The organism is Pseudoclavibacter sp. RFBJ3 (genome assembly GCF_002931375.1).
Classification (GTDB): Bacteria; Actinomycetota; Actinomycetes; order Actinomycetales; family Microbacteriaceae; genus Pseudoclavibacter.
This window is the reverse complement of sequence record NZ_PSXZ01000007.1, coordinates 1-55,591: the sequence shown is the minus strand read 5'-3', so window position 1 is coordinate 55,591 and position 55,591 is coordinate 1. Positions and strand designations below refer to the sequence as shown.

Annotated in this window: 58 protein-coding genes (1 of these 58 cut by a window edge); 45 read left to right on the top strand and 13 right to left on the bottom strand. The window is 69.5% G+C overall.

Translation table 11 applies throughout. The features are described 5' to 3' along the window. The 17 genes from C5E07_RS19465 to C5E07_RS09250 all read left to right on the top strand — a co-directional run. Positions 1-1,874: the 3' portion of a primosomal protein gene (locus tag C5E07_RS19465; RefSeq protein WP_104299239.1), read on the top strand. The gene continues 853 nt to the left of window position 1, outside the view; only the last 1,874 of its 2,727 coding nucleotides appear in the window; the start codon falls outside the window, past its left edge; it ends in the stop codon at positions 1,872-1,874. Between the two features lie 180 nt (positions 1,875-2,054). After that, positions 2,055-3,092: an HAD-IIA family hydrolase gene (locus C5E07_RS09320; protein ID WP_104299238.1), complete on the top strand. Its 1,038-nt coding sequence runs from the start codon at positions 2,055-2,057 to the stop codon at positions 3,090-3,092. After that, complete coding sequence (locus C5E07_RS19460) at positions 3,089-3,262, top strand: hypothetical protein (RefSeq protein WP_181057897.1); 174 nt, start codon at positions 3,089-3,091, stop codon at positions 3,260-3,262. Before C5E07_RS09320 ends, C5E07_RS19460 begins: the two co-directional genes overlap by 4 nt. After that, positions 3,259-4,140 (top strand): TlyA family RNA methyltransferase, encoded by an 882-nt coding sequence (locus tag C5E07_RS09315; protein ID WP_258063842.1) that lies wholly within the window; start codon positions 3,259-3,261, stop codon positions 4,138-4,140. Before C5E07_RS19460 ends, C5E07_RS09315 begins: the two co-directional genes overlap by 4 nt. Next, entirely contained in the window at positions 4,137-5,060 is a 924-nt protein-coding gene (locus C5E07_RS09310; RefSeq protein WP_104242281.1) for an NAD kinase, read from the top strand. Before C5E07_RS09315 ends, C5E07_RS09310 begins: the two co-directional genes overlap by 4 nt. Then, the gene (recN, locus tag C5E07_RS09305) at positions 5,057-6,805 is read left to right on the top strand and encodes a DNA repair protein RecN (protein ID WP_104299243.1); all 1,749 of its coding nucleotides are present in this window, start codon (positions 5,057-5,059) and stop codon (positions 6,803-6,805) included. The genes C5E07_RS09310 and recN overlap by 4 nt, the downstream gene beginning before the upstream one ends. An 11-nt stretch (positions 6,806-6,816) precedes the next feature. Beyond that, a complete protein-coding gene (locus C5E07_RS09300; protein ID WP_258063840.1) occupies positions 6,817-8,538 on the top strand; it encodes a CTP synthase in 1,722 nt (573 codons plus the stop codon). Further along, positions 8,535-9,179 (top strand): NUDIX hydrolase, encoded by a 645-nt coding sequence (locus C5E07_RS09295; protein ID WP_104242279.1) that lies wholly within the window; start codon positions 8,535-8,537, stop codon positions 9,177-9,179. Before C5E07_RS09300 ends, C5E07_RS09295 begins: the two co-directional genes overlap by 4 nt. 11 nt (positions 9,180-9,190) lie before the next feature. After that, positions 9,191-10,153 (top strand): site-specific tyrosine recombinase XerD, encoded by a 963-nt coding sequence (gene xerD / locus C5E07_RS09290; protein WP_104299237.1) that lies wholly within the window; start codon positions 9,191-9,193, stop codon positions 10,151-10,153. Beyond that, the gene (locus C5E07_RS09285) at positions 10,150-11,022 is read left to right on the top strand and encodes a ParA family protein (RefSeq protein ID WP_104242275.1); all 873 of its coding nucleotides are present in this window, start codon (positions 10,150-10,152) and stop codon (positions 11,020-11,022) included. Before xerD ends, C5E07_RS09285 begins: the two co-directional genes overlap by 4 nt. Next, positions 11,006-11,872: a segregation and condensation protein A gene (locus C5E07_RS09280; protein WP_374953200.1), complete on the top strand. Its 867-nt coding sequence runs from the start codon at positions 11,006-11,008 to the stop codon at positions 11,870-11,872. The genes C5E07_RS09285 and C5E07_RS09280 overlap by 17 nt, the downstream gene beginning before the upstream one ends. Beyond that, positions 11,865-12,461: an SMC-Scp complex subunit ScpB gene (gene scpB, locus C5E07_RS09275; RefSeq protein ID WP_104242273.1), complete on the top strand. Its 597-nt coding sequence runs from the start codon at positions 11,865-11,867 to the stop codon at positions 12,459-12,461. The genes C5E07_RS09280 and scpB overlap by 8 nt, the downstream gene beginning before the upstream one ends. Before the next feature lie 103 nt (positions 12,462-12,564). Further along, entirely contained in the window at positions 12,565-13,470 is a 906-nt protein-coding gene (locus C5E07_RS09270) for a pseudouridine synthase (RefSeq protein WP_104242308.1), read from the top strand. Continuing rightward, positions 13,467-14,561 (top strand): prephenate dehydrogenase, encoded by a 1,095-nt coding sequence (locus C5E07_RS09265; protein ID WP_104299235.1) that lies wholly within the window; start codon positions 13,467-13,469, stop codon positions 14,559-14,561. Before C5E07_RS09270 ends, C5E07_RS09265 begins: the two co-directional genes overlap by 4 nt. Further along, positions 14,558-15,349, top strand: coding sequence for a (d)CMP kinase (gene cmk / locus C5E07_RS09260; RefSeq protein WP_104299241.1), 792 nt, complete (start codon positions 14,558-14,560; stop codon positions 15,347-15,349). Before C5E07_RS09265 ends, cmk begins: the two co-directional genes overlap by 4 nt. Beyond that, positions 15,342-16,889 carry a ribosome biogenesis GTPase Der gene (gene der, locus C5E07_RS09255; RefSeq protein ID WP_104242269.1) on the top strand — a complete coding sequence of 516 codons (1,548 nt, stop codon included), beginning with the start codon at positions 15,342-15,344 and terminating at the stop codon, positions 16,887-16,889. Before cmk ends, der begins: the two co-directional genes overlap by 8 nt. Before the next feature lie 199 nt (positions 16,890-17,088). Further along, complete coding sequence (locus C5E07_RS09250; protein ID WP_104242267.1) at positions 17,089-18,540, top strand: glyceraldehyde-3-phosphate dehydrogenase; 1,452 nt, start codon at positions 17,089-17,091, stop codon at positions 18,538-18,540. A 79-nt stretch (positions 18,541-18,619) separates the two neighbouring features. Here C5E07_RS09250 and C5E07_RS09245 read toward each other — a convergent pair whose 3' ends face one another. Then, positions 18,620-20,122: an APC family permease gene (locus C5E07_RS09245; protein WP_104299234.1), complete on the bottom strand. Its 1,503-nt coding sequence runs from the start codon at positions 20,120-20,122 to the stop codon at positions 18,620-18,622. Positions 20,123-20,356: 234 nt separating this feature from the next. On the opposite strand from C5E07_RS09245, the gene C5E07_RS09240 reads away from it, so the two are divergent. The 6 genes from C5E07_RS09240 to C5E07_RS09215 all read left to right on the top strand — a co-directional run bounded on the left by C5E07_RS09240 (position 20,357) and on the right by C5E07_RS09215 (position 24,585). Further along, on the top strand, positions 20,357-20,905 hold the full coding sequence (locus tag C5E07_RS09240) for an RNA polymerase sigma factor (protein ID WP_104242263.1): 549 nt from the start codon (positions 20,357-20,359) through the stop codon (positions 20,903-20,905). Beyond that, a complete protein-coding gene (locus C5E07_RS09235) occupies positions 20,902-21,477 on the top strand; it encodes a hypothetical protein (RefSeq protein WP_146080222.1) in 576 nt (191 codons plus the stop codon). Before C5E07_RS09240 ends, C5E07_RS09235 begins: the two co-directional genes overlap by 4 nt. Further along, a complete protein-coding gene (locus tag C5E07_RS09230; protein ID WP_104299232.1) occupies positions 21,474-21,770 on the top strand; it encodes a hypothetical protein in 297 nt (98 codons plus the stop codon). The genes C5E07_RS09235 and C5E07_RS09230 overlap by 4 nt, the downstream gene beginning before the upstream one ends. A 69-nt stretch (positions 21,771-21,839) precedes the next feature. After that, positions 21,840-23,321, top strand: coding sequence for a S1C family serine protease (locus C5E07_RS09225; RefSeq protein ID WP_104299231.1), 1,482 nt, complete (start codon positions 21,840-21,842; stop codon positions 23,319-23,321). Between the two features lie 67 nt (positions 23,322-23,388). Further along, positions 23,389-23,814, top strand: coding sequence for an NUDIX domain-containing protein (locus C5E07_RS09220; RefSeq protein WP_219820051.1), 426 nt, complete (start codon positions 23,389-23,391; stop codon positions 23,812-23,814). 114 nt (positions 23,815-23,928) lie between these two features. Continuing rightward, positions 23,929-24,585: a PadR family transcriptional regulator gene (locus C5E07_RS09215; protein WP_104299229.1), complete on the top strand. Its 657-nt coding sequence runs from the start codon at positions 23,929-23,931 to the stop codon at positions 24,583-24,585. Positions 24,586-24,641: 56 nt separating this feature from the next. Here C5E07_RS09215 and C5E07_RS09210 read toward each other — a convergent pair whose 3' ends face one another. Next, complete coding sequence (locus C5E07_RS09210) at positions 24,642-25,313, bottom strand: hypothetical protein (RefSeq protein ID WP_104308685.1); 672 nt, start codon at positions 25,311-25,313, stop codon at positions 24,642-24,644. Continuing rightward, entirely contained in the window at positions 25,310-26,758 is a 1,449-nt protein-coding gene (locus tag C5E07_RS09205) for an alanine--tRNA ligase-related protein (protein WP_104299228.1), read from the bottom strand. Before C5E07_RS09205 ends, C5E07_RS09210 begins: the two co-directional genes overlap by 4 nt. 107 nt (positions 26,759-26,865) lie before the next feature. On the opposite strand from C5E07_RS09205, the gene C5E07_RS09200 reads away from it, so the two are divergent. Beyond that, positions 26,866-27,579, top strand: coding sequence for an RraA family protein (locus tag C5E07_RS09200; RefSeq protein ID WP_219819646.1), 714 nt, complete (start codon positions 26,866-26,868; stop codon positions 27,577-27,579). A 60-nt stretch (positions 27,580-27,639) separates the two neighbouring features. Here C5E07_RS09200 and C5E07_RS09195 read toward each other — a convergent pair whose 3' ends face one another. After that, complete coding sequence (locus C5E07_RS09195; protein WP_104299227.1) at positions 27,640-28,566, bottom strand: SDR family NAD(P)-dependent oxidoreductase; 927 nt, start codon at positions 28,564-28,566, stop codon at positions 27,640-27,642. Positions 28,567-28,655: 89 nt separating this feature from the next. Here C5E07_RS09195 and C5E07_RS09190 point away from each other — a divergent pair, with 89 nt between their 5' ends. From C5E07_RS09190 to C5E07_RS09175, 4 genes are all read left to right on the top strand, one after another. Further along, positions 28,656-29,063, top strand: a complete 408-nt coding sequence (locus C5E07_RS09190; RefSeq protein WP_104299226.1) for a MarR family winged helix-turn-helix transcriptional regulator — start codon at positions 28,656-28,658, stop codon at positions 29,061-29,063. A 34-nt stretch (positions 29,064-29,097) separates the two neighbouring features. Continuing rightward, the gene (locus C5E07_RS09185; protein WP_104299225.1) at positions 29,098-29,946 is read left to right on the top strand and encodes an oxygenase MpaB family protein; all 849 of its coding nucleotides are present in this window, start codon (positions 29,098-29,100) and stop codon (positions 29,944-29,946) included. Positions 29,947-30,083: 137 nt separating this feature from the next. Further along, the gene (locus tag C5E07_RS09180) at positions 30,084-32,390 is read left to right on the top strand and encodes a glycoside hydrolase domain-containing protein (RefSeq protein ID WP_104242241.1); all 2,307 of its coding nucleotides are present in this window, start codon (positions 30,084-30,086) and stop codon (positions 32,388-32,390) included. Next, positions 32,387-33,676, top strand: a complete 1,290-nt coding sequence (locus C5E07_RS09175; RefSeq protein WP_104299224.1) for a glycosyltransferase — start codon at positions 32,387-32,389, stop codon at positions 33,674-33,676. The genes C5E07_RS09180 and C5E07_RS09175 overlap by 4 nt, the downstream gene beginning before the upstream one ends. Positions 33,677-33,855: 179 nt before the next feature. Here the strand turns inward: C5E07_RS09175 and C5E07_RS09170 are convergent, their stop codons facing one another. From C5E07_RS09170 to C5E07_RS09160, 3 genes are all read right to left on the bottom strand, one after another. Continuing rightward, positions 33,856-34,341 (bottom strand): SRPBCC family protein, encoded by a 486-nt coding sequence (locus C5E07_RS09170; protein WP_104299223.1) that lies wholly within the window; start codon positions 34,339-34,341, stop codon positions 33,856-33,858. Beyond that, complete coding sequence (locus C5E07_RS09165) at positions 34,338-34,715, bottom strand: helix-turn-helix transcriptional regulator (protein ID WP_104299222.1); 378 nt, start codon at positions 34,713-34,715, stop codon at positions 34,338-34,340. Before C5E07_RS09165 ends, C5E07_RS09170 begins: the two co-directional genes overlap by 4 nt. Before the next feature lie 89 nt (positions 34,716-34,804). After that, positions 34,805-35,365, bottom strand: coding sequence for a TetR/AcrR family transcriptional regulator (locus C5E07_RS09160; RefSeq protein ID WP_104299221.1), 561 nt, complete (start codon positions 35,363-35,365; stop codon positions 34,805-34,807). A gap of 54 nt (positions 35,366-35,419) precedes the next feature. Here C5E07_RS09160 and C5E07_RS09155 point away from each other — a divergent pair, with 54 nt between their 5' ends. From C5E07_RS09155 to moaA, 4 genes are read left to right on the top strand one after another with little or no spacing between them, the layout of a single operon-like run. Further along, complete coding sequence (locus C5E07_RS09155; RefSeq protein WP_104299220.1) at positions 35,420-35,824, top strand: DUF1304 domain-containing protein; 405 nt, start codon at positions 35,420-35,422, stop codon at positions 35,822-35,824. A gap of 44 nt (positions 35,825-35,868) precedes the next feature. Continuing rightward, a complete protein-coding gene (locus tag C5E07_RS09150) occupies positions 35,869-36,390 on the top strand; it encodes a molybdenum cofactor biosynthesis protein B (RefSeq protein ID WP_104299219.1) in 522 nt (173 codons plus the stop codon). Next, positions 36,387-36,809, top strand: coding sequence for a molybdenum cofactor biosynthesis protein MoaE (locus C5E07_RS09145; protein WP_104299218.1), 423 nt, complete (start codon positions 36,387-36,389; stop codon positions 36,807-36,809). Before C5E07_RS09150 ends, C5E07_RS09145 begins: the two co-directional genes overlap by 4 nt. Next, positions 36,806-37,924 carry a GTP 3',8-cyclase MoaA gene (gene moaA / locus C5E07_RS09140; protein ID WP_104299217.1) on the top strand — a complete coding sequence of 373 codons (1,119 nt, stop codon included), beginning with the start codon at positions 36,806-36,808 and terminating at the stop codon, positions 37,922-37,924. The genes C5E07_RS09145 and moaA overlap by 4 nt, the downstream gene beginning before the upstream one ends. Positions 37,925-37,940: 16 nt before the next feature. Here the strand turns inward: moaA and C5E07_RS09135 are convergent, their stop codons facing one another. From C5E07_RS09135 to C5E07_RS09110, 6 genes are read right to left on the bottom strand one after another with little or no spacing between them, the layout of a single operon-like run. Continuing rightward, complete coding sequence (locus C5E07_RS09135; RefSeq protein WP_104299216.1) at positions 37,941-38,189, bottom strand: MoaD/ThiS family protein; 249 nt, start codon at positions 38,187-38,189, stop codon at positions 37,941-37,943. Beyond that, positions 38,186-38,467, bottom strand: coding sequence for a DUF6457 domain-containing protein (locus C5E07_RS09130; RefSeq protein ID WP_104242221.1), 282 nt, complete (start codon positions 38,465-38,467; stop codon positions 38,186-38,188). The genes C5E07_RS09135 and C5E07_RS09130 overlap by 4 nt, the downstream gene beginning before the upstream one ends. Beyond that, a complete protein-coding gene (locus tag C5E07_RS09125; RefSeq protein WP_104299215.1) occupies positions 38,464-39,291 on the bottom strand; it encodes a molybdenum cofactor guanylyltransferase in 828 nt (275 codons plus the stop codon). Before C5E07_RS09125 ends, C5E07_RS09130 begins: the two co-directional genes overlap by 4 nt. After that, positions 39,273-39,746, bottom strand: coding sequence for a cyclic pyranopterin monophosphate synthase MoaC (gene moaC, locus C5E07_RS09120; RefSeq protein ID WP_104242218.1), 474 nt, complete (start codon positions 39,744-39,746; stop codon positions 39,273-39,275). Before moaC ends, C5E07_RS09125 begins: the two co-directional genes overlap by 19 nt. 2 nt (positions 39,747-39,748) lie before the next feature. Further along, positions 39,749-41,008: a gephyrin-like molybdotransferase Glp gene (gene glp / locus C5E07_RS09115; RefSeq protein WP_104299214.1), complete on the bottom strand. Its 1,260-nt coding sequence runs from the start codon at positions 41,006-41,008 to the stop codon at positions 39,749-39,751. Then, positions 41,005-42,258, bottom strand: a complete 1,254-nt coding sequence (locus tag C5E07_RS09110; RefSeq protein WP_104299213.1) for a ThiF family adenylyltransferase — start codon at positions 42,256-42,258, stop codon at positions 41,005-41,007. Before C5E07_RS09110 ends, glp begins: the two co-directional genes overlap by 4 nt. 209 nt (positions 42,259-42,467) lie before the next feature. Here C5E07_RS09110 and fdhD point away from each other — a divergent pair, with 209 nt between their 5' ends. The 13 genes from fdhD to C5E07_RS09040 all read left to right on the top strand — a co-directional run bounded on the left by fdhD (position 42,468) and on the right by C5E07_RS09040 (position 55,517). Next, positions 42,468-43,370, top strand: coding sequence for a formate dehydrogenase accessory sulfurtransferase FdhD (gene fdhD / locus C5E07_RS09105; RefSeq protein ID WP_104299212.1), 903 nt, complete (start codon positions 42,468-42,470; stop codon positions 43,368-43,370). A gap of 87 nt (positions 43,371-43,457) precedes the next feature. After that, entirely contained in the window at positions 43,458-43,871 is a 414-nt protein-coding gene (locus C5E07_RS09100; protein WP_104299211.1) for a molybdopterin-binding protein, read from the top strand. A 118-nt stretch (positions 43,872-43,989) separates the two neighbouring features. Continuing rightward, on the top strand, positions 43,990-44,700 hold the full coding sequence (gene modA / locus C5E07_RS09095; RefSeq protein ID WP_219820050.1) for a molybdate ABC transporter substrate-binding protein: 711 nt from the start codon (positions 43,990-43,992) through the stop codon (positions 44,698-44,700). 56 nt (positions 44,701-44,756) lie between these two features. Beyond that, positions 44,757-46,310, top strand: a complete 1,554-nt coding sequence (locus C5E07_RS09090) for an MDR family MFS transporter (protein ID WP_104299209.1) — start codon at positions 44,757-44,759, stop codon at positions 46,308-46,310. Between the two features lie 135 nt (positions 46,311-46,445). Beyond that, positions 46,446-46,913: an SRPBCC domain-containing protein gene (locus C5E07_RS09085; protein WP_104242204.1), complete on the top strand. Its 468-nt coding sequence runs from the start codon at positions 46,446-46,448 to the stop codon at positions 46,911-46,913. A gap of 194 nt (positions 46,914-47,107) precedes the next feature. Further along, positions 47,108-48,121 (top strand): dimethylarginine dimethylaminohydrolase family protein, encoded by a 1,014-nt coding sequence (locus C5E07_RS09080; protein ID WP_104299208.1) that lies wholly within the window; start codon positions 47,108-47,110, stop codon positions 48,119-48,121. Between the two features lie 3 nt (positions 48,122-48,124). Continuing rightward, positions 48,125-49,801 (top strand): thiamine pyrophosphate-binding protein, encoded by a 1,677-nt coding sequence (locus C5E07_RS09075; protein WP_104299207.1) that lies wholly within the window; start codon positions 48,125-48,127, stop codon positions 49,799-49,801. Next, positions 49,798-50,391 carry a helix-turn-helix domain-containing protein gene (locus C5E07_RS09070; protein ID WP_104242199.1) on the top strand — a complete coding sequence of 198 codons (594 nt, stop codon included), beginning with the start codon at positions 49,798-49,800 and terminating at the stop codon, positions 50,389-50,391. Before C5E07_RS09075 ends, C5E07_RS09070 begins: the two co-directional genes overlap by 4 nt. A gap of 172 nt (positions 50,392-50,563) precedes the next feature. Beyond that, the gene (locus C5E07_RS09065) at positions 50,564-51,454 is read left to right on the top strand and encodes an ABC transporter substrate-binding protein (RefSeq protein ID WP_104242197.1); all 891 of its coding nucleotides are present in this window, start codon (positions 50,564-50,566) and stop codon (positions 51,452-51,454) included. 41 nt (positions 51,455-51,495) lie between these two features. Next, the gene (locus C5E07_RS09055; protein ID WP_104242195.1) at positions 51,496-52,461 is read left to right on the top strand and encodes an amino acid ABC transporter permease; all 966 of its coding nucleotides are present in this window, start codon (positions 51,496-51,498) and stop codon (positions 52,459-52,461) included. Further along, positions 52,461-53,243: an amino acid ABC transporter ATP-binding protein gene (locus tag C5E07_RS09050; protein WP_308471363.1), complete on the top strand. Its 783-nt coding sequence runs from the start codon at positions 52,461-52,463 to the stop codon at positions 53,241-53,243. Before C5E07_RS09055 ends, C5E07_RS09050 begins: the two co-directional genes overlap by 1 nt. Positions 53,244-53,253: 10 nt before the next feature. Next, a complete protein-coding gene (locus C5E07_RS09045) occupies positions 53,254-54,228 on the top strand; it encodes an NAD(P)-dependent oxidoreductase (protein ID WP_104299205.1) in 975 nt (324 codons plus the stop codon). After that, complete coding sequence (locus C5E07_RS09040) at positions 54,225-55,517, top strand: M20 family metallo-hydrolase (protein WP_104299204.1); 1,293 nt, start codon at positions 54,225-54,227, stop codon at positions 55,515-55,517. Before C5E07_RS09045 ends, C5E07_RS09040 begins: the two co-directional genes overlap by 4 nt. Positions 55,518-55,591: the final 74 nt, after the last annotated feature.

Genomic DNA, 55,591 nt, shown 5'->3' with positions numbered 1-55,591 from the left:
GTGATGACAGCCGTGGTGAGCGCAAGTCGTACCCGCCTCGTGATGGTGAGCGCAAGTCCTACGCGCCCCGTGACGACAACCGTGGTGAGCGGAAGTCGTACCCTCCTCGCGATGACAGCCGTGGCGAGCGCAAGTCGTACCCGCCTCGTGACGGGGAGCGTCGTCCCTACAACTCCCGCGACGACCGCGGCGAGCGCAAGTCGTTCCCGCCCCGCGACGGCGAGCGAAAGTCGTACGCGCCTCGTGATGACAACCGTGGTGAGCGGAAGTCCTACGCGCCTCGTGATGACAACCGTGGCGAGCGCAAGTCGTACCCGCCTCGTGATGGTGAGCGCAAGACCTACACGCCCCGTGATGACAACCGTGGCGAGCGGAAGTCCTACCCTCCCCGTGACGGCGAGCGTCGTTCATCCGGTCCCCGTGGCGACAGCCGTGGCGGACGCGACGATCGCGGCTTCTCTGGCGGCCGCGGACGTCCAGTGCCTGAGCGTCCGGAGCTGACCGAGGAGGAGCTGCTCGCACGTGAGCTCCGCCCGGTTCGGGCAGAGCACATCGACCCCATCGTTCCCGACGAGGTCAGCGAGTCGGATCTCCCCAAGGGCGCCCGCAACGAGCTCAAGACGCTCGAGGCGACCAACCAGGAATTCGTCGCCAGGCACCTCGTGATGGCATCGGTGCTGATCGACAGCGATCCCGAGCTCGCCCATCAGCATGCCGTCTCGGCGGCACGCCGCGGCGGGCGTATCGCCATGGTGCGCGAGACCCTCGCCATCACGGCGTACACGATCGGCGACTACGCGCTGGCACTCCGCGAGCTGCGCACCTACCGTCGCATCAGCGGCAAGGAAGACCAGCTGGCGCTCATGATCGACAGCGAGCGCGGCCTCGGCCGGCCGGACCGGGCCCTCGAGCTCGGTCGCGCCGCCGACCGCACGGGGCTCGGCCCGGCCGAACTGGTCCAGGTCGCCATCGCCATGTCCGGTGCGCGTCTCGATCAGGGCGCCGCCGACCTCGCGCTTGCTGAACTCGAGATCCCGCAGCTCGACCCGAAGCGCGCCTACTCGTACAGCCCGGCCTTGTTCGCCGCCTACGCGACCGTGCTCGAGGAACTCGAGCGCACCGCAGAAGCCGAGCGCTGGACGGCCCTCGCCACCAGGGCGCAGGATGCTCTCGACGCCGTCAAGCACGACGAGCACGAGACCATCGAAGTCGTCACCGAAGGCGAGTTCCCCCCTCTCGAGGAGGACGAGATCGACGAGGACGGGATCGCAGCCGAGACCGAGACCGAGATCACGGGCGAAGGCTCGACGAGCGCTGTCGAAGGCTCGGGAAGCGTCGCAGATGGCGAAGCATCCGAGGCCGCGGAGTACTCGCGTGACGAGGACGACCTCGAAGCCGAGGTAGATGAGCTGCTCGCGGCGGCCGGTGACACGGTTGCAGCTGAGCCCGAATCGGAGGCTGCGGCTGAGGCCGATGTCATCGACGAAGCCGCTGCCGTGCTCGACGACGAACTGGTCGCCGAGGTCGAGGAAGAGGCGGACGAGATCGTCGCCGAAGCCGAGGCGCTGGATGAGGTCCAGGAAGAGGCTGACGAGATCGTCGCCGCTGCCGAGGATGCCCAGGAACTCGCGATCGACGAGCACGACATCGACGAGCACGAGAGCGCGCCTGTTGCCGTCGACGTCGAGCTCGATGTCGTCCCGGCACCTGCTGAGGCCGAGGTCGCATCGGAGTCAGACGCTGACGCCGCGCCTGCCGATGCTGCATCGGACGCTGATGACAGCGACGCCGAGACCAGCGACGACGAGAACGACGACGAAGACGAGGAGAAGAAGCGCAAGGGCGACGAGCCCGAGCCCCTCTTCGACCTGTGATCGGATGCGGGGCGGCGGATCCACTCCGCCGCCCCGCGCCCGCCTGCGGGGCCCGCAGCGCCCGCTGTGCCTGCACCTCGCGCGAAGTGCGCGAATCGCGTTGATCCTGCCTGGGCCGACGCCAAGATCCCAAGAGTCAGGCTGCCGAAGCCGACGAGCTGAGAGAGACGAGAGATCCTGATGGCTTTGTTCAAGAAGAGCACCGGAACCGGACCTTCCCCGCTCGACGGCGTGGACGTGGTGCTGGCGGACCTGGATGGCGTCGTCTACCGCGGACCGAACCCGGTGCCCTACGCGGTGGAGAGCCTGAACGCGCTCGCCGCGTCCGGTCTCCGCTCTGGGTACATCACGAACAATGCCTCCCGCACGGATGAGCAGGTCGCGCAGCATCTGCGCGAGCTGGGGCTCACGCTGACGGCCGAGGACGTCGTGACGAGTCCGCAGGCGGCGGTGCGTCTCCTGGCTGACCAGGTAGCCCCCGGCGCGCTTGTGCTCGTCGTCGGTGGGGACGGTCTCATCGACGAGCTCGCCAAGGGTGGATTCCGCGTGACGCGATCCGCGGACGACGAACCCGACGCAGTCATCCAGGGCTTCGCGCCGCACGTCGGCTGGGAGCACCTCGCGGAGGCCTCGTTCGCGCTCGCGCGCGACATCCCGTGGGTCGCGACGAATCAGGACTGGACGATCCCTGTCGCTCGCGGCATCGCCCCGGGCAACGGAACGCTGGTGTCGGCCGTGCACACGGCGGTGCAGAAGCTGCCGCTCGTCGCCGGGAAGCCGGAGAAGGCGATCTTCGACGAGGCGGTGCGCCGCTTCGACGCGAAGAAGGCGCTGTTCATCGGCGACCGACTCGACACCGACATCAAGGGTGCCTCGAACGCCGGCATGACCTCGGCGTTCGTGCTCACGGGCGTCGACCGCCCCAAGCAGCTCATCGCGGCGCCCCCTGGTCAGCGTCCCGACTTCATCTTGAGCGACCTTCGCGAGCTCTCGCAGCCGTACCCGAAGGTCGTCAGCGAGCGTCCACAGGCCGAGGTGGCCGTCGCGCGCGTCGGAGACGCGCAGGTCACAGTGCGTGGCATCGACGTCATCGTCGACCGCGCCGGCTCCTCGCCCATCAACCTCCTGCGTGCTGGCTGCGCAGCGATCGCGGCTTCGGAGAAGCTCATCTACGCGCTCCGGGTGCCGGAGGTGCTGTACTCGGAACTCGCGTCATGAGCATCGACCCAGGCGGGGCCGCCGACGACACGGAGCTCGCCTCCGAGCTCGATCGAATCGCGTCTCTGCCCGTCTCGGAGCGCGCGGCCGAGTTCTCGCAGCTGCACCAGCAGCTGGGGGAGCTCCTGGAGAGCACTCCCGTGGAGCTCTTCGACGGGGACAGCGCGTGAACGGTCCGATCACGACGCCCGAGGGAGGGCCGCTCAAGCGCCTCGACACCGAGCTCACCCACCGTGGGCTCGCGCGCAGCCGCACGGCCGCGGCACGCCTCATCGAGGCCGGGCTGGTGTCCGTGAACGGTGTGCAGGCGAGCAAGACGGGCCTCCGCGTCGCCGACCACGACGAGCTGACGATCGCTGGGGGAGACGACTTCGTCTCGCGAGCCGCGCACAAGCTCGTCGCGGGTCTCGACGCGGTGCCGACGCTCGATCCCACTGGTCGAGTGGCGCTTGACGTGGGTGCATCCACCGGCGGCTTCACACAGGTGCTGCTCTCTCGCGGCGCACGTCACGTCGTGGCACTCGACGTCGGGCACGACCAGCTGGCGCCGTCGGTGCGCGAAGATCCTCGCGTCTCGAACCTGGAAGGCGTCAACGCCCGGTTCGTCGACGCCCAGCAGCTCGACGAACTGCTCGTGGCAGCGGAATCGCCCGTGCGCTCCGCCGATATCGACCTCGTCGTTGGTGACCTCTCGTTCATCTCCCTGACCAAGGTCATCGCGCCCATCCTGGCGATGGCGCCCGGGGTCGTCGACGCCGTGCTGCTCATCAAGCCGCAGTTCGAGGTCGGGCGGACGGGCGTGAAGGGCGGCATCGTCCACGACCGCAGGCTGGTCGCGCCCGCACTCGAGCGGGTGCTCGTGGAAGCCGCCGACTGCGGGCTCGAGCTCGTCTCCCTGCGGCCGTCTCCCATCGTGGGAACGCACGGGAACTCGGAATTCGTCGCGGTCTTCCGCACGTCGAGAGGCTCGAGTCCAGCGGATGCTGACAGACTCGACACTCTGCGGCGAGCCATCGTCGAAGCGGAGGACTTGGAGGCAGATCGATGAGCGGAAACTCGAAGCGGCGGATCCTCGTCGTCAGCCATGTCGCACGCGAAGACGCCATCGAGGCGGCCATGACGGTGCTGCAGCTGCTCGACGATGCCGGCGTGGTTCCCGTGCTCGAGCCGTCGACGCACCGCGAGCTGCTGCGCCTCGACAGGAACCGGGTGCCCCGGACGACCATGGCGCTCGGCGATCAGCTCGCGGCCGACGAAGTCGAGATCGCCATCGTGCTCGGGGGCGACGGCACCATCCTGCGTGCCGCCGAGCTGGTGCGCGATGCCGGGGTCCCGATTCTGGGGGTCAACCTCGGTCACGTCGGCTTCCTCGCCGAGAGCGAGCGAGACTCGCTCGCGGACGCTGTCGGACGAGCCCTCGATCGCGACTACGAGGTCGAGGAGCGGATGACGCTCGACGTCCGGGTCACGCTCGGCGGCCAGACCGTCTACGAGACCTGGGCCCTCAACGAGGCATCCATCGAGAAAGCCAGCCGTGAGCGGATGCTCGAGCTGGTTCTCGAGGTCGACGGGCAGCCGCTGCTCAGCTTCGGCGCCGACGGCGCGATCTTCTCGACGCCGACCGGCTCCACCGCCTACTCGTTCTCGGCGGGCGGCCCCATCGTGTGGCCGACGGTCGAAGCGCTGCTGCTCGTGCCGATCAGCGCGCACGCCCTCTTCGCGAGGCCCATCGTCGTCGGCCCGAGCTCGACGCTCGCCGTGGAGATCATCCCCCGCACCGGCACGCCGGGTGTGCTGTGGTGCGACGGGCGACGCACGTACGACCTCACGGCGGGCTCCCGCGTGACGGCAACACGGGGAGGCGCCCCGATCCGTCTGGCGCGACTCCACAGCGCGCCGTTCAGCAAACGACTTGTCGAAAAGTTCCAACTCCCGACTTCAGGATGGCGAGGACCCGCACGCGCATGATTCTTGACATCGATATCTCCGGCCTCGGCGTCATCGAACGCGCCGAGCTTCCCCTCGGCCCCGGCTTCACCGCGATCACGGGTGAGACCGGCGCGGGAAAGACCATGATCGTCACGGCGCTCGGCCTGCTCCGCGGCGGGCGCGCCTCCGCGGACGCGGTGCGATCGGGCGCGAGCAAGGCAGTCGTGGAGGGGCGCTGGCAGCTCGACGCCGACAGTGCCGCAGCGCGCCTCGCGGCAGACGCGGGCGCAGAGCTCGACGAGAACGACGAGCTCCTCGTGGCCCGCCAGGTGAGCGCGGAGGGTCGGAGCCGAGCCTGGCTCGGCGGGCGCGGGGTGCCAGCCTCGATCCTCGCCGACCTCGGAGAGCGCCTTGTCGTGGTGCACGGGCAGAGCGACCAGTGGCGGCTTCGCAGCGAGGGAGCGCAGCGTGCCGCGCTGGATGCGTTCGGCGGCGCCGAGCTGCGCGGCGCACGCACCACGGTTCGCGAGGCGCATGTTCGCCGGGGCGAGCTGCGCGCCGAGCTGCAGACGCTGAGCGATGCTGAGGCCGAGCGCGAGCTCGAAGCCGCCCGACTGCGTCGGGCACTCGCCGACATCGAGCCGGCCGAGCCGCAGGCGGGGGAGGACGTGACGCTCCTCGCCCGCATCGAGCGGCTCTCCAACCTCGAGGCGCTCCGGCGCGACGTCGGCCAGGCGCACGAGCTCCTCGCCGGTGACAGCTCCACAGGATTCGGTGGACAGGGCGGTGCGAGCTCCACCGAGCTGGTCTCGCAGGTGCGGGCCCTCATCGACAGCGCGACAGCGAGCGACCCCGCACTGGGTGAGCTCGGACAGGCGGCGGCCGACATCTCGTTCGCAATCGACGAGCTCGGCCTGCGCCTCGCCGGCTACCTCGACGGACTCGAAGCCGAGGGAAGCGGTGAACTGGCGGAGCTCAACGAGCGGCTCACGCTGCTCACGAGCCTCACGCGCACCTACGGACCGACGCTCGACGACGTGATCGAGCTCGGCTCCCAAGCGGGCATCCAGCTGCTGGAACTCGAGAACGACTCGACGCGCATCCAGCAGCTCGAGGCGCAGATCGCCGAGGCGGAGGAGGCGCTCGCCGCCGCGGCTGCGCGCCTCACGGAACTCCGGACCGCGACGGCTGCGGTGCTCGAGGAGCGGGTCACAGAGGAGCTCCACGCGCTCGCCATGCCGGCAGCCCAGCTCACCGTGGCCATCACCCCGCTCGACGAGATCGCCGCCCACGGCGGCGACCGGGTCGCCTTCATGCTCCGTCCGCATCCGGGAACCGAGCCGGCCCCGCTCGGCAAGGGCGCGTCCGGCGGCGAGCTCTCCCGCGTCATGCTCGCGCTCGAGGTCGTGCTGGCGGACGTGAGCTCGGTGCCGACCCTCGTGTTCGACGAGGTCGACGCCGGCGTCGGCGGGTCCGCGGCGATCGAGATCGGGCGCCGCCTGCAGCGGCTCTCCGCGAACGCTCAGGTCATCGTCGTCACGCACCTGGCGCAGGTCGCTGCGTTCTCGGACAACCACATCAGCATCGAGAAGTCGAGCGACGGACAGTTCACGACCTCCAGCATCCGCCAGATCAGCGGTGCGGACCGGACGCAGGAGATCGCCAGGCTCCTGTCGGGACTCTCCTCCAGCGAGACCGGGAACGCCCACGCAGAGGAGCTGCTGGAGCTCGCCGCGGCGAATCGCACAGCGTCAGGCGCAGACGGATCGCGGTCCGTCGGCTAATATGGAATTCCGTGACTAGCGCAGATATCCCAGTTGCGGGAAACGACCAGGCCGTTGTCAAGCAGATCTATGTGACCGGGGGCGTGGTCTCCTCTCTCGGCAAGGGCTTGACCGCTGCCAGCTTGGGCAACCTCCTCAGGGCCCGAGGCCTGCGCGTCGTCATGCAGAAGCTCGACCCTTACCTCAACGTCGACCCGGGCACCATGAACCCGTTCCAGCACGGCGAGGTGTTCGTCACCAACGACGGGGCTGAGACCGACCTCGACATCGGCCACTACGAGCGCTTCCTCGACGTCGACCTCGCGCAGTCGGCCAACGTCACGACCGGGCAGATCTACTCGAGCGTCATCGCCAAGGAGCGCCGCGGCGAGTACCTGGGCGACACGGTCCAGGTGATCCCGCACATCACCGACGAGATCAAGCGACGCATGCGCCTCCAGGCCAGCGAGGAGCCTCGCCCCGACGTCATCATCACCGAGGTCGGCGGCACGATCGGCGACATCGAGTCGCAGCCCTTCATCGAGTCGGCCCGCCAGCTGCGCCACGAGCTCGGACGCGACAACGTGTTCTTCGTGCACGTCTCGCTCGTCCCGTTCATGGGAGCCTCAGGCGAGCAGAAGACCAAGCCGACCCAGCACTCGGTCGCGGCTCTCCGCTCCGCGGGGATCCAGCCGGACGCGCTCGTGCTGCGCAGCGACCGCCCCGTGACCGAGAGCAACAAGCGCAAGATCGCCCTCATGTGCGACGTGCCGGAGCGCGCGGTCGTGAACACCATCGACCTGCCGTCGATCTACGACATCCCCCGCGTCCTGCGCGAGCAGGGGCTCGACGAGTACATCATCGAGCAGCTCAAGCTCCCCGCCGAGCCCATCGAGTGGAGCGCCTGGGAGCGACTGCTCGAGGTCGTCCACCAGCCGAAGCACCAGATCACGGTCGGCCTGGTCGGCAAGTACATCGACCTCCCCGACGCCTACCTGTCCGTGACCGAGGCGCTGCGGGCCGGCGGCTTCGCGAACCAGACGCGCGTCAAGCTGCGCTGGATCCCATCCGACGAGTGCGAGACGGCAGAGGGCTCCGCAGCACAGCTGAGCGACGTCGACGCGATCTGCGTGCCAGGCGGCTTCGGCATCCGCGGCATCGAGGGCAAGCTCGGCGCCCTGCGCTTCGCTCGCGACAACGGCATCCCCACGCTCGGGTTGTGCCTCGGCATGCAGTGCATGGTCATCGAGTACGCGCGCAACGTCGTCGGCATCACCGACGCGAGCTCGTCCGAGTTCGACCCGGAGACGCCGAACCCCGTCATCGCGACCATGGCCGAGCAGGTCGACATCATCGAGACCGGCGACCTCGGCGGCACGATGCGCCTCGGGTCCTACCCGGCAGCTCTCGACGAGGGCTCCATCATCGCCGAGCTCTACGGCTCGACCCTCGTCGAGGAGCGCCACCGTCACCGCTACGAGGTGAACAACGCGTACCGCGATCAGATCTCGGATGCGGGTCTCCACTTCTCGGGACTCTCACCGGACGGCACGCTCGTCGAGTACGTCGAGCTGCCTCGCGAGGTGCACCCGTTCTACGTGGCCACGCAGGCGCACCCCGAGCTCAAGTCGCGCCCCAACAACGCGCACCCGCTGTTCTCCGGCCTCGTCGCCGCCGGCCTCGAGCGTCAGCGTTCCGGTCGTCTCGTCGACGTCGAGGAGAGCGTGCAGGACGTGGACCAGGTCCAGCAGTGACCTCGTCCGCTGAATCGGGGCCCTTCGCCGACGCGGTCGCGGAAGACACGGTGCTCGAGTCGAGCGTCGTCTTCCGCGGCGCCGTCTGGGACATCGTCCGCGAGCGGTTCCGTTTCGGCGGAGAGGTGCTGACGCGGGAGTTCATGTCGCACACGGGCGCGGTCGCAGTGCTCGTGCTCGACGACGCCGACCGCATCCTCTTCATCCGCCAGTACCGTCACCCGGTCGGGCGGCGCGACTGGGAGCTGCCGGCAGGACTCCTCGACGCGCCCGGCGAGGACCCGCTCGACGCCGCGAAGCGCGAGCTCGGCGAGGAGGTCGACCTGCTCGCGGACCGCTGGGACGTGCTGCTCGACCAGTACACCTCGCCGGGGGGCAGCAGCGAGAACGTGCGCGTCTACCTCGCCCGCGGTCTCTCGGCCACTCCGGAGGCGTTCGATCGCACCGGTGAGGAGGCGGAGCTCGAGCAGCGCTGGGTTGCGCTTCCCGACGCGCTCGAGGCCGTCCTCGACGGCTCCGTGCAGAACCCGTTCGTCGTCTCGGGCGTCATGGCGCTCCACCTCGCGAAGGAGCGCTCCTTCTCGACGCTCCGCCCCGCGGATGCGGCCTGGCCGACCCGCTCGCCGGGGCGCCCAGAGTAGTCGGCCAGCCCATGGCCGCGGATCCAGGCGAGGCCACGTCGGACGCGGCCCGCCTCGACACCTACCTCAGGCATCTGACGATCGAGCGCGGCCTCTCCGCCAACAGCCTCGGGGCCTACCGGCGAGACCTCGTCAAGTACCTCGACTGGCTCGAGCAGGGTGACCGCGGCCCGGTCGCGGCCGCGAAGCCCGAGGACGTCACCGCCTTCCTCGCGCACCTGCGCGACGGCGAGCAGCTGGCCGCCTCCTCCATCTCGAGGACGCTGTCCTCGGTGCGCGGCTTCCACCGGTTCCTGCTCGACGAGGGCGTGCTCGACGTGGACGCCACCGCGCGGGTGCGCGCGCCGAAGCTGCCATCCCGGCTCCCGAAGGCGCTCACCGTGGCCGAGGTGGAGCGGCTGCTGCAGGCAGCAGACGGCGAGACGCTCGAGGCGATGCGCGACACCGCGCTCGTCGAGCTCCTCTACGCGAGCGGCGCGCGCATCTCCGAACTCGTCGACCTCAACGTCGATGACCTGCTCGAGCCCGGCATCCTCCGGGTGCGGGGCAAGGGCAACAAGCAGCGCATCGTGCCGGTCGGCAGCTTCGCGCAGCGAGCCCTCGACCGCTACCTCGTTCGAGCGAGACGCGAGCTCTCCTCGCGGGGGAGCGCAACCCCTGCGCTGTTCCTCGGCACGCGCGGTGCGCGGCTCTCCCGGCAGAGCGCCTTCAACCTGCTCGACGCGATCGCAGCGCGGGCGGACCTCGCCGGGCGCGTCTCCCCGCACACCCTCCGCCACTCGTTCGCGACGCACCTGCTCGAGGGTGGGGCGGACGTGCGTGTCGTGCAGGAGCTCCTCGGCCACGCCTCCGTCTCGACGACGCAGATCTACACGCTCGTGACGGCCGACACGCTCCGGGACGTCTACGCGACGAGCCATCCGCGCGCCACCCTCGGCGGAGGCCAGGCCGGGGATAGGATGCAGAGGTCATGAGCGAAGAGACCATCGAATCCACTCCCCGCAGCGCAAGCGCGGTGTCGACGCGACTCTATAACCACTTCGACGTGCCAGAGGAACTCGACGACCACGGCCCTGCGCGCATCATCTCGATGTGCAACCAGAAGGGTGGCGTCGGGAAGACCACGACGAGCATCAACCTCGGCGCCTCGCTCGCGCTCTATGGCCGCCGTGTGCTCGCCGTCGACTTCGACCCGCAGGGTGCGCTGAGCGCGGGCCTCGGCATTCGCACCTACGACGCCCCGACGGTCTACGACCTGCTCATCGGCACGGTCAAGGACCCGCACGAGGTCATCCAGCCGACGGCCTTCCCGGGCCTCGACGTGATGCCCGCGAACATCGACCTCTCGGCGGCGGAGGTGCACCTCGTCACCGAGGTCGCGCGCGAGCAGATCCTCGCGAGTGTGCTGCGCAAGGTCTCGAGCGAGTACGACGTCATCATCGTCGACTGCCAGCCCTCCCTCGGACTCCTCACGGTCAACGCGCTCACCGCGAGCCACGGCGTGATCATTCCGCTCGAGTGCGAGTACTTCGCGCTCCGCGGCGTCGCGTTGCTCGTCGAGACCGTCGACAAGGTGCGCGACCGTCTCAACCCCTCGCTCGAGCTCGACGGCATCCTGCCCACCATGTACGACGGCCGCACGCTGCACTCGCGCGAGGTGCTCGACCGCGTCTACGAGGCGTTCGGCGACCGCGTCTTCGACACGGTCATCGGCCGCACGGTGAAGTTCCCCGATGCCTCCGTCGCCGGCGTGCCCATCGTCAGTTTCGCTCCAGAGCACACCGCGGCGAAGGCCTACCACCAGCTCGCGCGCGAGTTGGTCGAACGTGGCGCCGTCGCCTAGCACGCTGACCGCACGGGCCACCCCGGCCAGGCAAGGGAGCTCGGCCGCCGCCGACATCGAGGCGGCCCCGGACGCGGACTTCCGTGTCTCCCTCAGCAACTTCGAAGGCCCGTTCGATCTCCTGCTGACGCTCATCTCGAAGCACGAGATGGACATCACCGAGGTGTCGCTCAGCCGCGTCACGAGCGAGTTCATCGGGTACCTGAACGACCTGTCGACGCCGGAGGAGCTCGATCGGGCAAGCGAGTTCATCGTCGTCGCGGCGACGCTGCTCGACATGAAGATCGTCAGCCTGCTTCCGCAGGGCGAGTACGTGGATGCGGAGGACGTGGCGATCCTCGAGGCACGAGACCTCCTGTTCGCGCGCCTCCTGCAGTACAAGGCGTTCAAGGAGGTCTCCGCATGGTTCGCGGCGGCGCTCGGCGTCGAGGGGCAGCGTACGACTCGTGCCGTGCCCCTGGAGGCGAAGTTCCGAGAGCGCATCCCGGAGCTCGTCTGGACGCTGTCCGCCGCTGACTTCGCCGCGCTCGCGACGCTCGCGCTCGCGCCACGAGAGATCCCGACCGTCGGCCTCACCCACCTCCACGCCCCCAAGGTGAGCATCCGGGAGCAGGCCCGCATCCTCGTCGCGGTCCTCCAGGACGGCGAACCGCGCACCTTCCGGGAGCTCGTCGCTGACGCCAGCGCTCGCGGTGTGGTCATCGCCCGCTTCCTGGCCCTCCTGGAGCTGTACCGCAGGGCCGCGTTGAGCTTCGAGCAGGAGACCCCGCTCGGCGAGCTCATCGTGCAGTGGGACGCGCAGGACTGGGATGCGGCGCAGCTCTCGAGCCTCGGAGACGACGATGACTGACCTCACCGCGACCGAGCAGCCCTCCGATCCGGGCGAGCAGCCAAGCGTCGAGCTCGACCGCGCCGTCGAGGCGATCCTCTTCGTCGCCGACGAGCCGCTGTCGCTCGTGACCATCGCCGGCGCGGTCAGCCGCCCCGTCTCCGACGTCCGAGCATCCATCGGCCGGCTCGTCGCCGACTACAACGGCGACCTCGGCGGGCCGGAGCGCGGCTTCGAGCTGCGCGAGGTGGGCGGGGGATGGCGGCTCTACGTGCGCGAGACGCTCGACGACATCGTCGCCGACTTCGTGCTCACCCGCCAGCCGTCGAGGCTCTCGCAGGCCGCGCTCGAGACGCTCGCCGTCATCGCCTACCGTCAGCCCATCACCCGTTCGCAGGTGGCGCAGGTCCGCGCTGTGAACGTCGACTCGGTGGTGCGTACTCTGGTAGCACGTGGCCTCATCGCAGAAGACGGCCACGACGACGTGACCGGGGCCATTCGCTACGTCACGACCCAGGCGCTTCTGGTGCACCTGGGACTCAACTCGCTCGACGAGCTGCCAAAGATTTCACCTCTGCTCGACGAAGGACAGGACGGATTCCATGAGTGATCAGCGAGGGCGCGCACCGCGCCACAGCGACGCCGACCGCACCGCCGACGAAGCCGCGGCGCTCCGCCAGGCTGCGCAGGCGCGACCAGAAGGCGGCTACTCGATGGACGACTTCGCCGACATCCCGCTGCCCGGCCGCGAGGTCGCTCCGGTGGAAGAGCGCAACGACGGCGTCCGTCTGCAGAAGGCGCTCGCGGCGGCAGGCGTCGCCTCCCGTCGTGTCTGCGAGCAGTACATCACGCAGGGACGCATCGAGGTCAACGGGGTCGTCGTGACCGAGCTCGGCAGCCGCGTCTTCCCGGACCGTGACGAGGTCGCGGTGGATGGCACCCCCATCCAGCTCGACCCGAGCAAGCGCTACGTCCTCCTGAACAAGCCCACCGGGGTCGTCTCGACGATGCGCGACGAGCAGGGCCGCCCTGACCTTCGCGAGTTCACGAGCGAATTCGAGGAGCGGGTCTACAACGTCGGCAGGCTCGACATCGACACGAGCGGCCTGCTGATCCTCACGAACGACGGGGAACTCGCGCACGTGCTCGCGCACCCGTCCTTCGGCGTGGAGAAGACGTACATCGCCCGCGTCGAGGGACGCGTGTCCGCGAAGGCCTTGCAGCGCCTTCGCCAGGGATTCGAGCTCGAGGACGGCTTCATCAAGGCCGACAGCGCGAGGCTGCTCGCCGATCAGCCGAGTCACACGGCCTCGCTCGTCGAGATCGTGCTGCACTCCGGCCGCAACCGCATCGTGCGTCGCATGCTCGAAGAGGTCGGGCACCCCGTCAGCGCGCTCGTGCGCAGGAGCTTCGGGCCGTTGAATCTCGGCACGCTGCGCGAGGGGGAGATGCGCGAGTTCACTACACTGGAACTCGGCCGCATCCTGAAGCTCGCCCGGCGAGCCGGTGAGCAGCGCGAGAGCGGCGCCCCCGCGCAGTCAGCAGCCCCCGAGCGCGGGGCGAAGCAGGGGAGAACCGCGCGGCAGACGCCGTCTGCCAAGTCGAAAGGTCGTCGATGACGCCAACTCGAACCAACTCCCCGGTGCGGGTGGTCGGTGCCGGGCTGCTCGGCACGAGTGTCGGTCACGGGCTCCGGAGGCTCGGCGTCGACGTCCAGCTCGACGATATCTCGCCGTCGGTGCTGCAGCTCGCGGTCGACTACGGCGCGGGAACCCCCGCGGCGGATGCTGCCGGGGGAGAGCCACCCCGCATCGTCGTGGTCTGCGTGCCGCCTGACGTGACGGGCCAGGTCGTCGCGGCCGAGCTCGAGCGCTGGCCGGACGCCATCGTGACCGACGTCGCGAGCGTGAAGTCGGCACCGCTCGCCGAGCTCGTCGCTCGGGGAGCCGACATCAGCCGGTACCTCGGCTCGCACCCCATGGCCGGCCGCGAGACGGGCGGGCCGCTCTCAGGCCGCGCCGACCTCTTCGTCGGACGCCCGTGGGTCATCGCGCATCACGAGCAGACGAGCGTCTTCGCGCTGCAGGAGGTCGAAGGCCTTGCGCTCGACCTCGGCGCGACTCCCGTCGCGATGACGGCCCACGACCACGACCGTGCCGTTGCGCTCGTCTCCCACGTCCCCCAGCTGGTCTCCACGCTGCTCGCCTCACGCCTCGTCGACGACGAGGACGGCGCGACCGCGCTCGCGGGCCAGGGCCTGCGAGACCTCACGAGGATCGCCTCGAGCGACCCCGTCCTGTGGACCCAGATCCTCACCGCGAACGCGGCCCCGACTGCTGCGGTGCTCCGCAAGCTGCAGGCCGACCTCGACAAGGTCGCCGGAGCGCTCGAGCGCAGCCAGGAGCGCGGCTCCGGGCGCATCATCGCGGAACAGCTCGCGACCGGCAACGCCGGCGTCGCGCGCCTGCCAGGCAAGCACGGCTCCTCGCGACGCGAGTTCGACTCCGTCACGGTCATGATCGACGACAAGCCAGGCCAGCTCGCACGCCTCATGGGCGATGTGGGCGACGCGGAGGTCAACGTCGAGGACTTCCGGATGGAACACGCGCAGGCATCGAACGTGGGCCTCGTCGTCATCTCCGTCGTGCCATCGGCGACGGCGAAGCTCGTCGAAGAGCTCGAGCAGCGAGGGTGGAGGATCGCCGCATGAGCGCGCCCGCCTCTCCGCTCGCCGCCTCCGTCGCGGTCGCCCCCCTTGTCGTCGCCGTCGACGGCCCCGCCGGGTCGGGCAAGTCCAGCGTGTGCCGCGAGAGCGCGAGGCGCCTCCGCTTCGGCTACCTCGACACGGGCGCCGCGTACCGCGCGCTGACCTGGTTCGCCATCGAGCAGGGCTGCGACCTCGACGACGCCGCGACCATCGTCGCCCTGCTTCCCACCTTCATCGCCGAGTACCGCATCTCGCAGAGCCCGGACGAGCGCTGGGTTCGCGTTGGCGAGACCGATGTCTCGGAGCACATCCGCGACACCGCCATCTCCGGCGAGGTCTGGCGAGTATCCCGGGTGCCAGAAGCCCGTGCGGCCCTCACGGCGCTCTTCCGGAGCACCATGGCCGAGACGGCAGCCGCCGGCATCATCGCCGAAGGCAGGGACATCACGACGGTCGTGGCCACGGATGCGCCCGTGCGCATCCTCATGACCGCGGACGAGGCCGTTCGCATCGCACGCAGGGCCGGCGAGAAGGCAGGCGAGGCGGCCTCCGCCGTGGCCGAGTCCGTCTCGGCGCGCGATGCCCGCGACGCCAAGGTCACCAACTTCACCGAGGCCGCCGACGGCGTCACGGTGCTCGACACGACGAGGCTCGATTTCGAGCAGTCGGTCGAGGAATTCCTGCGAATCGTCGCCTCGGCGCCCGGTTCGCACCAGACGACAGCACCGTCGCTGGCAGCCGCCCCGAGCGCGCTGTCAGACACGACAACACGAAGGAGTCACGATGACTGACGACCAAGGGAACAACGACGAGGCCACCCAGGCCTCAGACGAGTTCGACGCAGCAGGAGGCGAGGAGCTCGTCTCGCGCCTGGAGGGGCTCGACGAATCCGTCGTCGAGCAGCGCACCAACGCGCTGCGCCAGAGCCTCGACGACTACGAGCTCGAGGAAGACGACCTCGAGGTGCTCCTCGGCGCCTCCGAGGACGGCGACGCCATCACGTACCTGCCAGCGCTTCCCGTGCTCGCGGTCGTCGGCCGACCCAACGTCGGCAAGAGCGCGCTCGTCAACCGCATCATCGGCCGGCGCGAGGCCGTCGTCGAGGACACGCCAGGCGTGACCCGCGACCGCGTCTCGTACAAGGCCGAGTGGAACAACCGCTGGTACACGATCGTCGACACCGGCGGGTGGGAGCCCGACGCGAAGGGCATCGACCTGTCGGTCGCCCAGCAGGCGGAGATCGCCGTCGAGCTCGCTGACGCCGTGCTCTTCGTCGTCGACGCGAACGTCGGCCCCACCGCCACGGACGAGCACGTCGTGAAGCTGCTCCGCAAGACGGACCGGCCCGTCATCCTCGTCGCGAACAAGGTCGACGACGCCGTCCAGGAGCCGAACGCGGCGCAGCTGTGGAGCCTCGGACTCGGCGAGCCGTGGCCGGTCTCGGCAGTCCACGGACGCGGTGTCGCCGACCTCCTCGACAAGGTCATCGAGATCCTCCCCGAGGTCTCCAAGGTCGCGAAGGAGGAGATCGGCGGGCCCCGCCGCGTCGCCATCCTGGGACGACCGAACGTCGGCAAGTCGAGCCTCCTCAACAAGGCCGCTGGCGAAGAGCGTGTCGTCGTCAACTCCCTCGCCGGCACCACTCGCGACCCCGTCGACGAGCAGGTCGAGCTTGGCGGCAAGATCTGGCGCTTCGTCGACACGGCGGGCATCCGCCGTCGGGTGCACCTGCAGCAGGGCGCGGACTTCTACGCCTCGCTGCGCACGACGGCCGCCCTCGAGAAGGCCGAGGTCGCCGTCGTCGTCCTCGACGTGACCGAGGCCGTCAACGTGCAGGACCTGCGCATCATCGACCTGGTGCTCGAATCCGGGCGCGCGCTCGTGCTCGCCTTCAACAAGTGGGACATGCTCGACGACGAACGTCGCTGGCAGCTCGAGCGTGAGGTCGAACGCGACCTCGCTCACGTCGCCTGGGCGCCGCGCGTCAACATCTCCGCGAAGACCGGCCGCCACCTCGAGAAGCTCGTGCCGGCCCTTGAGCTGGCCCTCGACTCGTGGGACACGCGCATCCCCACGGGCAAGTTCAACGCGTTCCTCGCGGAGCTCACGGCGGAGTTCCCGCACCCGCTCCGTGGCGGCAAGCAGCCGCGCATCCTGTTCGGCACACAGGCGCAGACGCGTCCGCCGACATTCGTGCTCTTCACGACCGGCTTCCTCGACCCGGGCTACCGTCGTTTCATCCAGCGTCGACTCCGCGAGGTGTATGGCTTCGAGGGCTCGCCGATCATCACGAACATGCGTGTCCGCGAGAAGCGGGCGAAGCGCAGCTAGCGAGTCCGCCAGCGCCGAGGGGTCCGTTCCGCAGTCGCGGGACGGGCCCCTCGTGGCAAATTCGGCCCTTTTTTCTTCATCGTGAATACGGGCGTGCCCCTTGACCCGGATTCCCGCACGTCAGGCAGCGCAGAACCGTAGGATTTTTCGTGAGCCTGGCTGTCAGGCGTGAACTTTCGACGTTGAGGGGTCCCATTCGATGATGGAAAAGTCCGAGAAGACGCAGCACGAGTGGCTGGAGAAAGTCGGCATCGCCGAGCGGATGATCCCGCTCATCGGGAACCTCTACCGCACCCGCAACGTCGTGACCTCCATCTACGGTCACCGGCTCATCAACCTCTCCGCGATCGACATCATCAAGGCGCACCGCTTCGCGCGCCGCATCAACGACGTCGAGCTGTCGCTGGACGCGACGCTGCCCATCCTCGAGCGGCTGCAGGAGTTCGACCTCGGCACCGCCTCGATCGATCTCGGCGAGCTCGCGACCCGATTCGCGGCCCAGGCCGAGGACCTCGACACCTTCCTCGCGAATCAGCTCCTCGAGGTCATCGGCACCGGCTCGCCGGACTCCGGCGCCGACGTCGTCCTCTACGGATTCGGTCGCATCGGCCGCCTGCTCGCCCGCATCATCATCTCGCACGCCGGCACCGGACGCGGGCTGCGCCTCCGGGCCATCGTCGTGCGCAAGGGCAGCGACAACGACCTCGAGAAGCGGGCGAGCCTCCTGCGACGCGACTCCGTGCACGGCGCCTTCGCGGGGTCGATCTCCGTCGACCAGGCAGCCTCGACGATCCAGGCCAACGGCACCGTCATCAAGGTCATCTACTCGAACGACCCGGCCACCGTGGACTACGCCTCGTACGGGATCCGGGACGCCATCGTCGTCGACAACACGGGCCGCTGGCGCGACGCCGAGGGCCTCGCGCAGCACCTGCAGAGCCCCGGCGTGCGTCGGGTGCTGCTGACGGCGCCGGGCAAGGGCAAGCTCAAGAACATCGTCTACGGCATCAACAACGCCGGCATCACGGACGACGACCGAATTCTCTCGGCAGCATCCTGCACGACCAATGCCATCACGCCCGTCCTCAAGGTCATCGACGAGCGATACGGGGTCGTGCACGGACACGTCGAGACGGTGCACTCGTTCACCAACGACCAGAACCTCATCGACAACTTCCACAAGGGAGACCGCCGCGGACGCGCCGCGGGACTCAACATGGTCATCACGGAGACCGGCGCGGCGAAGGCAGTCGCGAAGGCGCTCCCGCACTTCGAGGGCAAGCTCACCGGCAACGCCATCCGCGTCCCTACGCCGGACGTCTCCATGGCCGTGCTCAACCTCACGCTCGAGCGTCCGACGACTCGCGGCGAGGTGAACGACTTCCTCCGTCAGATCTCGCTCAGCTCCGTCCTCCGTCAGCAGATCGACTACATCGAGTCGAGCGAGGTCGTCTCCACGGACTTCGTGGGCACGACCCGGGCCGGCATCGTCGATGGGCTCGCGACCATCGCCGAGGGCAAGAACCTCGTGCTCTACGTCTGGTACGACAACGAGTTCGGCTACTCCACCCAGGTGGTGCGCATCATCGAGCAGCTGGGTGGCGTGCAGCCCCCGATCGTGCCGCACCGCAAGGAGCTGTCGCAGATCTAGCTCCACGCCGCGTCACGCAGCGATACGGCCCCCGTCCACCGGAAGGTGGACGGGGGCCGTCTCTGCGAGCAGGGACCGGCTACTTCAGCTCTCCGGAGCCCAGCTTGTCGGCGAGCGAGTGCTGCTCCTTGCCGAGGCGCGAGTTGCGGCGGCTGTAGAGGAAGTAGATCGCGAGGCCGATGACGAGCCAGATGGCGAAGCGCAGCCAGGTGAGCGTCGAGAGGTTGAGCATGAGCCAGAAGCACAGCACCGCCGAGAGGATCGGCAGGAACGGCGACCACGGCATGCGGTAGGCCAGTTCACGGTTCGGGTACTTCTTGCGCAGCACGAGGATGGAGAGGCTCACGAGCACGAACGCGGAGAGCGTGCCGATGTTGATCATCTCCTCGAGCCAGTCGACGTTCGTGAGCCCAGCGAGCAGCGCGACCGCGACGCCGACGCCGATCTGCAGGCGGATCGGCGTCTTGCGCTTCTCGCTCGTGATGCTCCACGAGCGGGGGAGCAGCCCGTCGCGGCTCATCGAGAACAGCACTCGGGCGAGGCCCATGAGGAGCACGAGGATGACGGTCGTGAAGCCGAGGAGGATGCTGATCGAGATGATCTGGGCGGCCCAGTCGGCCCCGACGAGCACGAATGCCGTCGCGAGCGACGGGGTCTCGGAGGCCGCGAGGTCGGTGTAGGACACCATGCCCGTGATGACGAGGCTCACCGAGAGGTAGAGCACGGTGACGATGGCGAGGCCGAGGAAGATGCCGCGGGGCAGGTTCTTCTTGGGGTTCTTGACCTCTTCCGCGCTGGTCGCGACGACGTCGAACCCGATGAACGCGAAGAACACGATGGAAGCGCCGGCGAGGAGGCCGAAGACGCCGTACATGCTCGGCTCAGCACCGGACATGAAGGAGAACAGCGACTGGTGCCACGCATCCGCTCCCGAGTCCTGCGCGGGCTGGGACGGCGGGATGAACGGCGTGTAGTTCTTCATGTTGACGAAGAAGGCGCCGACGATGATGACGAAGAGCACGGTCGCGACCTTCAGGATCGTCAGGACCGCGCTGACGCGAGAGGACAGCTTGGTGCCGAGCGCGAGCAGCGTCGTGAGGACGGCGACGATGAAGAACGCGGCCCAGTTCAGCTCGAAGAGCCCGAAGATGCTGAGCTTCGGCGGGATGTCCCAGCCCCAGATGTTGACGACCTCCTGCAGGTACACGCCCCAGTAGCTGGCGATGACGGCGGAGGCGGAGAGCATCTCGAGGATGAGGTCCCAGCCGATGATCCACGCGAGCAGCTCTCCGAGCGTCGCGTACGTGAATGTGTAGGCGGAGCCGGCGACGGGCACCGACGACGCGAACTCGGCGTACGCCATGATCGCGAGACCGCACGTGACCGCCGCCAGGAGGAAGCCGATCGTGATCGAGGGGCCGGCGTTGTTGGCGGCCGCCTTCGCTCCGACGGAGAAGATGCCGGCGCCGACGGCAACGGCGACGCCCATGATGGCGAGGTCCCACACGCCGAGGGAGCGCTTGAGCGACCGTCCCTCGGAGTGCGAGTCCGCAAGTGATGCCTCGATGCTCTTCGTGCGCATCAGGCTTTCGAAAAAGCTCAAGGAGTTCCCCCAGGATTGTTGCAAGCGCGCGTGGGCACGCGCGCGCGAGTGGAGTTTACCTGTTGGAAACACGATGGTCGACGCTCGAATTCGCCGCTTTCGTCGTCGGTCTCCCCGGGTGCCAGGCATTGGCAGGAAGCGGCGAGGATCGGTGTCATAGGGTTGCTCGCGAGTGGAGCCGCCCGGTCCACTGGCTTTCGCGAAGGAGGGGCCATGCCTGACCTCGCCGAGGCGCCGGACGCGTTGCTCGTCGCCCGCGCCAGAGACGGTGACCAGCGCGCGTTCGAGGTGCTCATCCGTCGCCACTGGGGGCTCATGATCGCCACCGCGATCCGACTGCTCTCGTCCCGCGCCGACGCCGAAGATGCGGTGCAGGACGCCTGCATCGTCGCCTGGAAGCGACTCGACCTCCTCCGCGAGCCCAGTGCCGTGCGCGCCTGGCTTGTGCAGATCGCGGCTCGCAAGGCGACCGACCTGCTCAGGAAGCGGAAGTTCGAGCAGGACATCGACGACGTCGTGGCACCCGCCGCGAAGGAGCTCGGGCCGTCGGCCCAGCTCGAGCTGAACGCAAAGCTCGATACTGCATCCCGAATTCTCGGCACGCTCCCCGAGCTCCAGCGGCAGTGCTGGGTCCTGAAGGAGACGGCGGGTTTCACCTACGCCGAGATCGCCGAACAGCTCGAAACGAACACCTCGACGGTGCGAGGGGCCCTGTCGCGGGCCAGGCTCGCGCTGCTGCGGGGAATGGAGGAATGGGCATGAGCGAAGACGACGAACCCACCATCGGCGCGGCGGGGTACACCCTCACGCAGCTCTCCGAGTATCTGGAAGCCGGTCGCGTGCCCTACAACGCCGACATCGAGAGCGACCCGGAGTGCGAGCGAGCGCTCGAAGCCCTCGAACGCGTCACACGCGCCTCCCACGACCTCATCGAAGCCGAGTCGGCAGCGACACCAGGGCCGAGCGGAGCGTGGCTGCAGTCGATGCTGCGTGGCATCGCGATGGATGCTCGTGCAGGCCGCGAGATTCCGCTCACCTCGGTCGAGCCCGAGTACGAGTTCTCGCAGAGCGAGGGCGTCGTGCGCGAGATCGTCCGGCGCACGGGCGATGCCCTGGACGGCGTCCTGATCGGTCGTTGCGTGCTCGACGGCGAGGTGACGGAGCCAGGTGCGCCCGTGCACCTCACGGTCTCCGTCACGGTTCTGGGCTTGAGACCGCTGCATCCGCTGGCCGACCGCGTTCGGGAGGCGATCGCCGAGGCGCTCGCCGTCCACACGACCCTGCAGGTCACCGGCATCGACATCGTCATCGCCGACGTGAGGAGCGCCGAATGATCGACCGCGAGCGTATCGCCGAAGCCGTCGAGGCGGCGACCATCGGTGCCCCCGGGGTGGTGGAGCTACTGCCCATCACGAGCATCCATCTCGGATCGCTGCACGTGGAGGTCGGCACGTCGGGCGACGCCACGACCGTGGCCGTCCGGGTGCGGGTCGAGGCGTCCGCCCCGCAGGCGCAGATCCTGGAAGGCCTCGCCGAGCGCATCAAGGCGGCTGCGCTCACCGTGCTCCCGCCCGGATCTCTGGTGCAGGTGCGGATCAGGGTGCACGCGCTCGCGGGTCGAAGCTGAGCCACAGCTTCGCCATAGGAAGGCCATAGCCCCGGGTTGGATGCTCAGTGGTGTCGAAAGGAACCACACATGTCCACCCCCTCCTTCCCGGAAACGAACCCGCAGGACGGCGCCAAGCCGCACCTCGAGTCCTCCGCTCAGCAGCCCTCCTCGTCCTCGCAGTCGCACGCCTTCGCGCCGCAGTACTCCTCCGGCCCGTACCAGCCCGGCCAGTACGCGCCGGCCGGCTACCAGGCACCCCAGTACCAGGACTACTCGGCGCCCCAGTACTCGACCCCGGACTACGCGGGCGCCGAGTACCCGTCGAACAGCTTCGGCCCGGCAGGGTCGCCGGCAACGGCGCAGGTACCGAAGCCCCGCAAGCGCCGCTTCGGCACGGTCGCGCTCCTCACCGCGGGCCTCCTTGTCGGTGGCGTCGTCGGTGGCGGCGTTGGCGGAGCCGTCGTCGGCGGCTTCGGCTCGTCCCAGGTGGCCGCGGGCTCGTCCAGCTCGCAGTCGATCACGGTCAACAACCCGCAGGACGCGACGCTCGTGACGAGCATCGCCGCGGTGGCCTCCCCGAGCGTCGTCACGATCTCCGCATCCTCCGGTCAGACGGGGGCGAGCGGCTCCGGTGTCGTCGTCGACGGTTCCGGGTACATCGTCACGAACAACCATGTCGCGACGATCGACGGCGCAACGGGCAACGCCGAGCTCTCGGTCCAGACGAGCGACGGCCGCCTGCTGCCTGCGACCCTCGTCGCCGGCGACCCTGTGCTCGATCTCGCGATCATCAAGGTCGAGGACACGTCGCTGACCCCCATCACGTTCGCCGACTCCGACTCGCTCAATGTGGGCGATGTCGCCGTGGCCATCGGCGCTCCGCTCGGGCTCTCCGACTCGGTGACCGAGGGCGTCGTGAGCGCCCTCGACCGTGGCATCCTCGTCAGCTCCTCCGCGGTTCCGGAGGAGGTCCAGTCTGACGGCACCCAGGAAGACAGCCCGTACAATTTCTGGCGCGGCGACCCGAACTCGTCCGAGGGGCAGACGAGCACCCAGGGGTCGTCCTCCGTTGCTCTCCCGGTCATCCAGACCGATGCCGCCATCAACCCGGGCAATTCCGGTGGTGCGCTGGTCAACCAGGACGGCGCCCTCATCGGCATCAACGTGGCGATCGCTGGCGCCGGCAGCAGCAGCGGCAGCGCATCCGGCAACATCGGCGTCGGCTTCTCGCTGCCCTCGAACCTCGTGAAGCGGGTGGCGGAGCAGCTCATCTCGAGCGGCGCCGTCTCGCACGGATTCCTCGGAGCGAGCGTCAGCGACCCGACCGCGGCCGACTCGAGCATGGCCGGGGCCTACGTGACGCAGCTCACCGCAGGGGGCCCCGCGGCGCAGGCCGGCATCCAGGCCGGTGACGTGATCACCTCGTTCGGTGGGCACCGAGTCTCCAGCTCGACGGACCTGACGGCCCAGATCCGTGCCCTCGAGCCGGGAACGCAGGTCGAAGCCGTGCTCATGCGCGGCGGCCAGGAGCAGACGGTCCGAGTCACGGTGGGCAAGCTCGGGCAGTAGCGGCAGTAGCGGCAGGAACGGCGACGCCTCCTTTCGGCGCCAGCGGGCACGCACCTATCCTTGGTGCGTGCCCGCTTCTGTGTTGACTGTCGCCGCCATCTGCTTCGAGGATCCCGAGGGGCAGGTGCTCACGGTCCGCAAACGCGGGACGACGAAGTTCATGCTCCCCGGCGGGAAGCTCGAGCCGGGGGAGTCGCCGAAGGCGGCGGCTCTTCGCGAGATCGAGGAGGAGGTGGGGATCGTGCTCGACGACGCCGACGTGACGCTCCTCGGGGAGTGGACGACCGCGGCCGCGAACGAGGCGGCGACCGACCTCATCGGCACGGTGTACCTGGCAGAGCTGAGCGGGACGCCACGGGCTCGCGCCGAGATCGCGGAGCTGCGCTGGGTGGATGCGTATCCGGCCCCTGGAGCTGACCTGGCCGATCTCGCGCCGTTGCTCAGCGAGTGCGTCATGCCCGAGCTCCGGAGGCGCCGCGACGCGCGTGCCTGAGCGCTTCCCGAACCTCTCGAACATTCTCCGATATATCGCTTGACAGCGACTCTTCTCCGATATATCGTCGAGCTATCGGGGTTGCACGGTGCAGCTCCAGCAGAAAGGTTCACCATGCGAAAGCACTTCACCCACAACCACCACCCGTTCGACGCAGACCGAGGCCGCTCCCACGAGCAGGGCCACGGGTTCGGCCACGAGGCCGCACAGGACGAGCGCGTCCGTCGCTTCTCACACGGATTCGGCCCTGGACGAGGATTCGGCCCAGGATTCGGTCCGGGGGCCGGTCACGGTCCAGGCTTCGGCCCGAAGTTCGGCCCACGCGGCCACCGCCGGGCAGGCAAGGGCGACGTCCGCGCCGCCATCCTCTCCCTCCTCGCGGAAGGCCCCTCCAACGGCTACGGCCTCATCAAGGGCATCGCGGAGAAGACCGACGGCGTCTGGCGCCCAAGCCCCGGCTCCGTCTACCCGACGCTGCAGCAGCTCGTCGACGAAGACCTCATCGAGCAGGGCGGCACTGAGAAGAAGCCGGTCTTCGAGCTCAGCGAATCGGGCCGCACCTACGTGGCCGAGCACGCCGAGGAGCTCGAGCAGGGCTGGCGCGGCGTCGCCGGGATGTCAGAGTCCGCGAGCGGCCTGCGCGAATCGGCCATGCAGTTCATGGGCGTCATGCAGCAGTTCCGTCTCGGTGCGACCGAGGAGCAGCAGCAGGAGGCCACCAAGGTCCTGGACGACGCCCGCAAGGCGCTCTACACGATCCTCGCCAAGTAGCGGCGTGCGGATGCCGACGGCCGAGAGCGTCTGCCCACGGCGCCGGGGAAGCAAGGTCAGGAGCGGTCGCGCTGCTTGGACTCGCGTCGCTCCTGGATCTTCGCCTCGCGCGCGAGCTTCCGCAGCTCCTTCTCGAGGTCGTCGAAGCGATCGGCGCGTTCCGGGTCGTCCTCTGGCGAGGTCGGCAGCTGCATCCGCGGGCTGCCCTTCGACCACGGGTCGAGCAGCTCGTGCTCGATGTGCGCTGAGATCTCGGTCCACGCGTCAGCTCGCGCCTGCTCGATGAGCCCGTCGATGAACGCCTCGTCCTCGCGGTCCGCTTCGATGCGCTCGCTCACCGCCTGCGAGGCCCGCTCGCGGAAGCTCAGCGTCTCGATGTCCGCGTGCCGGTAGTCGTGGGCGCTCAGCGACCTGCCTGGTCGCGCGCGGTCCCGAACCCCGGCCACGCGCTCCGCCGAGTACCGCAGCTCCTTGAGCACCCGGTCGAGCGAGGCGTTCGCCGCCTCGCGATAGTCGGCGGCAGCGAACGGCACCTTCTCGCCGACGGTCCGCTTGATGATCGAGTTCTTCACGTCGAGTCGAACGATGCGCATCGCCAGCAGCAGGCCGTCGTCGATGGCCTCGGAGAGCTCAGGGAAGATGACCGGAGGCAGCCCCGTCTTCTTCTTGGGCTTCGTCTGCTGACTCGTGGAAGCCGTCCGAGCTCTGCGACGCCAGCGGAACATCATCCCTGGCCCTTGGGGGCCTGAGACTCCTGGTGCGGGAGTCCAGCCGCGCCGAGCTTCGTGGCTCCGCGTGAGCGGGCCCGCTGCTCCTCGAGGGCTTCCAGGAACTCCGCCTCCCAGGCCACATCGACGTCGATGCCCTGTCGTCTGGCTTCCTCGACGCTCAGCTCACGCGGGAACCCGTGCGTGTCGGAGAGCAGGAACACGTCGGCGCCGGTGAGCGTCGACCCCTTGTACGCGGCGAGCGCCTTGAGGCCGCCCTTGAGGGTGCGGCGGAACGAGCGCTCCTCCTTGACGAGCACCGCGACGACGTCCTCGCGACGCTCGCGCACCTCCGGGTAGTCATCCACGTAGAGGTCGGCGATCGTCGGCACGAGCTCCGCGAAGAAGTTCTCGGAGATCCCGAGGATGAGGGCCTCGCGGATCGCGCGACGCACGAGGCGGCGCATGACGTACCCCTGCTCCTTGTTCGACGGCACGACCCCGTCGACCGCCAGGAACGTCGCCCCGCGCAGGTGGTCGGCGATGATGCGCATCGAGAGCGTGTGCTCTTCGTAGCTCTTGCCGCTCAGCTGCTCGATCTGCTCGACGATCGGGCGCAGGAGTGAGATCCGGAACACGTCGGGGGAGTGGATCGCGGCCGCGGCGATGCGCTCGAGCCCACCGCCGAAGTCGACGTTGCGTCGTTCGAGCTCGACGAAGGAGCCGTCTTCGACGCGCCGGTACTGCATGAAGACCTGATTGCCGATCTCCATGAACTGGCCGCTGTCGCTCGCCGGGTGCGCGCGACCGTATGAGGGGTCGTGGTTCTCCGGTCCGAAGTCGTAGAAGACCTCGCTGTCGGGGCCGCAGGGGTCTCCGATGGGGGTCGCCTCGAGCGATCCGCCACGCGACCACCAGTTCTCGCCGCCGTCGTAGAAGAAGATGCGCTCGCCGGGGTTCACGCCTCGAGCGTCGCCGTCCGCCTGGCTCCCCATCTCGACGATGCCGGCTTCGATGCCGCGCTCCGCGAAGGCCGCCTGCCAGATGCGGGCGGCCTCGTCGTCCCGTGGGATGCCCGCGGCCTCGTCGCCGATGAACGCGGTCACGTAGAGACGGTTCGGGTCGATGCCGACCTCGTCGACGAGGAACGACAGGAACGCGGGGATCTGCTCGGCCTTGAAGTAGTCGCCGAGGCTCCAGTTGCCGAGCATCTCGAAGAACGTCGTGTGGCGGTTGTCGCCGACGTCCTCGATGTCCTGCGCGCGCACGCAGGGCTGGCTGTCGGTGAGTCGCGTTCCGGCGGGGTGGTCTTCGCCGAGAAGATAGGGGAGAAGGGCCTGCATGCCGCTCCCGGTGAACAGTGTCGACCCGTCCCCGCGGGGGATCAGCGGGGCTCTGTCGATCCTGACGTGCCCGAGTCGCTCCTGGTAGTCGAGGTAGGCATTGCGAATCTCATGCGCGTCCATGTGGAGAGTGTTTCACAACTCCGGATGTCGTATCGTGATCTCGCCGAACGTGGGGGCGTTCAGGCACTCGGCGACGAGTGCTCGAGTGAGGTTCAGGGGAGTCGTCTGTGCAGGAGATCGCGCAATTGTGGACCGGTGCGACGGGGCTTTCGACCGCGCACGTCGCCGACGGGAGCGTGCGGGCCGGGGTAGCCGCGCGCTGCGGGCCCGCGGCGGTGAGGCCCGTGTCGGAGGGCGCGCCGCGGCTCGCGGGACGCTGCCTTCCTGTTCGCCACTTCGGCAGCGTCGACGTCCTCCTCGAGGCCATGGATCGGGCGCACCCCGGCGACGTGCTGGTCGTCGACAACCAGGGCCGCACCGACGAGAGCTGCGTCGGCGGCCTCATCGTGCTCGAGGCGAAGGCGGCAGGGCTCGCGGGCATCGCCATCTGGGGACTGCATCGGGACACGCGCGAGGTTCGCCGCGCAGGGTTCCCGGTGTTCAGCCTGGGTTCGCTGCCCGCAGGTCCCGCGCGCCTCGACGAGCGTCGGCGCAGCACGTTCTCGTCCGCGGAGTTCGGGGAGTACACCGTGCGCACGCGCGACGTCGTCTTCGGCGACGAGGACGGGGTCGTGTTCGTGCCTGGGGACCGAGCCAACGAGGTGCTCATGCATGCCCTGCAGCTCAGGGACGCCGAGCGCTCGCGGGCCACGAGCATCCGCCTCGGCACGACCCTCCGCCAACAGGTGCAGTTCTCCGCCTACCAGCGGGCGCGCCGGAGCGAGCCGGAGCTCACGCTGCGCGAGCACCTCGCCCGGACTGGCGACGCCATGATCGTGTGAACTGTCGTGCTCTTCTTGGCGAACGTCCCGCTCAGGCCGAGGTGACCGCCTCGCTCAGGCTCAGGCGACCGTCTCGCTCAGGCGAAACGTCGCTGAGGTCGATTCCTCGCTCAGCTGCCACAGGCGCTCGGCCCGCTCGCGGTCGCGCTGCGTGGTCGGCTTGTCCAGTTTCACGGGGGCGCCGCGCACGGTGCGCGCCGGGCCGAGGTAGTCGCCACCGGCGACCGTGTCGCTCGTCAGCGCGTGCACGGCGATGGCCGCAGCGCGATGCTTGCCGTGCGCGAATGGTCCGGCGAGGCGCGACGCGAAGCGCTGCCAGGCGGTCGGCTCGTTCACGCCCGTGCGCACTGGGGTTGCCCCGTTGACGGGGATGCCCGGGTCGACGACCAGCGCCTCCGCGGGGGCGCCGGCTGCTCGCAGGCGACGGTCGAGCTCGAACGTGAACATCTCGAGCGCGTGCTTCGAGGCGGCGTAGGCGCGGCGCGGCTCGTACAGGTGCGTGCTCTGCCAGTCCTCGAGGTCGAACGGGTAGATGCGGGTGGCGAGGCTGCCGACGGCCACAACCCGGCTGGTCTCCGCCGCATCGCCGTGGGCTGCGGGCTTCGGGGCGACCAGCGCATCCATGAGCTGAGCCGTGAACTCGAAGTGGCCGAGGTGGTTGGTCGACATCGTGAGCTCGCGACCGGCCGCATCGTGCTCGCGCTGCGTTCCCGGGGCCATGTGCGCGGCGTTCAGCAGCACCCCGTCGAGGCGCTCGCGGGAGCTCAGCGAAGCGGCCGCGCTCGCGATCGACTCGCTCGACGTGAGGTCGAGGACGATGCGGCTCGTGCTCGCATCCGGCACCTGCTCGGTGATGGAGATCAGGGCCGTGTTGAGTTTCTCGATGCTGCGCCCGAGCAGCACGACGTGGTGGCCGCGGCGTGCGAGCTCTTCCGCGGCGAAGTAGCCGACACCCTGCGTGGCACCGGTGATGGCGAAGGTCTTCATCGTCACACTCCTTCAAGCCTCGAACGTTTCGAGACTCAGAGTACAACGCTTCGATTGCTGAAATATTTCCGTGGCGTAAGGTACTGAACATGGATTCGCTGGAACGGGCGATGCGTGCCGTCTACGAAACCGCGCAGAGCACCAATGTGGCTGCTGAGCGGGAACTCGAAGCGCTCGGGCTCACCTTCCCGACCGCGCAGGCGCTCTGGGCGATCGATCCGGACGCGCAGCCCCCCGCGATGAAAGAGCTCGCGACCAAGCTGCACTGCAACGCCTCGAACCTCACCTTCGTCTCCGACCGCCTCGTCGATCGCGGCCTCGTCGAGCGCCGGGAGAGCGAGCACGACCGACGCTCGCGGGTGCTGACGCTGACCACCGAGGGCAAGCGGGTGCGCAAGCTCGCGATCGCAGCGCTCAAACGCGCATCGCCGCTCGCCGGCTGCAGCAGCAGCGAGCTAAAGGCCATCGCGAAGAGCCTGACCTCTCACGACGCGTGACCATGGCAGCAGCCCCCAAGCGGGGGATCGACTGATGGAGACGTGGACCGCCGCCTCCATCGATGACCTCGTGTGCGTCGAGCTCCCACGCAGCTCTCGCCTGCTCGCCCTGGCAATGGGGGCCGCGAACGTCATCATGCAGCTCTCCAACCCGGCCGTCGGGCAGGGGGTCGCGCACAGCCGCGTCACGAGTGGGCGCCTCGACGTGCACCCCATCAAGCGCACCAGGACGACCCTCAGCTACCTCGCCGTGGCCGTCCTCGGCACCGTGGAGGAGCGCCGCGCGTACCGCAGGGCGGTCACGCGCCAGCATGCGAAGGTGCGCTCCGACCGTGACCCGCGAGCCACCGAGGAGTACTCGGCCCTCCGCGTCGACCTGCAGCGCTGGGTCGCGGCATGCCTGTTCGTGGGCTCCCGCGACGTGCTCGAGCTCGTCGAAGGCCCGCAGGCAGGCGCGTCCGCGGAGCGCTTCCTGCTCGAAGGGCGCGTCTTCGGGACCACCCTGCAGATGCCGCCGAGCGCGTGGCCGGGCAGCACCGCCGCTTTCGAGGAGTACTGGCGCGGCGAGCTCACGAAGCTGCGCATCGATGACGAGGTGCGCAGCTACCTGCTCGACATCGCCAGGCTCGAATTCGCCGCGGCGGTGCTTCCCGAGCGGATGCGGGCGTGGCATCAGCGGCTCACGGTCGGCTTCCTGCCGCCCGAGTTCCGGCGCGCGCTCCGCGTCAGGTGGACGCCGGGCGACGAGACATGGTTCCGGCGGCAGCGCGCCGCCTTCGTGCGAATCGAGCGCGTGCTCCCGCTCGCCGCCTCCGGCCTCGTGTACCGGCTGCTGCTGGCCGACGTGCGCTGGCGCATCCGCCGCGACCGCCCGCTGGTGTGAGGGACGCGCGCGCCGTCGCCGGGCCCACGCTCGCCCCGCGAGCTCGCGTGCGCGACCCAGGGCGTGCACAGTCTCCCGACGCGTGAACGTAACGTGACGTCCACACTCCCGTAGCAGGGCCCGTCCAGGCTCACAGCATGACCACCCGCGTAGACCCGTTCATCGGCACAGAGCCCACCGCGCTGCCGACGCAGACGGGCCTCGCCGCGACCTGGTGGTGGCCGAAGCCGCAGATCGGCAACACGCATCCGGGCGCCACCTACCCACTCGGGATGGTCTCGGCCTGCGCCTACTCTGGCGCGTACCCGACCGGGTACGGCCGTTACGACCTCAGCCTCGAGGGCATCCCCGAGACGATCTACGACGGCACGCTCGCCTCGGGATTCACGCACTTCCAGCAATCGGGCACCGGGGCGATCCGCAAGTACTACAACTACTTCCGCGTCACGCCCATGATCGAGCCGCTCGACGTGCTCGGGCGCACCTGGTCGCTCGACGACGAGGACGCCTCACCCGGCTACTACGCGGCGACGCTCGGCAATGGCATCCGCGCCGAGATCACCGTGGGTCCCAAGAGCGCCGTGCACCGATACACGTTCCCGAAGCACTCGAGCGCCAGGGTCGTCGTCGACTTCTCGCTCGGCGGCCTCGCCATCCCCTACGGGGCCACCGTCCCGCTGCGGGCCCACCTCGAGACCGTCAGGCCCGGCGTCGCGACGGGAGAGATCGTGGCAGAGGGCGCCCCGCTCGCCGTGCACATCGAGTGCGACACTCCCCAGTGGCGCCAGATGCTGTGGCACGATCGGCGCCTCATGCCGGGCGGCACGCGGCTCGACTTCGACCACATCCGCCCCACGACGCTGCGGCCCTTCGGCCTCATGTGGGCGGGCCCGAGCGAGGAGGGCCAGGTCGTCGAGGTGCGCATCGGCTTCTCCCTGCGCGGGGTCGAGCAGGCCGAGCAGAACCTCAGGGACGACTGCGGCGACGGGGAGGGCAGGTTCTCGGACCGACTCGCCGAAACCGGGCGCGCCTGGCAGGAGCTGCTCGACGAGGTCCAGGTCGAGACGGGCTCGACCGAGCGCGAGACGGTCTTCTCGACGGCCATGTACCACTCGTTCGTCAAGCCCTCCTTCGCGCTCAACGAGAGCCCCTTCTGGCCAAGCGACGGACCCTTCGTCTTCGACCTGTCGACGATGTGGGACATCTACCGCACCCAGCTTCCCCTGCTCACCGCGCTGCGTCCGGACAAGGCCGTCGAGCTCGCCAACGCCCTCCTCACCATCTGCGAGGAGGAAGGCAACTTCCCGATCGGCTACCGCATGGCCAAGGGAAGCGACCGCTTCTCCCGACAGGGCAGCGCGCTCGCGCACACCTTCCTCGCCGACCTCTGCCAGCTCGGACTGCCCGGCATCGACTGGGACTGGGCGCTTGTGCACATGGCCGATGACCTGCGGCGCACGTACGGCGAGGAGTTCCTGCTGCGCGGCGTCGCGCATCCCATCACGCACACCCTCGACCTCGCGTTCGGGTACTGGTGCACGGCCCGCGTCGCGGCTCGCGTCGGCGACCTCCAGCTCGTCCAGCAGCTCGAGAAGCGCGCAGGACAGTGGCGGGGCGCGTTCGACCCGGCCACGGGCCTGCTCGTCGACTCCAACTTCTACGAGGGCTCCAAGCACAACTACTCGTTCCGGATCCTCCACGACATGGCGGGGCGGATGCAGCTGAGCGGCGGGCCGGAGGGCTTCGTCGCGCAACTCGACGAGTTCTTCGGCTACGGCGCCCAGCCGGTCGTGCAGCCCGGCCGCTCGCCCGGCATCGAGGAACTCGCGGCCGGCTACGCCCTCGGACGCTTCGAAGGCCTCAACAACGAACCGGACATGGAGGCGCCATGGGCGTACCACTACGCCGGACGACCGGACCGGACCGCGGAGATCGTGCACGCCATCATCACCCAGCAATACGCGACGGGACGAGGCGGCCTGCCAGGCAACGACGACTCGGGCGGCCTCAGCTCCTGGTACGTCTGGGCCTCGCTCGGGCTGTTCCCCGTGGCTGGACAGGCGAGCTTCCTCATCAACGCGCCCGCCTTCGCCGAGTCGTCGCTCGCGGTCTACGGGGAGCGCTTCCGCATCACGACGACAGGGTTCCGCGAACCCGCGCACGGCGGCCCAGTCCAGTACGTGCAGAGCGCCCACCTCGACGGCAGGCCGCTCAGCAGGAGCTGGCTGTCGCCCAGCGAGCTCATGGCGGCGCAGGAGCTGCACCTGGAGCTCGGGCCCGAGCCGAGCGACTGGGGCACCCGCGAACAGGACCTGCCGTCGTCGTTCCCGGCCCCAGCATCCGCCCCACCAGCCGCACCCACCTCACCCGCAGCATCCATCCCCGCCACCCCACCCCTCGTCGACGGCCAGCCGGCGACACCAAACCCGGGAGGACCCTCATGAACAAGATCCAGAACCGCCTCGTGATCGTCGTCCGTGCCGATCCAGTCATCTGCGGGCACTCCGTCGAGGCCCGCAACCTGGCGGAGGCCGCACGCCTGCGCGGGTTCGACGAGGTGCGCATCGTCACGTGGCCCATCGAGCGCCTGCAAGCGGCAGGGCTGCCGCTCAAGCCCCTCGAGACGGTCATGCCCTACAGCGACGGCATCTTCGTCGACCGCCCCGCGCCCGTCGGCGACTACAAGGTCCCAGACGGCCGCTACCTCGCGGGGCTCGTCGGGCGCCTCGTCGAGCTCTTCACGGACGGGGTGCCGACCGTCTGCATGTCGCTCTACCTCAGCCCGCACACGCTCGCCGTCGCGGAGGCGCTCACCGTCGCCCGTTCGACGGGCCTGCCCGTCGACGTCACCACCATCGCCGAGGCCGTCGGCTCCGACGTCACCAACGTCGTCAAGCACGCCGTCGAGGACGGCCGCCTCGGCGCGGCAGCCCACATCCTCTCGGCGTACTTGTCCCAGGACGTGTGCGTCGCCGTCTCCGAGTACACGCGCGACCTCATCGTCGGGGAGGCCGCCAAGGTGGACGCGCAGCACGGCACCCGCTACGCGCCCCAGTGCCAGGAGCGCATCGACATCTCCTACCCGGCCATCGACTCGAGCGCGTACGTCGACCTCGCCGACGCCGACATCACCGCCGCCGTGGAAGCTCGCGGGCTCAAGCGCGACGGCTACGTCATGTTCCTGTCGAGGCTGACCGAGGCGAAGGGCGTCGAGGACCTCATCGCGGGCTTCGAGCAGTCCCGCGTCGCCGACGACCCCCAGATCCAGCTCGTCATCGCGGGACGAGGGCCGCAGGCCGAGGAGCTGAAGGCGATCGGTGCCGCGTCACCGCTGGCCGAACGCATCCACTTCCTCGAGGACGTGGGAGACGCCGAGAAGCCCTTCCTGATGGCCGGATGCGCGGCGTTCGTGCTGCCCACGAAGCCGCGCCCCGAGTTCATCGAGACCTTCGGCATCGCGCTCGCCGAGAAGATGCTCGCAGGCGGCGGGCCGGTCATCACGACCGTCACCGGCGGCGTGGGGGAGGCCGTGGGTGACCACGCGCTCATCGTGCCCGTCAACAGCCCATCGTCGATCGCGGACGCGCTCAATACTGCGGTGCTCGAGACCAGCGCCGCCGAGCGGCGGCTGCTCGCCGTCCAGGCGCGCGACTACGCGCTCCAGTTCGACCGGCTGGCGGTCTTCGACAAGCTCTTCGACCGGCTGCCTCGAGGCGCGATGGCGGCCTGACCCGCGCGGCACGCGAGCGCCTGCTCGAGTGTCTGCTCGAGTGCCTGTCCAACTTCAGTGCAATTCCGGGGTCTCGCGCCATTGCGAGGTCGATTGGGGCGAATATTGCACTGAAGTTGGACAGGCTGGCGGGTGGGCGCCCGCCTCCGAGGGACGCGGCGTCTTCGAAACGGGGCGGCTCAGAGCGCGAGGAGGGCGTCGAGCTTCTCGTACCCCTCTCGCACGCCGTGCTCCATGCCGCTCGCGACGAGGCCGTCGCGCATCTCGAACGACTCGAGCAGGCTCGTGCTCGTCACTCGCGTGCGGCCTCCCTCGAGTGCCTCGAACACGATGGTCTCGAGGAGCACGCCGTCCGGGATCATCTCGAAGGTCTGCGTCTGCACGATGCGCTCGTTCTCCCGGACCTCGTGGAACGAGCCGTAGAAGGTCGCGATCTCCTCGCCGTCCTTGAGATTCACCCACCGGTAGGCGCCTCCTGTGGCCGCGTTCCAGTGGTCGATGTTCGTCGACACCTCGTGCGGGCCGACCCACTTCGTGAAGAGGTCGGGGTCGACGAATGCGCGGAACACGCGGTCTGGGGTGGCCTCGAACTCGCGGACGACGGAGACGTTCGGCACGTCTTCGCCAACCGTGACGGCGGTGTCGTTGGCTGATGTGGTGCTCATGATGTGGTTCCTTTCGCTGGTTCTGGTTCTGGTGCTGGGTGCTGCGTGGTGTCGTCCGGCAGGGTCTCGAGCAGCGCGTCGAGTCGGCGGAACCGCGCCTCCGCGGCGGCCTGGTAGCGCTCGATCCACGCGGTCATGAGGCTGAGGACCTCCGCTTCGAGGTGCCGGGGTGCGCGGACCGCGCTGCTCGTACGGCTGACGAGGCCTGAGTCCTCCAGGACGCGGAGGTGCTTCGAGATCGCCTGCACGGAAACGTCGTAGGGGGCTGCGAGCTCTCCGACGGTCGCGTCGCCGCTGGCGAGCCTCGCGACGATGTCGCGTCTCGTCGGGTCGGCGAGCGCCGCGAAGACGGGGGAGAGCGCGTCGGTGGTCATAGCTCCTCGGCTGGGTTCGTCAACCGTGTGGTTGATGAAACCAGTGTGTGACGCGCGAGAGCACTTGTCAACCTTTCGGTTGATGAAACTCAGGCTCGAAGGAGCTGGCGAGCAGCCTCGAGTGCGTCGCGTGCGGCATCGCCATCGACGCGCGCGATCGTCAGGGCGCCGACGACGGCCGCGGTCACGAGTGTGGCCGTGTGCTCAGTGAGGTCGAGCGCGCGGGTGCCCCGCGAGATCGCGCGCTCGAGTGTCGCTCGGTAGTCGGTGATCGAGGCGCGAATCTCCCGGTCTTCGGAGAGTGAGCTGGAGGCCGTCGCGAGCAGGAGGCAGCCTCGGACGTCGTCGCGGCGCCCTTGGGTTGCGACGGCAGCTGAGAGGCGAGCGAGGTAGTCATCGAGCGCGGATGCTGGTGTCGGGTCCGCGAGCAGTGGCGCGAGCAGCGGGTGCACGACGTCGTCCAGGTAGCTCTGCACGGAGGCGTCGAAGAGGCCGCGCTTGCTGCCGAAGGTGTTGTAGATGCTCGATCGGCTCAGGCCAGTGGCGGCCTCGATGTCGCTCGTCGACGCGGAGTCGTAGCCCTGGCGCCAGAAGAGAGTGCGTGCGCCGGCGATGACGTCCTGGCGGTCGAAGTTCATCGTGCGTGCCATGTGGCCTCCGATACTGTAACGTTCGTTGCAGAATACACCGATCCTGGAGCTGACATGCTTATCGCCGCCCTCGTCTTCGCCGCCCTCGCGGCGCTTGTCCACGTCTACATCTTCATCCTCGAGTCCGTCCGCTGGACGGCGGAATCGACGAGGAAGACGTTCGGCATCCCCTCCCTCGAGGTCGCCGAGACGACCAAGTCGATGGCCTACAACCAGGGCTTCTACAACCTCTTCCTCGCGATCATCGCCGGCCTCGGCGTCATCCTCGCGATCGCGGGCAACAGCGTGGTCGGCGCGACGCTGATCTTCGCCGGAGCGTGCTCCATGCTGCTCGCCGCGCTTGTCCTCGTCACAAGCGACCACACGAAGCTGCGCGCCGGCGCCGTCCAGGGCAGCTTCCCGCTGCTCGCCGTGGTGCTGCTCGGCATCGCAGCCGCCACGGGAGCGCTCGCCGCCTGAGCCGAGCTGGGCTGACGGGCAAGACAAGCGGGTACGCTCGATCCATGCAGGAAGAGTCCCCAGCACAGCAGGCCACGATCGCCGTCATCACGGTCTCGGATCGGTCTTCGCGGGGCGAGCGCGAGGACCTCTCGGGTCCGGCGGCGCTCGAGGCGCTCGCCCGGCACGGCTACACGGCGGCGACGCTCAGCGTCGTCCCCGACGGAGCCACGGTCGTCCGTGACGCCATCGCCCACGCGGCGGACTCGGACGCGCACATCATCCTCACCCTCGGCGGCACGGGCCTCTCGCCGCGCGACGAGACGCCGGAGGCCACCTGGCCCCTCATCACCCGCGAGCTTCCCGGCATCGCCGAAGTGCTGCGGGCGACAGCGCGCGACCGGGTCCCGACGGCCGTGCTGTCGCGCGGGCTCGCAGGCATCATCGACCGACCGGGGCGCGGAGCGCCGAGCCTCGTCGTCAACCTCGCCGGCTCACCTGGCGCGGCACGGGACGGCGTCGCGCTGCTGGCCCCGCTCATCCCGCACATCCTGGACCAGCTCCGCGGCGGAGACCACGCTCCGTGAGTGCCAGCCCCCTCGCCCGAGTCACGAGCGACGAGCTGCTCCTCGCCGAGCACCTCGCCGCCGTCGAGGATCCCCACGCGGGCGCCGTCGTGACCTTCGTCGGCCAGATCCGGGACCACGACCCCGAGGCGAGCGGACGAGTCGTCTCGCTCGACTACACCGCGCATCCCGACGCCGAGCACGTGCTCCAGAGCCTCGTCGCGCACCACGCCCGCGACGGCGTGCGGGTCGCCGTGAGCCACCGCATCGGACACCTCCGAGTGGGCGACATCGCCCTCATCGCCTGCGTTGCCAGCGCGCACCGCGGCGACGCCTACGAGGTGAGCCGGGCTCTCGTCGAGGCGGTCAAGGCCGAGGTGCCGATCTGGAAGCAGCAGCACGAGGTCGACGGCGCAACCTCCTGGGTGGGTCTGCCATGACCGGCGTCCCCGTCACGATCGCACGCCGCCCGAGGCTCGTGGAGCCGCAGCTCGAGCCGTCTCCCGGAGACCCGATCGTCGACAAGCACGGTAGAGTCCACCGCGACCTGCGTATCTCCCTCACCGACAAGTGCTCGCTGCGCTGCACGTACTGCATGCCGGCCGAGGGCGTCGAATGGCTGGCCAAGGCGAGCATCCTCTCGACCGAGCAGATCGTGCGCATCGCCCGGATCGCGGCGGCCTCCGGCATCACCACGTTCCGGCTGACGGGCGGTGAGCCGCTCCTGCGTCCCGATGTCGTGGAGGTCGTGCGGCGCATCTCCGAGCTGCATGGCCCGGATGGCCCAGTCCAGGTCGCGATGACCACCAACGGCATCCGCCTCCCGCAGATGCTTCCCGACCTCATCGACGCCGGCCTCGACAGGCTCAACATCTCCATCGACACGATCAGACGCGAGCGCTTCACGGCGCTCACGAGGCGAGACAAGCTCGATGAGGTGCTCATCGGCATCCGCGCCGCCCAGAACTCCTCCCTTCGGCCCCTCAAGCTCAACGCCGTCGCGATGCGCGGCGTGAACGACGACGAGATCGTCGAGCTCGTGGAGTTCGCCATGGAGCACGACGCGCAGCTGCGCTTCATCGAGCAGATGCCGCTCGACGCCGGACACACCTGGGACCGCGCGCAGATGGTGACGCGCGAGGAGATCCTCGAGTCGCTCAGCGCGAGGTTCACGCTCGTGCCCGTGCCCGGCCGCGGCGGGGCCCCCGCCGAACGGTGGACGCTCGACGGCGGCCCGCACACGGTCGGCGTCATCGCCTCCGTCACGGCGCCCTTCTGCGGCAACTGCGATCGCCTGCGCCTCACCGCCGACGGTCAGCTGCGCAACTGCCTGTTCTCGACGAGCGAGTACGACCTCATGCCGATCCTCCGAGCCGAGGCCGCCAGCTCAGGAGACTCCGAAGCTGCGGCCGACAGCGCGGCGAGCGCCGCCGCGACAGATCTCGCGATCGACGGCCTGCTGCGCTCGTGCATCCACAACAAGCTGCCGGGGCACGCCATCAACGACCCGAGCTTCCTCCAGCCAGCTCGAGGGATGAACGCCATCGGCGGCTGACGACCCGGCGGTCGCTTCAGCCTCCCGCGAAGGGCGGCAGCACGTCGACGGATGCACCGGGCGCGATCGGTGCGTCGGCGTCGGAGGTGCGCACGCCGTCGATCAGGAACGAGCACCGGGAGAGCACCTCCGCGACGTGGACGTCGCCCGAGGGGTTGAGCGTGCGGACGAGCGCGGCCACCGTCGCCGCTTCGAGCGTGAAGTCGCTGCCGCCCACGGCCTCCGCCGCTCCGGCGAAGACGCGGACGCGGCTCGGGGTGCTCACGACTCCTGCTCCCAGGAGAGCGCGCGAGCCGTCACGAGCTCAGCGAGTCGGCTGAAGGCCTCGGGGGAGTCGGCGGCGGAACTCTGCCGGCCGAGGGCGAGCCCCAGCGCGAAGGTCGTGAGCGGCGCCGCTGGCCTGGCGACGTTGTGCGCGACGTCCTTCGCGACGTCGAGGAGCGCTGCGATGTCGATCTCGTCGTCGATCTCGAGCACGCGCTTGGCCTCGGCGAGCCAGGCGTCGAGTGCTTCCGGTGGCAGGTGCTTGGGAGTCTCGGTCATGGTCTCTGGGTCCTTCCGTGAGCGGTGATGGTCTGCTGTGCTGCGCGAGCACGCTCGGCGGCGCCGTCGACCGAGTCGGCCGTGCCGGCAGCGCCGACCGCGTCGGCGCGTGCGGCAGCGAGCTGCTCTGGGGTGTCGATGTCGGCGCTGGCGCCGCGTCGGTCCGGCACTCGGGTCAGCGCGAGGGGCTCGAGGACGTGGCGGAGGGCCAGGCCATGCGCACCGGACGCTGCGGCCGCACGCTCGAGGGCACGCTTGAGCGCCGTCGTGCGGTAGATGCCGGCAAGCCACTGCGGGCGCCCACCGCTGTCGACGACCACGAATCCGTCGGGGCCGCCCACGGGTGCGCCATGTGCCGAGGCAGCCCCCTCTGCCGGGGCAGGCATGGAGCCTTCCCCGTCAGCGTCAGCTTCCCCGTCAGTTGCACCGTCGGACGCCGCCGTGCCGCGGCCGCTCGCCTCCGTGAGGAGCTCGACGAGCGCAGGAGCTCGGGGCAGGTCGCAGGCGAGCAGGAGCAGCCACGGCGCCGAGATGCTGGGGAGCGCGGCCGCGAGGCCAGCTGCCGGTCCGCCGAACGGGGGGTCCTCGCGGATCAGCTCGGCGGGTGCCTGCACGGTGACCGCACCGACAACGAGGGTGCGGCTCGCGCCGGCGTCATGAGCCGCGCCGAGCGCCACGTCGATGAGGCGCCTGCCCCCGACCTCGAGGTCGCCCTTGCTGACGCCACCGAGGCGGGAGCCGCGGCCACCCGCGAGGATGACCGCATCGAGCCCCGGGGTCGGGCGGCGGCGGCGCGGCGGCTGCGCTACTGCTCGCGCTTCCACGGCCCCGACTTCCCGCCCGTCTTCGCGATGAGCTTGATGTCTCCGATCGTGACCGACTTGTCGATGCCCTTGACCATGTCGACCAGCGCGAGCGCTGCGACCGAGACGGCAGTGAAGGCCTCCATCTCGACGCCGGTGCGGTCGGCGGTGCGCACCGTCGCCGTGATGAGTACGCCGTCGCCACGCAGCTCGAGATCGACGGTGGCGCCGTGCACGCCGATGATGTGAGCGAGCGGCAGGAGCTCCGCGCATTTTTTCGCGCCCTGGATGCCGGCGATGCGCGCCACGGCGAACGCGTCTCCCTTCGGCACGGCATCGTTGGTGAGGGCCTCGAGCACGTCGGTGCCGCAGTAGACCATGCCGGATGCCGTCGCGGCCCGTACCGTCGGCTGCTTCTCGGTGACGTCGACCATCCGTGCGTGGCCGGCTGCGTCGAGGTGCGTGAAGTTCGTCATGTTCAGAGTCTGGCACCCACGTCCGACATCAGGCGGACCACCTGCACGACGTCGCCCTCTTCGACCCGCTCGACACGCGCATCCACGATGGCGTAGCCGTTCGCGTCGGCGAGGCTGCCCACGAGGTGCGAACCCGAGCCCCGCGCGGCGGCGGGCGAGACCACGACCCCCGAATCGGTGGTGCGGATGCGCGCGGGCAGGTACTGGCGGCGCCCGGGCGGCGTGCGCCAGCCCGTCTCGGCGCGCGCGCTCAGACGCGGGTCCTCGACGACGGAGGCTCCTTGCAGGGCGCGCAGGCACGGCCGTACGAAGACGAGGAACGACACCCAGGCGCTGACGGGGTTGCCGGGGAGGCCGAAGACGAGCGGGCCGAGCTCGCCCTCGCCGACCCACGGCTCGGCGAGGCGACCGAAGCCCTGTGGCTTGCCCGGCTGCATCGCGACCTTCTCGAAGCGCACCTGGCCGCCGGGGGAGAGGAGCTCCTTGACGGGGTCGTAGGCGCCCATGCTCACGCCGCCCGTCAGCACGATCACGTCGCAGCGGCCCGCGAGTGCCTGCAGTGCGGCCTCCAGTTCGGCGACCTCGTCGGAGACTCGGACGACGTCGACGAGCTCGCTCCCGTGCTCGATGGCCAGGGAGGAGATGAGGAGTGAGTTCGAGTCGGGGATCTGCCCGCGCTCGAGCGCCTCGCCTGGTGCGACGAGCTCGCTTCCTGTGGCGATCACGGCGACGCGTGGGCGCCGCGCGACGGAGACCGTGCCGTACCCGGCCGAGGCCAGTGCGGAGAGGGCCTCGGCGCTCCCGCGCGACCCCGCGGTGACGAGCGGGTCTCCCGGCTGGCGGTCCTCGCCGGCCGAGCGGATGTGCACGCCGCGCTTCGCCGGGGCGGTGATGCTCACCCGCCGCTCGCCGCCGTCGGTCGCCTCGACGGGCACGATCGCATCGGCGTCCGCCGGGACGGGGGCGCCCGTCATGATGCGGGCGGCCTGTCCGCTCGCGAGCGAGGGGTCGGAGGCGGTGCCCGCCGGAAGGTCTGCCACGACGTCGAGGATCACCGGCGACTCGGGGCTCGCTGCGGCCACGTCGTCGGAGCGGACCGCGTAGCCGTCCATGGCCGAGTTCGTCCAGGGTGGCAGCGCGTATCGCGACACGAGGCTCTCCGCCAAGTACCTGCCGTGGGCTGCCGCCAGGGCAACGGTGTCACTCGGCAGCTGGCGGGACTCGCCCAGCACGCGCGCAAGCTGCGTCTCGACCTCGATCATGCCCGCACCCCTGTCTGAGTCGCATCCGCGCCGAGCGTGCCGCTGGACGCTCGCAGCACCTGCAGCTGAGGTGTCTGCACCACTCGCACGTCGAAGCCGTGCGGCGCGAGGAGCAGCGCCGCCCGCCTGGCCCTCGCGGCGGAGACGCAGTAGAGATTGAACGGGGCATCCGGCGTGCCCGCGTGCCCAGCCTTGAGCCCGAGGAGTCGCGTCCTCAGCACGTCCGGCTCGCGCTCGAGCTGGAGCAGCTCGCTGAGCGGCAGCGACTGGGCACCTGGCAGCGCATCGACGGCGTACTCGTCCGGCTCGCGCACGTCGATCAGCCGGCCGTGCGAGTCCCGAACCGGATCGAAGTCGAGCGGGGCCGGCCTTGCCTGCGGGGCTGCTCGGTCCTCCTCCGGTGCGGGGGATGCTGTCTGCGACGTCGAGCATGCCGCCGACGGGGCCGAGGTGCCCGCCACGCGGTCGAGGGCGGCGTGATCGGCTGCCCGGAGCGGCACTTCGGAGATGCGCATCGTGAGCGCCTCGACGACGAGGAGCCTGCCGAGGAGCACGTCGCCGATCCCGGTGATGAGCTTGATCGCCTCGGTCGCCATCATCGAGCCCACGACGCCGCAGAGCGCGCCGAGCACACCTGCCTCGGCACACGACGGCACCGAGCCCTCCGGTGGCGGCTCAGGGAACACATCGCGCAGGGTGACGCCTTCCGCGGGCACCGGCGGCGTCGACCAGAACACCGTGAGCTGCGCGTCGAAGCCCAGCACGGAGCCCCACACGAGCGGCAGGCCGAGGCTCGTGCACGCGTCGGCCACGGCGTAGCGCGTCGGGAAGTTGTCGGCGCCGTCGAGCACGAGGTCGTAGCCGCCGAGGATGCGCTCGGCGTTCGCGCCATCGAGGCGCTCGTCGTGCTCGACAACCGTCACGCCCGGCGCGAGCCGTCGGAGGCTGCGGGCGGCGCTCGCGGTCTTGCGAGCGCCGACGTCGTCGATGCCGTGGATGACCTGCCGGTGCAGGTTGCTCGGCTCGACCGCATCCGCGTCGATGACCCCGATCGTGCCGACTCCCGCGGCCGCGAGGTACTGCAGGGCCGGAGCGCCGAGGCCCCCGGCTCCCAGGACCGCGACCCGGCTGGCGGCGAGGCGGCGCTGCCCGATCTCGCCGAGCTCGGGCAGGCGGCGCTGCCGAGCGGTTCGGGCGAGCTCGTCGCCCCGGAGCTCTGGGGACGGTTCGACAAGCGGTGCGAGGCGCATGGCGTCACCCTACCGCCGCATCCCGCGCAGCCAACCGGCAGCCGACCCTGCCCGGGGTTCGCCTCGCGCCCTCGCGTCCGCGACGCTCGCCGCGCACGCCGCCCAGGGCTGACTTGTGGTCGCTACCCGCGAGGAACGACGACCAGAAGTGCGCTTTCGGCAGGAATGGTGGGCGGGCGCGGATGCGCGCGGCGAGCTAGCATGATCGCGTGGGTCGGATCACGGTGCGACGGAGCGTCACACGCCTGAGCCTCGGGAAGCCCCCGAGCAGGAAGGCCGACTTCCTCGCGGCCGAAGAGCCCCTCGAGATCCGCGTCGGCGGACAGCAGCTCGCGATCACGATGCGCACCCCGGGCAACGACTTCGAGCTCGCGGCGGGCTTCCTCGTCTCCGAGGGCGTCATCTCGCGCGGCGAGCAGTTCCGCTCGGCGATGTACTGCGCCGGTGCCGACGGGAGCGCGGATGGTCTCAACACCTACAACGTGCTCGACGTCCGCCTCTCCGCTGAGACCCCGCCGCCTGACCCCGACCTCGCGCGCAACTTCTACACCACGAGCTCCTGCGGGCTCTGCGGCAAGGCGAGCATCGACGCCGTCGAGCTGACCTCGAGCTACGACGTGGCCCGCGACCCCGTCATACTCCAGGCGGCTCGGCTCGTGACGTTCCCCGACAGGCTCAGGGAACAGCAGGAGGTGTTCGAGAAGACCGGCGGCCTGCATGCGGCGGCGCTCTTCGACGCCGCGACCGGCGATCTCCTCGTGCTGCGCGAGGACGTCGGACGGCACAACGCCGTCGACAAGGTCGTCGGCTGGGCGGTGCAGAACGACCGGCTCCCGCTGACCGGGACGGTGCTGCAGGTGTCGGGCCGATCGAGCTTCGAGCTCGTCCAGAAAGCGAAGATGGCGGGCATCCCCATCCTCGCGGCCGTCTCAGCCCCCTCATCGCTCGCCGCAGACCTCGCCGAGGCCAGCGGCATGACCCTCATCGGGTTCCTCCGCGGGGAGTCGATGGTCATCTACTCGCGCCCTGACCGCATCCTCGACGCCGAGGAGATCGAGCTGGGAACGGGGACCGAGACAAATACCGAGACCGAGGCGGGGGAACGGAGCTAGCGCGCATCGGCGGCTCGGCAAGCGCAGCTGCGGTTCCCACCAGAGCGCGGGCCACGCACATGCGGGAGCGCGTGAGAAGATGCCCGCATGGCAGAACAGCGATACCGGGTCAGCGAGGCCGCATCGCTCCTCGGGGTCAGCGACGACACCGTTCGTCGCTGGGGTGCGAGCGGCCGCCTCGACCTGCAGGGAGACGCCGGCGCGAAGACCGTGGCGGGCGCTCAGCTCGCGGCCCTCGCCAAGGAGCTCGCCGACGGCGACGCCAGAGCCGACTCGGGCGAGCTGCCGCCCGCATCCGCCCGCAACCGGATGCGAGGCATCGTCACCAAGCTGACGCTCGACACCGTCATGGCCCAGGTCGAGGTGCAGGCTGGCCCGTTCAGGATCGTGTCGCTCGTGTCACGCGAGGCCGTCGACGAGCTCGGCCTCGAGGTGGGGAGCCTCGTCGTGGCCAGCGTGAAGGCGACGAACGTGGGAATCGAAGGAGTGCACAGTGCCTAGGAAGCGGAGACCAGGAACGCTCCGGTCCGTCGCCGCCGCCCTCGGGATCCTCGTCCTGGGTGCGCTCGCGGGGTGTGCTCCGATGACAGCTCCGACTGGGCCTACCGGCGAGGCATCCGTGTCTCCGTCACCCAGCGAGACCGGCCCGACCGGCAACGTCACCGTGTATGCCGCGTCCTCGCTCACCGAGACCTTCACGCAGCTTGCGGGGGAGTTCGAAGCGGAGCACCCCGGCGTCACCGTGACCCTGAACTTCGGGGGCAGCTCGACGCTCGCGGACGAGATCGTGGCGGGCAGCCCTCCCGTCGACGTGTTCGCCTCCGCCGACGACGCGACGATGAAGACGGTCGTGGATGCGGGACTCGTCGAATGGACCCCCGCGACGTTCACGCGCAACGCGCTGGTCATCGTGACGCCAAAGGGCAACCCGGCCGGTGTCACGGGCCTCAAGGACTTCGCCGACCCCACGCTGAAGATCGCCGTCTGCGCCGCGAAGGTTCCCTGCGGCGCCGCGAGCGCCAAGCTCTTCGAGCAGAACGACATCGTTCCGAAGCCCGACACCAAGGAGAGCGACGTCAAGGCGGTGCTCACGAAGGTGCGCCTCGGCGAGGCCGATGCCGGACTCGTCTACGCGAGCGACGCGAAGGCCGCGGCGAGCGAGGTCACGGCCATCGAGTTCCCCGAGGCGCTCGACGCGGTCAACAACTACGGCATCGTCCCGCTCAAGGCCGCGCCCAATCCGGAGGCGGCCGCCGCCTTCACCGAGTTCATCCTCACGGCGCGAGGCGTCGAGGTGTTCGATGAGGCCGGCTTCCTCAGCCTGACGTGAGCGACGCGCCGGGGAATGCGGAGGGCGGTCGCCGCGTTAGCCCCGACCGTGCGGGCATGCCCGCACGCCAAGATCTGAACCTCTCAAGGAGTACTGTGACCGACTCGCGCACCGCGACCCGCGACGCCGAACCGACCCCAGCTGAGTCCGCATCCGCGGGCGCAGCCGCCTCCACGAGCGAGCTCGGCGCGGACCCGCGCACTCGCTTCGTGATCCCACTCCTGCTCGTCTCCGCGTTCGTCGTCATCCTCAACGAGACGATCATGGGCGTGGCCCTGCCCGCCCTCAACGCCGACCTCGGTATCCCGCTGGCGACCGGCCAGTGGCTCACGACCGCCTTCATGCTGGTCATGGCCGTCGTCATCCCCATCACGGGCTTCCTGCTGCAGCGGTTCCACGTGCGCCAGGTGTTCATGGCGGCGATGATCCTCTTCTCGCTCGGAACACTGCTCTGCTTCCTCGCGCCCGGCTTCGAGGTCCTGCTCCTCGGCCGCATCGTGCAGGCCTCCGGTACCGCCATCATGATGCCGCTGCTCATGACGACCGTGCTCAACATGGTCCCGCCGGAGCGTCGTGGCCGCACGATGGGCAACATCTCCATCGTCATCTCCGTGGCACCCGCAATCGGACCGACGGTCTCCGGCCTCATCCTGCAGGTCTTCGAGTGGCGCTGGATGTTCGGCTTCGTCCTCCCGATCGCCATCGTCGCGCTCGTGCTCGGAGCCCTGTTCATCAAGAACGTCACCGAGCCGCGCCAGGCGAAGATCGACGTGCTCTCCGTCATCCTCTCCGCCTTCGCGTTCGGTGGACTCGTCTACGGCTTCTCCGGGCTCGGCGAGAGCTCGGCGACGGCCGTCGTCCCCGCGTTCGTCCCGATCCTCGTCGGCGTGCTCGCGCTCGGCGCGTTCATCTGGCGCCAGATCGCGCGCCAGAAGACGGATTCCGCGCTCCTCGACCTGCGCGTCTTCACGAGCCGCCAGTTCACGGTGTCGCTCATCCTCCTCGCGGTGAGCTTCATGTCGCTGTTCGGCACGATCATCCTGCTGCCCATCTACATGCAGGAGGTGCTCGGCTACGACACCCTCCGCGCTGGCCTCACCCTGCTGCCGGGTGGCCTCACGATGGGTCTGCTCGCGCCGTTCGTCGGTCGTCTCTTCGACCGGTTCGGCACCAAGCCGCTCATCATCCCCGGCTCGCTCGTCGTGAGCACGGCGATCTGGGGCATGACGATGCTCGGCGAGAACTCCGAGCAGTGGATGGTCATCGCCGCCCACGTCACCCTCTCGATCGGCCTCGCGCTCATGTTCACGCCGCTCATGACCAGCGCGCTCGGCGACCTGCCCAAGTCGAGGTACTCGCACGGCTCCGCCGTCGTGACCACGGCGCAGCAGCTGGCCGGCGCCGCAGGCACGGCGATGTTCGTCGTCGTCATGGCCAACTCGACGCTCGCGGCGGCCGGTGAGGGCCTCGCGCCCATCTCGGCGGAGGCGCAGGGCATCCACTCTGCCTTCCTCGTTGGTGCGTGCATCTCGCTCGTCACCATCATCGGCACGTTCTTCGTGAAGTCGACGCCGAAGCGCGCCGACGCGGAGATCCCGATGGGTCACTGAGCCTGCTCAGCAGACGGAGGGCCCGGCACCAGAGACTTCTGGTGCCGGGCCCTCCGTTCGTCTGGCCTCGGACGCTCTTCCTGCCGAGATTTGCGAAGATGGGGAGTCGAACGTCCACCGAGCTGAGGAGCGACCATGGCTGACGCGCCCGAGATCGTCGAGAAGTCCATCACCTTCGAGGCCGCACCGGAGCGGCTCTGGAGCATGCTCACGGAGCAGGAGTCGTTTGCGAGCTGGTACGCGTTCGGTGGCGCGACGATCGAGGCAGAGCCCGGGGGAGTGCTCGCCGTCCACTGGCCGGAGCACGGCACGTTCCGCGGCGAGGTCACGCTCGTGGAGTCGCCTCGTCGCTTCGGCTACCGCCTCGCCGCGGTGCCGGAGGAGGACCCGCAGCCGCAGAACAGCACCGTCGTCGAGTTCACGATCGAGCCGGCAGACGGCGGGTCGGCGCTGACCGTGCGCCATTCGGGTTTCGAGGAGCTCGAAGGGCTCGCTGCGGACTCGACGTCGGCCGAGATCGAGACGATGGCCTGGACGGCGGCGCTGCCGCTGCTGCGAGAGGCACTCGGCGAGGCCCCTGCAGAGGAGATCCCGCTGCTCTGATCCGGGTGCTTGCCCTGATCCCGCTGCTGGGTGACGGGCGCCGCATCGTGCCTGGATTCGGCAGAAGTTACGGGCTCGAAACATGGGCGTCACGTGCTCGGAAACGAGCAACCGTAGTTTCGCACTAGACAACGCATGATGTCGTGAGCGAAACTTCTCGGAGTCGCAACGACGCGACCACGAAAGGTTTTCACATGACCGACGTCGACCCCACCCTCGAGATGTCAGACGGCGCCTTCCACCGCCTCCTCGGCCCTGAGGCCGAACCCGGCTTCCTCGCCGACTCCGAGCTGCCCGCCTACTGGGGCCGCAAGTGGGGTGCGCAGGACGAGGTCGGACGCCTCCGCACCATCATGATGCGCCGCCCCAGCGCCGGCCTCGAAGCCGTCGAGAAGGCGGGGGAGTCGACCTGGATGCCCGAGATCGGCGCCTACGTCGACCCGGATCGCCGCTGGTACTGGTCTGGCCGCGAGTTCCCCGACCTCGAGAAGCTGCACAGCGAGTTCGACAGCTTCGTGCAGGTGCTCGAGGACAACGAGGTCGAGGTCGTCATGGCCCCCGACCTCGCCCCCAGCTTCACGAAGTCGGTCTTCACCCGCGACCCGCTCGTCACGATCCCCGGCGGCGCGATCATCGGCCGCCTCGCACCGCGCATGCGGCGAGGCGAGGAGCAGTCGATCACGCAGACCGTTGCGGCCCAGGGCATGCCGATCCTCGGCACGATCACGGGCACGGGACTCGTGGAGGGCGGCAGCTTCATCAAGGTGCGCCCCGACCTCGCGTTCTTCGGCACCTCCGTGCGCTGCAACCTCGAAGGCTACCGTCAGCTCAGGAACATCCTCGAGGAGCAGGGCATCGAGCTCGTCCACTCGCAGATGCCCGGCTACCAGATCCACCTCGACCTGTGCTGCGCCATGCTCGACGACGACCTCGCGCTCGTGAACTCGCGCATCGCGCCCTATGACTTCCTCGACGCGCTCTGGAAGCTCGGCATCGAGACCGTCGACGTCGCACCCCAGGAGGACTGGGCCTGCAACCTCCTGACCCTCGACCGCCGCAAGCTGCTCTTCCCCTCCCACCTGCCCCGCACGGCGGAGCTCCTCAACTCGAAGTACGGCGTGGAGATCATCCCCGTCACCTACCGCGAGATCAACAAGAACGGCGGCGGGCTGCACTGCTCGACCATGGAACTCCAGAGGGACTGGTAAGCGATGTCAGAGAACGTCACCGGCGGGGAGCTCGTCATCCGAACGCTCGAGGCGCTCGGCGCTGAGCGAGTGGTCGGACTGCCCGGCCAGCACGCGCTGCCCATGTTCGACGCGCTCGGCGACTCGTCGCTCGACTACCTCGGTGCGCGAGTCGAGAACAACGCGGCGTTCATGGCGGATGGGCACGCACGCGTCACCGGAACCGTCACCCCGCTCCTGCTCTCGGCCGGCCCCGGAGCGCTGACGGCGCTCCCCGGTCTGCAGGAGGCGGCGACGGCGAGCTCGCCCGTGCTGCTCATCTCGGCGCAGGTGCCAACCCCCGGTATCGGCGGCCAGGCCCACGGCTACCTGCACGAGCTGCGCGACCAGGAGTCGCACTTCCGCGGCATCGCCAAGGGCACGTGGAGCATCCGCTCGGTCGACCAGATCGTGCCGACCCTCGTCGAGGCGTGGCGCACGGCGCAGAGCGCCCCGGCTGGCCCCGTCTACGTCGAGGTGCCGCACGACGTGCAGCAGGCGAGCGTCGAGCTCGCGGACGGGCAGCTCGGCGGCCTCGCGGCGGAGGCGTACGCGCTCGCTCCAGAGGCCACGGGCGCGCAGCTCGACGCCGTCGCGAGGCTCCTCGCCGAGTCCTCGACGCCGCGCATCTACGCGGGCGGGGGCGTCGTCCGTTCCGGCGCCGGGGAACTGCTCGAGCAGCTCGCCGAGCAGCTGCAGGCCCCCGTCGTCACGACCTACGGCGGCCGCAGCGCCTTCCCGTGGGCGCATCCGCTCTCGGCCGAGGGGTGGATCGAGGACATCGCGACCACCGAGTTCCTCGAAGCCGCCGACGTGCTGCTCGTCGTGGGCACGGGCCTGAGTGAACTCTCGTCGAACTACTTCCGACTCGCCCCGACGGGCACCGTCATCCACATCGACGCCGACGCGCGTGTGCTCGGCGCGAACCACGAGGGCACGATCACGCTCCGCTCCGACGCGGGCCTGGCACTCCAGGGAGTCCTCGACCGCCTCCGCGCGAGCGAGCTCGGAGAGCGAGCGGATGCGCGCCCCGCCATCGATGAGCTCCTCGCGACCGTGCGCGGCAGGCTCGACGCGCAGCCCCTCGCCACGGAGCGGGAGCTCATGGACACCCTGCGGTCGGCCATCCCCGACGAGGTCGCGACCTTCTGGGACATGACGATCAGCGCCTACTGGGCCTGGTCGGCGTGGGATGCGCGCGGCGGCGTGTACGAGAACGGGCAGTGCGGCGGGCTCGGCTTCGGGCTGCCGGCGGCCATCGGCGCCTCCTTCGCCTCCCGCTCGCGCGAGACGCCGAACGGCGCCCCCGTCGTCGCGATCTCCGGCGACGGCGGAGGGCTCTACGGTGTCGCCGAGCTGTCCACACTCGCGCAGTCGCAGCTCAGCGTGACCTGGCTCGTCGTCGACGACGGCGGCTACGGCGTGCTGCGCGGCTACATGAACGAGGCCTACGGGCGGGCCACGGCGACCGAGCTCACGGGCCCCGACTACCTGGCGGTTGCGCGTGCGTTCGGCATCGAGTCGAGGGCCGTGGAGCTGGACACGCTCGCCGACGAGCTCGCCGCGAGCATCCGCACCCCAGGGCCCCGCGTGCTCGTGCTGCCCGCCACCCTCGAGCTGTTCGAGGCGACCCACACCCACCGGCCGGCGGTCCACCGATGAGAGCCCTGCCCGTCGTGCCGCGCAACGAGCCCGCCGCCATCGGCGGCAGGCTCCGGTCGGTGCGCCAGCTTCGCCAGATGACGATCGAGCAGCTCGCCAGCGCGACGGGGCTCAGCAAGAGCTTCCTCAGCCGTGTCGAGCGCGACCAGACGTCGCCGAGCGTCTCCACGCTCGTGCTGCTCTGCGACGTGCTCAACATCGAGGTCGGAGAGCTCTTCAGCGCACCGGATGCGCAGCTCGTCCGCTTCGACGACGCACCGCAGATCAACCTCGGCGGCACCAACGTGTACGAGCGCCTGCTCAGCCCCCGCAACGACCCGCGCTTCCAGGTCGTGCGCTCCCGCGTCGACGCCGGCATGTCCGGAACCGGCGGGGAGGAGCTGTACTCCGTGAACTGCGAGGTCGATTTCCTGCACGTGCTGCGCGGGTCGATCACGGTGGTGCTCGCCTCCGAGACGTGGGAACTCGAATCCGGGGACTCGATAACGCTCGACGGTCGCGAGCCGCACACGTGGCACACGCGCGACTCGACAGAGGGGGTCGAACTCCTCTGGGTGCTCGCCCCTGCCGCGTGGGGAGGCACGACCTGACCTTGCCCGACCCACTACTGTCGTTCACCGGCACAGACCGAGCGATCGCTCGGCACGTAACGCCCTTGTAAACCCTGCGTGACTTGGCGCCTCCGGCGGCAAGTTGCCTCCTAGATTACGCATGTTGCCTACAGATGATCACTGCTGGTGATCAAGAGAAGGAGAAATTCACATGGCATCCAAGAAGCTCATGAAGGCGGGCCTGGCTGGCGCCTCGTTCGTCGCCCTCACCGCACTGCTCGCCGGATGCTCGTCCGGTGACGCGCCGGAGGCCGACGTCTCCGAGGTCGCCGTGGACGAGGCGGCCGTCGCGCTCCTCCCGCAGGAGATCGCCGACGCCGGCACCCTCACGGTCGGCACCGAGGCGTACTACCCGCCCTACGAGTACCTCGACGCCGACGGCGCCACCGTCATCGGCCTCGACATGGACCTCATCAAGGCCGTCGGGCAGAAGCTCGGCCTCGAGGTCCAGATCGAGAACGTCGCATTCGACACGCTCCTCCCGTCGCTCGACACGGCACGCTACGACGTCGTCGTCGCCGCCATGACCGACACCCCCGAGCGCCAGGAGAACTACGACTTCGTCGACTACTTCAACGCCGGCCAGGGCATCGTCGTCGCAGAAGGCAACCCGGAGGGCATCACCGCCGAGGCAGACCTCTGCGGCAAGGCCGTCTCCGTGCTCCGCGACTCCGCGCAGCAGGGCATCCTCGAAGCCTTCAACACCGACATCTGCGCATCGAGCCCCATCGAGATCTCCGCGCAGGCCACCGACAACGACGCCCTCATCCAGGTGCAGTCCGGCCGCGCAGCAGCGTCGGTCAGCCAGTACCCGGTCGCGAGCTACAACGTCGAGCAGGCAAGCGGCTTCGAGCTCGCCAACGAGGAGCCCTTCCAGCCAGAGCCCCTCGGCATGGCAGTCGCGAAGGACAACCAGCTGAGCGCAGCCATCCAGGCGGCGGTCCAGTCCCTCATCGACGACGGCACCTACACCGAGATCCTGACCTCCCACGGTCAGGAAGGCGGCGCCGTCGAGGAAGTCACCATCAACGGCGCCGAATAGGCCCCGCGGAGACTGACGAACAACAACGGAGCTGAAGAACAGTGAACACCTCGACCGGCCCCTCCACGGGCGCGACGGGAGCGGTCACCACCGCCCCCGCCGCGCCCGCGGCCGACGCCCCCAAAATCGTCCCGCTGCGGCATTACGGCCAATGGATCTTCGCCGCGATCGTGCTCCTCTTCCTCGCGAAGCTCGTCTACGACGTCGCGACGGGATCGAGCATCCGCTGGGAGAAGGTCGGCTCGAGAGTCTTCGCAGAGGCCATCATGCAGGGCCTCCTCATCACCATCATGCTGACCGTGGTGAGCATGATCCTCGGCATCATCGGCGGCATCACCCTCGCCGTCATGCGCATCTCCAGCAACGGGGTGCTTCGCGCCATCTCGAGCGGATTCGTGTGGATCTTCCGCGGGACGCCGATCCTGGTGCAGATCCTCATCTGGTTCAACCTCGCGCTGTTCTTCCCGCAGATCGACCTGATCTTCATCCAACTCGACACGAACGCCCTCATCCTGCCGCTCACCGCGGCCGTCCTCGGCCTCGCGGCCAACGAATCCGCCTACATGTCGGAGATCATCCGCGGCGGCATCATCTCCATCGACCCGGGCCAGAAGGAGGCGGCCGAGGCGCTCGGCATGACGCAGGGCAAGATCATGTTCCGCATCATCCTCCCGCAGGCGCTGCGCTCCATCGTGCCGCCCATGGGCAACGAGCTCGTCACGCTCCTCAAGGAGACGTCGCTCGTGTCGGTGATCGGCGCTGGAGACCTCCTCACGCGAGCCCAGCAGATCGGCGCCGCCGACTTCAGCCGCATGGAGATGCTGCTCGTCGCGAGCATCTGGTACCTGATCCTCACCTCGATCGCGAGCATCGGCCAGGGCTTCCTCGAGCGCAAGCTCGGCAAGTCCCGCGGCTTCACGACCCCGGAACCCGTGTGGAAGCGAGTGCTCACCTCGATTCTGCCCAACCGCAGGTCTGCAGGAACAAGCAGAGAGGCAATCCGCTGATGCCCGCATCCGCACCCACCGCACCCATGATCGAGCTGCGCAACGTCGCGAAGTCGTTCGGCAGCGTCGAAGTGCTCAAGGACATCTCGCTCGACGTGCACGCCGGCGAGGTCGTCAGCATCCTCGGGCCATCAGGCTCCGGGAAGTCGACGCTCCTGCGCTGCCTCAACCACCTCGAGACCGCCGACCGCGGCGTCATCAGGGTGGCGGGGGAGCCCGTCGGCTACAAGGAGAAGAACGGCAAGCTCTACGAGCTGCGGCCGAACGAGATCGCGAAGCGCCGTCGGGACATCGGCATGGTCTTCCAGCGCTTCAACCTGTTCCCGCACATGACGGCGATCGAGAACATCATCGAATCGCCCGTGCAGATCCTCGGACACAAGAAGTCGGCGGCCATCGCTGCCGCCAAGGAGCTGCTCGAGCAGGTCGGCCTCGCAGACAAGGGCGACAACTACCCGTCGCAGCTGTCCGGCGGGCAGCAGCAGCGGGTCGCGATCGCCCGTGCGCTCGCCATGAAGCCCAGCGTGCTGCTCTTCGACGAGCCCACTTCGGCACTCGACCCGGAGCTCGTCGGCGAGGTGCTGCAGGTCATGACGAAGCTCGCCAAGGAGGGCATGACCATGGTCGTCGTCACGCACGAGATCGGCTTCGCGCGCGACGTCTGCGACCGTGTCGTGTTCATGGACGGCGGAGTCATCGTCGAGGAGGGCGCCCCGGAGGACGTCATCCAGAACCCCAGGCACGAACGCACGAAGCGCTTCCTGGCGCGCGTGCTCAAGTAGGCGAGCTGACATGACACGTCCACTGGTGATCTTCACCGACACGACCGACCTCGCGCAGGAGCCCGCCTCGAGGCTCCTGCGGGAAGCGGGCTACGCAACCGCCCACCTCGAGCTGCCGACCGCACCGGGACCCGACGCGGTCGTGCCCCGCGAGCACCTCGCCGCCGTCGCCGCGGTCGTCGGCTACGCCCGCATCACGGCGGACGTGCTCGCGCAGCTCCCATCGCTCCGGCTCCTCGCGACGAGCTCCGTCGGCACCGACATGATCGACGCGGATGCGGCCGCCGCCAGAGGCGTGAAGATCGTGACCCTCGCTGGGGTCGCGACTGAGGAGGTCGCGGCGCACGCGCTCACGCTGCTGCTCGCCGCCGAGCGCTCCCTGCTGCGGAGCCTGCAGCTCGTGCGGAGCGGAGAGTGGACGGACGAGGCCACCGAGCGCCTCCGCGTGCCGCGCCGCCTCAGCACGCTCACGCTCGGTCTTGTCGGGCTCGGCCGCATCGGCGGCAGGCTCGCCGAGATCGCGCGCCCCAGCTTCGGTCGCATCCTCGCCTTCGACCCCTACGCGCAGGCGGCACCGGACGGCGTCGAGCTCGTCGGCTCCCTCGAGGAGCTCCTGCGCTCCTCCGACTCGTTGAGCCTCCACCTGCCGCTCACCCCAGAGTCGAGGGGCATCATCGGCGCCGAGGCACTCGCCCTTCTGCCGGACGGCGCCGTCGTCGTCAACGTCTCGCGGGCCGGCCTGGTCGACGAGGCCGCCGTTCAGGCCGCCCTGGCTGACGGCTCCCTGCGTACCTACGCCGCCGACGTCCTCGACGGGGAGCCCCCGCACCCGAGTGACGCCATGCGCACCGACCCCGGCACGCTCATCACTCCGCACACGGCCTGGTGGTCGGACGCGGCACTCGCCGGCTACGAATCGCAGCCAGCGCTCAACATCATCGCCGAGCTCGGCGCACCAGCCGACCCCACCGGGAGCACTTCATGACAGACAAGCCCGGCCTGCCGCACGCGCAGGCAGACGCAACAGCATCCACCCCCGCCGCCGCGCACGAGAGCTTCCTGCGCGACTTCGACACGATGGGTGAGTTCGGGGCGACGGGGCACGGCGGCGTCGACCGCCAGGCCGCGAGCGACGCCGACAACGCGCAGCGCCGCTGGTTCCAGGCGCTGCTCGAAGGGCGCGGCTTCACCGTCGAGTACGACCGGATCGGCAACCAGTTCGGCCTGCTCGAGCTCGTCCCCGGTGCGCCGTTCGTGCTCATCGGCTCGCACATGGACTCGCAGCCGACCGCCGGCAAGTACGACGGCGCCTACGGCGTGCTCGCCGCGGCGCACGCGGCGTTCCGCATCGCCGACGAGGCAGCCGCCGGCGGCATCGACGGCGTGAAGTACAACGTCGCCGTCGTCAACTGGTTCAACGAGGAGGGCTCGCGTTTCGTGCCCTCCATGATGGGATCGTCCGTCTACACGGGCGTGCTGCCGCTCGAGAAGGCCCTCGCCGTCCGTGACAAGGCCGGAATCAGCGTCGAGGAGGCGCTGCGGCCCACCGGCTTCCTCGGCGAGGGCACCGGTCCCGTCGCGGCGCTGTGCGCAGAGATCCACATCGAGCAGGGCCGCCTGCTCGAGAACGCCGGCACGACCATCGGGCTCGTGACCGCGACCTGGGCTGCCAGCAAGTACCGGGTCGTCGTCAAGGGCGAGCAGGCCCACTCGGGGGCGACCGTCATGGAAGACCGCAAGGATGCCCTGTACGGCGCGTCCCTGCTCGTCGTCTTCGCGCGCGAGCTCACTGACCGCTTCCCTGGCAAGCTGCACACGGCCGTCGGGCAGCTCGACGTCTACCCGAACTCGCCCGTCGTCGTGGCGAGCGAGGTGACGCTGCTGCTCGACCTGCGCAGCGACGACGAAGCCCTGCTCGCCGAGGCCAACGCCCTCCTGGACGCGCGCTTCGCGGAGATCGAGGCGAAGGCCCACGTCGAGATCGAGCGCACCCTGTCGCACTCGTGGGACGTCAACCCGTACCAGCCAGCAGGCGTCGATCTGGCCCGCTCCGTCGCCGAGGAACTCGGCCTCTCGAACGACGAGATCATGACCGTCGCCGGCCACGACTCGACGAACATGAAGGAGCTCGTGCCGACGGTCATGCTGTTCGTGCCCTCCGTCGACGGCATCTCGCACAACGAGGGGGAGTACACGGAGCCCGCCGACCTCGTCGCCGGTCTCGACGTCCTCACCGGAGTCGTGCGGCGCCTCGTCACCGGCCACCTCTCCTGACCCGCGCCTGACCCGCCTGCCATCTGGTCCCTCCCTGGCCCCGCCTGCCCCTGACCCGCTGAACTGCCCCTGCC

Coding starts and splice junctions, on each gene's coding strand:
- C5E07_RS09320 (WP_104299238.1), top strand. CDS start 2,055: ATGGCTTTGTTCAAGAAGAGCACCGGAACCGGACCTTCCCCGCTCGAC.
- C5E07_RS19460 (WP_181057897.1), top strand. CDS start 3,089: ATGAGCATCGACCCAGGCGGGGCCGCCGACGACACGGAGCTCGCCTCC.
- C5E07_RS09310 (WP_104242281.1), top strand. CDS start 4,137: ATGAGCGGAAACTCGAAGCGGCGGATCCTCGTCGTCAGCCATGTCGCA.
- recN (WP_104299243.1), top strand. CDS start 5,057: ATGATTCTTGACATCGATATCTCCGGCCTCGGCGTCATCGAACGCGCC.
- xerD (WP_104299237.1), top strand. CDS start 9,191: ATGGCCGCGGATCCAGGCGAGGCCACGTCGGACGCGGCCCGCCTCGAC.
- C5E07_RS09285 (WP_104242275.1), top strand. CDS start 10,150: ATGAGCGAAGAGACCATCGAATCCACTCCCCGCAGCGCAAGCGCGGTG.
- scpB (WP_104242273.1), top strand. CDS start 11,865: ATGACTGACCTCACCGCGACCGAGCAGCCCTCCGATCCGGGCGAGCAG.
- C5E07_RS09270 (WP_104242308.1), top strand. CDS start 12,565: ATGGACGACTTCGCCGACATCCCGCTGCCCGGCCGCGAGGTCGCTCCG.
- C5E07_RS09265 (WP_104299235.1), top strand. CDS start 13,467: ATGACGCCAACTCGAACCAACTCCCCGGTGCGGGTGGTCGGTGCCGGG.
- cmk (WP_104299241.1), top strand. CDS start 14,558: ATGAGCGCGCCCGCCTCTCCGCTCGCCGCCTCCGTCGCGGTCGCCCCC.
- der (WP_104242269.1), top strand. CDS start 15,342: ATGACTGACGACCAAGGGAACAACGACGAGGCCACCCAGGCCTCAGAC.
- C5E07_RS09250 (WP_104242267.1), top strand. CDS start 17,089: ATGATGGAAAAGTCCGAGAAGACGCAGCACGAGTGGCTGGAGAAAGTC.
- C5E07_RS09245 (WP_104299234.1), bottom strand. CDS start 20,122: ATGCGCACGAAGAGCATCGAGGCATCACTTGCGGACTCGCACTCCGAG.
- C5E07_RS09240 (WP_104242263.1), top strand. CDS start 20,357: ATGCCTGACCTCGCCGAGGCGCCGGACGCGTTGCTCGTCGCCCGCGCC.
- C5E07_RS09235 (WP_146080222.1), top strand. CDS start 20,902: ATGAGCGAAGACGACGAACCCACCATCGGCGCGGCGGGGTACACCCTC.
- C5E07_RS09230 (WP_104299232.1), top strand. CDS start 21,474: ATGATCGACCGCGAGCGTATCGCCGAAGCCGTCGAGGCGGCGACCATC.
- C5E07_RS09225 (WP_104299231.1), top strand. CDS start 21,840: ATGTCCACCCCCTCCTTCCCGGAAACGAACCCGCAGGACGGCGCCAAG.
- C5E07_RS09215 (WP_104299229.1), top strand. CDS start 23,929: ATGCGAAAGCACTTCACCCACAACCACCACCCGTTCGACGCAGACCGA.
- C5E07_RS09210 (WP_104308685.1), bottom strand. CDS start 25,313: ATGATGTTCCGCTGGCGTCGCAGAGCTCGGACGGCTTCCACGAGTCAG.
- C5E07_RS09205 (WP_104299228.1), bottom strand. CDS start 26,758: ATGGACGCGCATGAGATTCGCAATGCCTACCTCGACTACCAGGAGCGA.
- C5E07_RS09195 (WP_104299227.1), bottom strand. CDS start 28,566: ATGAAGACCTTCGCCATCACCGGTGCCACGCAGGGTGTCGGCTACTTC.
- C5E07_RS09190 (WP_104299226.1), top strand. CDS start 28,656: ATGGATTCGCTGGAACGGGCGATGCGTGCCGTCTACGAAACCGCGCAG.
- C5E07_RS09185 (WP_104299225.1), top strand. CDS start 29,098: ATGGAGACGTGGACCGCCGCCTCCATCGATGACCTCGTGTGCGTCGAG.
- C5E07_RS09180 (WP_104242241.1), top strand. CDS start 30,084: ATGACCACCCGCGTAGACCCGTTCATCGGCACAGAGCCCACCGCGCTG.
- C5E07_RS09175 (WP_104299224.1), top strand. CDS start 32,387: ATGAACAAGATCCAGAACCGCCTCGTGATCGTCGTCCGTGCCGATCCA.
- C5E07_RS09170 (WP_104299223.1), bottom strand. CDS start 34,341: ATGAGCACCACATCAGCCAACGACACCGCCGTCACGGTTGGCGAAGAC.
- C5E07_RS09165 (WP_104299222.1), bottom strand. CDS start 34,715: ATGACCACCGACGCGCTCTCCCCCGTCTTCGCGGCGCTCGCCGACCCG.
- C5E07_RS09160 (WP_104299221.1), bottom strand. CDS start 35,365: ATGGCACGCACGATGAACTTCGACCGCCAGGACGTCATCGCCGGCGCA.
- C5E07_RS09155 (WP_104299220.1), top strand. CDS start 35,420: ATGCTTATCGCCGCCCTCGTCTTCGCCGCCCTCGCGGCGCTTGTCCAC.
- C5E07_RS09150 (WP_104299219.1), top strand. CDS start 35,869: ATGCAGGAAGAGTCCCCAGCACAGCAGGCCACGATCGCCGTCATCACG.
- moaA (WP_104299217.1), top strand. CDS start 36,806: ATGACCGGCGTCCCCGTCACGATCGCACGCCGCCCGAGGCTCGTGGAG.
- C5E07_RS09130 (WP_104242221.1), bottom strand. CDS start 38,467: ATGACCGAGACTCCCAAGCACCTGCCACCGGAAGCACTCGACGCCTGG.
- moaC (WP_104242218.1), bottom strand. CDS start 39,746: ATGACGAACTTCACGCACCTCGACGCAGCCGGCCACGCACGGATGGTC.
- glp (WP_104299214.1), bottom strand. CDS start 41,008: ATGATCGAGGTCGAGACGCAGCTTGCGCGCGTGCTGGGCGAGTCCCGC.
- C5E07_RS09110 (WP_104299213.1), bottom strand. CDS start 42,258: ATGCGCCTCGCACCGCTTGTCGAACCGTCCCCAGAGCTCCGGGGCGAC.
- C5E07_RS09100 (WP_104299211.1), top strand. CDS start 43,458: ATGGCAGAACAGCGATACCGGGTCAGCGAGGCCGCATCGCTCCTCGGG.
- C5E07_RS09090 (WP_104299209.1), top strand. CDS start 44,757: ATGCCCGCACGCCAAGATCTGAACCTCTCAAGGAGTACTGTGACCGAC.
- C5E07_RS09085 (WP_104242204.1), top strand. CDS start 46,446: ATGGCTGACGCGCCCGAGATCGTCGAGAAGTCCATCACCTTCGAGGCC.
- C5E07_RS09080 (WP_104299208.1), top strand. CDS start 47,108: ATGACCGACGTCGACCCCACCCTCGAGATGTCAGACGGCGCCTTCCAC.
- C5E07_RS09075 (WP_104299207.1), top strand. CDS start 48,125: ATGTCAGAGAACGTCACCGGCGGGGAGCTCGTCATCCGAACGCTCGAG.
- C5E07_RS09070 (WP_104242199.1), top strand. CDS start 49,798: ATGAGAGCCCTGCCCGTCGTGCCGCGCAACGAGCCCGCCGCCATCGGC.
- C5E07_RS09065 (WP_104242197.1), top strand. CDS start 50,564: ATGGCATCCAAGAAGCTCATGAAGGCGGGCCTGGCTGGCGCCTCGTTC.
- C5E07_RS09050 (WP_308471363.1), top strand. CDS start 52,461: ATGCCCGCATCCGCACCCACCGCACCCATGATCGAGCTGCGCAACGTC.
- C5E07_RS09045 (WP_104299205.1), top strand. CDS start 53,254: ATGACACGTCCACTGGTGATCTTCACCGACACGACCGACCTCGCGCAG.
- C5E07_RS09040 (WP_104299204.1), top strand. CDS start 54,225: ATGACAGACAAGCCCGGCCTGCCGCACGCGCAGGCAGACGCAACAGCA.